At 58.7% G+C, this 57,671-nt stretch carries 52 protein-coding genes (2 of these 52 running past the window's edge); 12 read left to right on the forward strand and 40 right to left on the reverse strand.

Annotated elements, in window-relative coordinates; genetic code table 11:
• The 6 genes in view from I6L41_RS16270 to I6L41_RS16295 are tightly spaced (at most 2 nt apart) and all read right to left on the reverse strand, a layout consistent with a single transcriptional unit that may run on beyond the window.
• Positions 1-929: the 5' portion of a hypothetical protein gene (locus I6L41_RS16270; RefSeq protein WP_216960035.1), read on the reverse strand. Its footprint begins 250 nt before the window's first position; only the first 929 of its 1,179 coding nucleotides appear in the window; the start codon lies at positions 927-929; its stop codon lies beyond the left edge, outside the window.
• Between the two features lie 2 nt (positions 930-931).
• Positions 932-1,594, reverse strand: coding sequence for an energy transducer TonB (locus tag I6L41_RS16275; RefSeq protein WP_216960039.1), 663 nt, complete (start codon positions 1,592-1,594; stop codon positions 932-934).
• Entirely contained in the window at positions 1,591-1,992 is a 402-nt protein-coding gene (locus tag I6L41_RS16280; protein ID WP_005339369.1) for a biopolymer transporter ExbD, read from the reverse strand. Before I6L41_RS16280 ends, I6L41_RS16275 begins: the two co-directional genes overlap by 4 nt.
• The gene (locus tag I6L41_RS16285; protein ID WP_005339367.1) at positions 1,989-2,519 is read right to left on the reverse strand and encodes a MotA/TolQ/ExbB proton channel family protein; all 531 of its coding nucleotides are present in this window, start codon (positions 2,517-2,519) and stop codon (positions 1,989-1,991) included. Before I6L41_RS16285 ends, I6L41_RS16280 begins: the two co-directional genes overlap by 4 nt.
• Positions 2,516-3,820 carry a MotA/TolQ/ExbB proton channel family protein gene (locus I6L41_RS16290; RefSeq protein ID WP_042082287.1) on the reverse strand — a complete coding sequence of 435 codons (1,305 nt, stop codon included), beginning with the start codon at positions 3,818-3,820 and terminating at the stop codon, positions 2,516-2,518. The genes I6L41_RS16285 and I6L41_RS16290 overlap by 4 nt, the downstream gene beginning before the upstream one ends.
• A complete protein-coding gene (locus tag I6L41_RS16295; protein ID WP_005339362.1) occupies positions 3,817-4,578 on the reverse strand; it encodes a DUF3450 domain-containing protein in 762 nt (253 codons plus the stop codon). Before I6L41_RS16295 ends, I6L41_RS16290 begins: the two co-directional genes overlap by 4 nt.
• A gap of 210 nt (positions 4,579-4,788) precedes the next feature.
• Between I6L41_RS16295 and I6L41_RS16300 the strand changes: the two genes are divergently transcribed.
• The gene (locus I6L41_RS16300) at positions 4,789-5,565 is read left to right on the forward strand and encodes a LuxR family transcriptional regulator (protein WP_005339360.1); all 777 of its coding nucleotides are present in this window, start codon (positions 4,789-4,791) and stop codon (positions 5,563-5,565) included.
• A gap of 58 nt (positions 5,566-5,623) precedes the next feature.
• Here I6L41_RS16300 and glmS read toward each other — a convergent pair whose 3' ends face one another.
• Positions 5,624-7,456, reverse strand: a complete 1,833-nt coding sequence (glmS, locus tag I6L41_RS16305) for a glutamine--fructose-6-phosphate transaminase (isomerizing) (RefSeq protein ID WP_216960043.1) — start codon at positions 7,454-7,456, stop codon at positions 5,624-5,626.
• A gap of 56 nt (positions 7,457-7,512) precedes the next feature.
• Complete coding sequence (locus I6L41_RS16310) at positions 7,513-8,286, reverse strand: DeoR/GlpR family DNA-binding transcription regulator (RefSeq protein ID WP_005355851.1); 774 nt, start codon at positions 8,284-8,286, stop codon at positions 7,513-7,515.
• Positions 8,287-8,408: 122 nt separating this feature from the next.
• Between I6L41_RS16310 and blrA the strand changes: the two genes are divergently transcribed.
• The 5 genes from blrA to I6L41_RS16335 all read left to right on the forward strand — a co-directional run bounded on the left by blrA (position 8,409) and on the right by I6L41_RS16335 (position 14,384).
• Positions 8,409-9,083, forward strand: coding sequence for a two-component system response regulator CreB (gene blrA / locus I6L41_RS16315; RefSeq protein WP_216960046.1), 675 nt, complete (start codon positions 8,409-8,411; stop codon positions 9,081-9,083).
• Complete coding sequence (gene blrB / locus I6L41_RS16320; protein ID WP_216960049.1) at positions 9,080-10,501, forward strand: two-component system sensor histidine kinase CreC; 1,422 nt, start codon at positions 9,080-9,082, stop codon at positions 10,499-10,501. Before blrA ends, blrB begins: the two co-directional genes overlap by 4 nt.
• An 80-nt stretch (positions 10,502-10,581) precedes the next feature.
• Positions 10,582-11,376, forward strand: a complete 795-nt coding sequence (blaOXA, locus tag I6L41_RS16325) for an OXA-12 family class D beta-lactamase (protein ID WP_216960052.1) — start codon at positions 10,582-10,584, stop codon at positions 11,374-11,376.
• 120 nt (positions 11,377-11,496) lie between these two features.
• Positions 11,497-12,852 (forward strand): cell envelope integrity protein CreD, encoded by a 1,356-nt coding sequence (gene creD / locus I6L41_RS16330; RefSeq protein WP_216960054.1) that lies wholly within the window; start codon positions 11,497-11,499, stop codon positions 12,850-12,852.
• A gap of 134 nt (positions 12,853-12,986) precedes the next feature.
• The gene (locus I6L41_RS16335) at positions 12,987-14,384 is read left to right on the forward strand and encodes a DUF4832 domain-containing protein (RefSeq protein WP_216960056.1); all 1,398 of its coding nucleotides are present in this window, start codon (positions 12,987-12,989) and stop codon (positions 14,382-14,384) included.
• A gap of 32 nt (positions 14,385-14,416) precedes the next feature.
• Here the strand turns inward: I6L41_RS16335 and I6L41_RS16340 are convergent, their stop codons facing one another.
• The 26 genes from I6L41_RS16340 to mioC form a co-directional block, all read right to left on the reverse strand.
• On the reverse strand, positions 14,417-14,824 hold the full coding sequence (locus I6L41_RS16340; RefSeq protein WP_216960059.1) for a hypothetical protein: 408 nt from the start codon (positions 14,822-14,824) through the stop codon (positions 14,417-14,419).
• Positions 14,821-15,948, reverse strand: a complete 1,128-nt coding sequence (locus tag I6L41_RS16345; protein ID WP_216960061.1) for a glycosyltransferase family 4 protein — start codon at positions 15,946-15,948, stop codon at positions 14,821-14,823. The genes I6L41_RS16340 and I6L41_RS16345 overlap by 4 nt, the downstream gene beginning before the upstream one ends.
• The gene (locus I6L41_RS16350; RefSeq protein ID WP_216960064.1) at positions 15,935-16,426 is read right to left on the reverse strand and encodes a serine acetyltransferase; all 492 of its coding nucleotides are present in this window, start codon (positions 16,424-16,426) and stop codon (positions 15,935-15,937) included. Before I6L41_RS16350 ends, I6L41_RS16345 begins: the two co-directional genes overlap by 14 nt.
• A complete protein-coding gene (locus tag I6L41_RS16355) occupies positions 16,423-17,640 on the reverse strand; it encodes a glycosyltransferase family 4 protein (RefSeq protein WP_216960067.1) in 1,218 nt (405 codons plus the stop codon). The genes I6L41_RS16350 and I6L41_RS16355 overlap by 4 nt, the downstream gene beginning before the upstream one ends.
• Complete coding sequence (locus tag I6L41_RS16360) at positions 17,637-18,647, reverse strand: glycosyltransferase family A protein (protein ID WP_216960070.1); 1,011 nt, start codon at positions 18,645-18,647, stop codon at positions 17,637-17,639. Before I6L41_RS16360 ends, I6L41_RS16355 begins: the two co-directional genes overlap by 4 nt.
• The gene (locus I6L41_RS16365) at positions 18,644-20,023 is read right to left on the reverse strand and encodes a capsular biosynthesis protein (protein ID WP_254203317.1); all 1,380 of its coding nucleotides are present in this window, start codon (positions 20,021-20,023) and stop codon (positions 18,644-18,646) included. The genes I6L41_RS16360 and I6L41_RS16365 overlap by 4 nt, the downstream gene beginning before the upstream one ends.
• Entirely contained in the window at positions 20,020-21,234 is a 1,215-nt protein-coding gene (locus I6L41_RS16370) for a lipopolysaccharide biosynthesis protein (protein ID WP_216960073.1), read from the reverse strand. The genes I6L41_RS16365 and I6L41_RS16370 overlap by 4 nt, the downstream gene beginning before the upstream one ends.
• Positions 21,231-23,372, reverse strand: coding sequence for a polysaccharide biosynthesis tyrosine autokinase (locus I6L41_RS16375; RefSeq protein ID WP_208737441.1), 2,142 nt, complete (start codon positions 23,370-23,372; stop codon positions 21,231-21,233). Before I6L41_RS16375 ends, I6L41_RS16370 begins: the two co-directional genes overlap by 4 nt.
• A 15-nt stretch (positions 23,373-23,387) precedes the next feature.
• On the reverse strand, positions 23,388-23,927 hold the full coding sequence (locus tag I6L41_RS16380; protein ID WP_216960076.1) for a polysaccharide biosynthesis/export family protein: 540 nt from the start codon (positions 23,925-23,927) through the stop codon (positions 23,388-23,390).
• A gap of 1 nt (position 23,928) precedes the next feature.
• Complete coding sequence (locus I6L41_RS16385; RefSeq protein ID WP_216960079.1) at positions 23,929-25,287, reverse strand: outer membrane beta-barrel protein; 1,359 nt, start codon at positions 25,285-25,287, stop codon at positions 23,929-23,931.
• Positions 25,271-26,674, reverse strand: coding sequence for an undecaprenyl-phosphate glucose phosphotransferase (locus tag I6L41_RS16390; protein WP_216960082.1), 1,404 nt, complete (start codon positions 26,672-26,674; stop codon positions 25,271-25,273). Before I6L41_RS16390 ends, I6L41_RS16385 begins: the two co-directional genes overlap by 17 nt.
• A gap of 20 nt (positions 26,675-26,694) precedes the next feature.
• Positions 26,695-28,062, reverse strand: coding sequence for a bifunctional UDP-N-acetylglucosamine diphosphorylase/glucosamine-1-phosphate N-acetyltransferase GlmU (gene glmU / locus I6L41_RS16395; protein ID WP_139735972.1), 1,368 nt, complete (start codon positions 28,060-28,062; stop codon positions 26,695-26,697).
• A gap of 94 nt (positions 28,063-28,156) precedes the next feature.
• On the reverse strand, positions 28,157-28,585 hold the full coding sequence (locus I6L41_RS16400) for a F0F1 ATP synthase subunit epsilon (RefSeq protein ID WP_005339345.1): 429 nt from the start codon (positions 28,583-28,585) through the stop codon (positions 28,157-28,159).
• Between the two features lie 18 nt (positions 28,586-28,603).
• A complete protein-coding gene (gene atpD / locus I6L41_RS16405; protein ID WP_005339344.1) occupies positions 28,604-29,992 on the reverse strand; it encodes a F0F1 ATP synthase subunit beta in 1,389 nt (462 codons plus the stop codon).
• A gap of 33 nt (positions 29,993-30,025) precedes the next feature.
• Positions 30,026-30,892, reverse strand: a complete 867-nt coding sequence (atpG, locus tag I6L41_RS16410; protein ID WP_005339343.1) for a F0F1 ATP synthase subunit gamma — start codon at positions 30,890-30,892, stop codon at positions 30,026-30,028.
• A gap of 43 nt (positions 30,893-30,935) precedes the next feature.
• Positions 30,936-32,477, reverse strand: a complete 1,542-nt coding sequence (gene atpA / locus I6L41_RS16415; protein WP_005339342.1) for a F0F1 ATP synthase subunit alpha — start codon at positions 32,475-32,477, stop codon at positions 30,936-30,938.
• Positions 32,478-32,492: 15 nt separating this feature from the next.
• On the reverse strand, positions 32,493-33,026 hold the full coding sequence (gene atpH / locus I6L41_RS16420; protein WP_005339341.1) for a F0F1 ATP synthase subunit delta: 534 nt from the start codon (positions 33,024-33,026) through the stop codon (positions 32,493-32,495).
• Between the two features lie 13 nt (positions 33,027-33,039).
• On the reverse strand, positions 33,040-33,510 hold the full coding sequence (gene atpF, locus I6L41_RS16425; protein WP_005339336.1) for a F0F1 ATP synthase subunit B: 471 nt from the start codon (positions 33,508-33,510) through the stop codon (positions 33,040-33,042).
• Between the two features lie 54 nt (positions 33,511-33,564).
• Positions 33,565-33,807 carry a F0F1 ATP synthase subunit C gene (gene atpE / locus I6L41_RS16430; protein WP_005307205.1) on the reverse strand — a complete coding sequence of 81 codons (243 nt, stop codon included), beginning with the start codon at positions 33,805-33,807 and terminating at the stop codon, positions 33,565-33,567.
• 58 nt (positions 33,808-33,865) lie between these two features.
• Complete coding sequence (gene atpB, locus I6L41_RS16435; protein WP_005339335.1) at positions 33,866-34,648, reverse strand: F0F1 ATP synthase subunit A; 783 nt, start codon at positions 34,646-34,648, stop codon at positions 33,866-33,868.
• Between the two features lie 8 nt (positions 34,649-34,656).
• Positions 34,657-35,067: an ATP synthase subunit I gene (locus I6L41_RS16440; RefSeq protein WP_019445506.1), complete on the reverse strand. Its 411-nt coding sequence runs from the start codon at positions 35,065-35,067 to the stop codon at positions 34,657-34,659.
• A 190-nt stretch (positions 35,068-35,257) separates the two neighbouring features.
• Complete coding sequence (locus I6L41_RS16445) at positions 35,258-36,166, reverse strand: ParB/RepB/Spo0J family partition protein (RefSeq protein WP_019445507.1); 909 nt, start codon at positions 36,164-36,166, stop codon at positions 35,258-35,260.
• Positions 36,163-36,966 carry a ParA family protein gene (locus I6L41_RS16450; protein ID WP_216952494.1) on the reverse strand — a complete coding sequence of 268 codons (804 nt, stop codon included), beginning with the start codon at positions 36,964-36,966 and terminating at the stop codon, positions 36,163-36,165. The genes I6L41_RS16445 and I6L41_RS16450 overlap by 4 nt, the downstream gene beginning before the upstream one ends.
• Positions 36,967-36,992: 26 nt before the next feature.
• The gene (gene rsmG / locus I6L41_RS16455) at positions 36,993-37,619 is read right to left on the reverse strand and encodes a 16S rRNA (guanine(527)-N(7))-methyltransferase RsmG (protein WP_033115246.1); all 627 of its coding nucleotides are present in this window, start codon (positions 37,617-37,619) and stop codon (positions 36,993-36,995) included.
• Positions 37,620-37,640: 21 nt separating this feature from the next.
• A complete protein-coding gene (gene mnmG, locus I6L41_RS16460; protein ID WP_058056584.1) occupies positions 37,641-39,530 on the reverse strand; it encodes a tRNA uridine-5-carboxymethylaminomethyl(34) synthesis enzyme MnmG in 1,890 nt (629 codons plus the stop codon).
• 508 nt (positions 39,531-40,038) lie between these two features.
• Positions 40,039-40,488, reverse strand: coding sequence for an FMN-binding protein MioC (gene mioC / locus I6L41_RS16465; protein ID WP_033138545.1), 450 nt, complete (start codon positions 40,486-40,488; stop codon positions 40,039-40,041).
• Positions 40,489-40,884: 396 nt separating this feature from the next.
• On the opposite strand from mioC, the gene I6L41_RS16470 reads away from it, so the two are divergent.
• From I6L41_RS16470 to fhuB, 5 genes are all read left to right on the forward strand, one after another.
• Positions 40,885-42,981 carry a TonB-dependent siderophore receptor gene (locus tag I6L41_RS16470; protein WP_216960087.1) on the forward strand — a complete coding sequence of 699 codons (2,097 nt, stop codon included), beginning with the start codon at positions 40,885-40,887 and terminating at the stop codon, positions 42,979-42,981.
• A gap of 79 nt (positions 42,982-43,060) precedes the next feature.
• The gene (locus I6L41_RS16475; RefSeq protein ID WP_216960091.1) at positions 43,061-44,707 is read left to right on the forward strand and encodes a multidrug ABC transporter permease/ATP-binding protein; all 1,647 of its coding nucleotides are present in this window, start codon (positions 43,061-43,063) and stop codon (positions 44,705-44,707) included.
• A 46-nt stretch (positions 44,708-44,753) separates the two neighbouring features.
• On the forward strand, positions 44,754-45,518 hold the full coding sequence (locus tag I6L41_RS16480; protein ID WP_216960094.1) for an ATP-binding cassette domain-containing protein: 765 nt from the start codon (positions 44,754-44,756) through the stop codon (positions 45,516-45,518).
• 33 nt (positions 45,519-45,551) lie between these two features.
• Entirely contained in the window at positions 45,552-46,436 is an 885-nt protein-coding gene (locus tag I6L41_RS16485; RefSeq protein ID WP_216963988.1) for an ABC transporter substrate-binding protein, read from the forward strand.
• Positions 46,433-48,415: a Fe(3+)-hydroxamate ABC transporter permease FhuB gene (fhuB, locus tag I6L41_RS16490; RefSeq protein ID WP_216960097.1), complete on the forward strand. Its 1,983-nt coding sequence runs from the start codon at positions 46,433-46,435 to the stop codon at positions 48,413-48,415. Before I6L41_RS16485 ends, fhuB begins: the two co-directional genes overlap by 4 nt.
• Positions 48,416-48,835: 420 nt before the next feature.
• Here fhuB and I6L41_RS16495 read toward each other — a convergent pair whose 3' ends face one another.
• Complete coding sequence (locus I6L41_RS16495; protein WP_193861257.1) at positions 48,836-50,155, reverse strand: type II toxin-antitoxin system HipA family toxin; 1,320 nt, start codon at positions 50,153-50,155, stop codon at positions 48,836-48,838.
• The gene (locus tag I6L41_RS16500; RefSeq protein ID WP_042047685.1) at positions 50,155-50,409 is read right to left on the reverse strand and encodes a helix-turn-helix domain-containing protein; all 255 of its coding nucleotides are present in this window, start codon (positions 50,407-50,409) and stop codon (positions 50,155-50,157) included. The genes I6L41_RS16495 and I6L41_RS16500 overlap by 1 nt, the downstream gene beginning before the upstream one ends.
• A 538-nt stretch (positions 50,410-50,947) precedes the next feature.
• Here I6L41_RS16500 and I6L41_RS16505 point away from each other — a divergent pair.
• Positions 50,948-51,565: a recombinase family protein gene (locus tag I6L41_RS16505; RefSeq protein ID WP_104016778.1), complete on the forward strand. Its 618-nt coding sequence runs from the start codon at positions 50,948-50,950 to the stop codon at positions 51,563-51,565.
• Here I6L41_RS16505 and I6L41_RS16510 read toward each other — a convergent pair.
• The 4 genes from I6L41_RS16510 to I6L41_RS16525 form a co-directional block, all read right to left on the reverse strand.
• Positions 51,562-51,885: a hypothetical protein gene (locus tag I6L41_RS16510; protein ID WP_104016729.1), complete on the reverse strand. Its 324-nt coding sequence runs from the start codon at positions 51,883-51,885 to the stop codon at positions 51,562-51,564. The two genes, I6L41_RS16505 and I6L41_RS16510, sit on opposite strands and share 4 nt — an antisense overlap.
• 511 nt (positions 51,886-52,396) lie before the next feature.
• Positions 52,397-53,128, reverse strand: coding sequence for a M48 family metallopeptidase (locus I6L41_RS16515; RefSeq protein ID WP_104016779.1), 732 nt, complete (start codon positions 53,126-53,128; stop codon positions 52,397-52,399).
• A 24-nt stretch (positions 53,129-53,152) separates the two neighbouring features.
• Positions 53,153-56,443 (reverse strand): type I restriction endonuclease subunit R, encoded by a 3,291-nt coding sequence (locus I6L41_RS16520; RefSeq protein ID WP_216960100.1) that lies wholly within the window; start codon positions 56,441-56,443, stop codon positions 53,153-53,155.
• Positions 56,436-57,671, reverse strand: partial view of an RNA-binding domain-containing protein gene (locus I6L41_RS16525; protein WP_216960103.1) — the 3' portion only. Its footprint extends 711 nt past the window's final position; only the last 1,236 of its 1,947 coding nucleotides appear in the window; its start codon lies beyond the right edge, outside the window — the gene reads right to left on this strand; its stop codon occupies positions 56,436-56,438. Before I6L41_RS16525 ends, I6L41_RS16520 begins: the two co-directional genes overlap by 8 nt.

Below are 57,671 nucleotides of genomic sequence, written 5' to 3' on the forward strand. Positions count from 1 at the left end.
TCGGCGGCGCGCATGGCGGCTTTGGGCTGACCGTGCTGGTTGGCGAGCAGCTGCCAGCTATCGACCGCTTGTGACCACTCCCGGGCACCTTCCCATAATTGGGCCAGCAGTTGGCGGTTTTCAGCACTTTGCTTCATCTGTCCCTTGGCCATGGCCGCTTCCAGCAGACGGGCACCACGATAAGGCAGCCCTTGCCAGGCATAGAGACGGATCAGCTGGTTGCGGGCAGACGCATCATCCATCAGGTTTCTGTCGATAGCTGTTTGCAACAGAGCCAACGCCTGATCCCCACGTTTGGCGGAGAGGTTGAGCGACACCGCCTGCTGCCACCATTTGCTCTCTGTCGGCTCGTGACGGATCAGCTCGGCCGCCTGATCGGCAGCCACGCCATAACGTTGCTGAGCGGTGAGGGCGGAGAGACGAATGATGGCAGCCTGTTTCTGCCAACCCTTTTTCAACAACTGTTCGCTCTGACTGGCGGCGTCACCGTACTGCTTGTTGTGGTAATAGAGACCAGCCAGACGCAGGCGCAGCGCATCGTCTTGCTTGAGCGCCAGCGCCGCCTTGTAGCTGGCGATGGCACCAGACCAGTTGGATTGCTGGGCCTGAATATCGCCGCGCAGTCGCAGCAGCTGGAGCTGTTGTTGCTCGGGCCACTCTTTATAGGCAAGGGCCTGTTCGACATAACGGCTCGCCTGGGCGGTCTGTTGCAGATTGGCCGCCAGCGAGGCTTGCAACTGCGCCAGCCAGGCACGCTCGGCATCGCTATTTGGCTTGAGGCCGGACGCCTTGCTCTGGGCTTGTTGCCACTGACCGGACTGATAGAACTTCATCACGGGTTCAAGCTGACGGGAGAAGTGAGGGCTGACCTCCATCGCCAGACAGGCTTGACCGACCAGGGCCAGCAGACAGATCCAGATCCGCAACATAGTTATGACTCCAGTTTGAATTTTAGCGTGATGACTTGCACCAGCTTGTCGGTAGCGCCCAGTCTCGGCTGATAGCGCCACTTGTTGATCGCCTGAATGGCCGCCCGCTCGAACTGATGCTTGGGCTTGGCCTCGACCACTTCCACATCCTGCACGCCACCTTCAGCATTCACACTAAAGCGCAGGGTGACAAATCCTTCGATCCCTGACTGCTGGGCACGATAGGGGTAGACCGGCTCGATCCGTTGCAGCGGCATCAGCATGTCACCGGCACCGATACCCGCTCCCTGCTGCTGGCCGTGGTAGTTGCCACTCAATACCGGTGCGGTACTGGTCGCCACTCCGGGGGCATAAACCTGCACCGCGCTGAGGCTGGAGACCAGATCCAGACTCGGCTCAACGGCCGCCAAGGGGGCCGCGGCAGGCATCGGCAGCGGTGTCGAGGCCAATGCCGCGGGAGGCTCTGGCAGAGGCTCGGGTTCCTGTGGCACCGGACGCTCGCGCACCTGCACCTCGGTCACCTCGTTCTGCATATTGATGACGATGGGCTTCTGTTCGCTCGCCACCTTCTCGCCCCGGGGCGGTTCAACCAGCGTGGCCATAAACAGCAGGATGCCCAGACTGAGGGCAATCCCCAGCCCCAGGCTCATCAGCTTGTATTTCATTTTGGCGCCACCGCCACGGCGATATTGGCGATACCCGCCGCCTTGGCCTCATCCATCACCCGCACCACCTTGCCGTGGGGCACCCGCTCATCGGCCTGGATCACCAGACTAGCATCGGGCTGCTCCGCCAGCAGGCGGGCGATGGTGGCCTGTACCCGCTCCACATCGATCTGCTTGCGGTCGAGGAAGATCTGACCCTGAGCCCCAATCGCCAGCATGATGCTGGAGGATTTCTGCGCCTTGGCCTGACTGGCCTGGGGTCTGTGCACCTCGAGTCCGGCTTCACGCACGAAGGAGGTGGTGACAATAAAGAAGATCAGCATGATGAACACGATATCCAGCATGGGGGTCATGTCGATCTGCACTTCGTCACGCTGGCGTTTGGATTGCCGTCTCATTGCATTACCTTCTCTTCTCGCAGGCCGTCCCGGGTCTTGGCCAGCGCACGCTTGGCCTGACTCTCGAGCCGACTGAGTAACAACACGCCGGAGAGCGCCACCACCATGCCCGCCATGGTGGGGATAGTGGCGCGGGAGATCCCGCCCGCCATGCTCTCCGGGTTAAAGCGGTTGGCCGCAGCCAACGCATCGAATACGCCGATCATGCCGGTCACAGTGCCCAGCAACCCCAGCATGGGACAGAGCACCACCAGGGTGCGGATGAAGATCAGATGACGGTTCAGTTCCAACTCTGCCTGCGCCAGCCAGCGGCTGCGGATCGCCCGGGCGTGCCAACTGTGGCGCTCGCTGCGGGCCTGCCAGCGGCCGAGCAGCTGTTGCTGCAAGGGGCCAAAACCCAGATTGAGGTAGAGCAGCCGCTCGATCATCAAAATCCACATCAGCACCAGCAGGGCCAGAATGACCCAGAGCACAGGGCCGCCACGGCCCATGAAACTCTGCAGCTGTTGCCAGATGTCGAGCATCATGCTGCTCGCTCCATCCCGCCGTTATTGCTCTCGGCGCGCTCGGCCAAAATACCGGCTACCTGCTGCTCCAGTACATTGGAGAGCTCGGTGAAGCGCGATTGCAGCAGGCTGTGGGCCAGGATCAGCGGAATGGCCGCCACCAGACCCTGTACCGTGGTGACCAGCGCCATGGAGATACCGCCCGCCATGATCTTGGGATCGCCGGTACCAAACTGGGTGATGGCCTGGAAGGTGCCGATCATCCCGGTCACGGTACCGAGCAGACCCAGCATGGGGGCGATGGCCGCGATTACCTTGACCATGCCGATGCCGCGCTCCATGCGAGGAGTCTCCTGCAGGATCGCCTCATCAAGACGCAGCTCGAGGGTCTCCATGCTCAGCTCGGGGTGTTTGTCTGCCACCGTCAGCACCCGGCCGAGGGCGTTGTCGGCGTGATACTCGCCGCTCTTGAGCTGGCGGCGCACCCGACCCAGTTCGCGGGAGAGGCTCCACAGCCGTACCGCAGCGATACCCAAACCGATGGCGGCCAACAGCACGATAATGGCGCCGACCTGACCACCTTGTTGTACCTGCTGCCAGAAGGTGGGCGCCTGTGCCAGCATCGCCAGCAGAGTGCCATGCGAAGGATCCAGCGGCAGCGCTTCCCCTTCCTGACCCTGATAAGCCGCAACGGCAGAGAGCACGCTACCGGGCAGACCCAGTACCGGGCTCAAGCCTTCGGCGGTCGGTTGCAGGAAGCCTTCGCTCCCCAGCAGGGCAAAACTGCCAACCCGGGTCAGCGACTGCTCGCTGGCAGCCCCCTGGGCATCGAGCACCTTGCCGTTGAACTGGGCAATCCGGCCAGATTCGCGGATCTCCTGCAGCAGCGTGGCGGGTAGCAGGGCGAGGGCGGCGCGATCCGGCACCTGTTTATCCTGTGCCATGGCTTTCAGCGGGGCGAGACGCTCCGGGTACTGGCCCTCGACGGCGGATTCGCTCAGCAGCTTGACCGCATCGCTGGCGCCCTGACGGGTGACCGCGAAGATCTCGTTCATATCGCCGGAGGCTTGCTCCCACTGGGCGTTAAGCTCGACCAGCTGCTTCTCGTTGCTGGCGAACTTGCCGGCCAGCTCCTTGCTCAGGCGCTGGGCCTCGGCCAGTCTGGCGCGGGCAGTGCCGAGCTCCTTGGCAACGGTCGCCAGATCTTGCTGAGCCTGCTGTTCACGAGCCTGTTCCTGCTGCTGCCACTCATCGGCGACAGCGGCGTTGGTTCCGCAGGAGAGGGCAATAAGGAGGGGGAACCACTTCATGGTGACTCTCATGATTGGGCCTCCTGACTGCGGCTGACAGAGAGGGGGACATTGAGCAACTGGGGAACTTTCTTGTCGGCGGCCACATCCATCGCCTCGGCGATAGGGGAGAGCCACTGGCTGTCGAGGGCTTGCCACTGCTTAGACTCGGCAGACCAGCGCCATGCCTGACTGCGATCGGCCGTCATTGCCAGCAGGGAGACCCGGCCCAGCGCCAGCACATCGACCCGACGCGGGGCACCATCCAGCTCCAGCTCGGCGGAATAGCTGTCCATCCGGCTACCGTACTCGGCTTCAATCTGATAGGCCTGCAGCAGCTGACGGAATTTCTCTGCCTCGCTAACGTCTGCGCGGGCCAGGGTCGCTTTCAACTGTTCAACCCGCGCCAGCCGATCTTCCTTGCGCAGCGGGATGTCGTTTTGCACCAGCTGTTCCAGATCTGCCTGCATCTGCAACATCAGCGGGATCAAGCCCTGACGGGTCTCTTGCACCGCTTCAAGCTGCTGGCTCAATTTACCCAGCTCATTTTGCTGATCGGCCACCAGAGATTGCATGTAGCGGTTGTAGGCTTCGAGGTCACGCAGTTGCAGCTGGGCGTTTTGCAGCTCCAGTCGTGCGGCAACGGCGGCATCGGCGGCTTTTTCCACTCGCTGCTGGGAGGCTTTCCCGGCAGCTATGCTGTTCTTGAGGGCGGGAGCAACCAGCTCATCCCCGATGGCAGCAAAGTGGACTGACAGTGGCAGCAGGGCCACACCCCATAATTTGTTCATTGAAATACATCTTACTAATGATAACTATTATCATTATCTCAAATGCAGGGCGGACTGGCAACGAGAGGATTTTCTTGGCCTTTATGCACAAAAACAGGATAATTTTTAAGCACGCACGGAATAAGTGGCGCCAATAGCCACCGCACAAATATAAATAACGATAAAAAATCTTTTCGATCAGTGTGATAGAGATCGAAAAAGGAGAAAGTAATGCTCAACGATGCGATCTGGGAACATATCGACAAGTTCACCAAGGCAACAAAAACCAGCGATATCCAGCAACTGCTGGAGCGCTTCAGTCATCAAATGGGCTTTGATTACTTTCGGCTGCTGATTATTTTCCCCATCAGCATGCAAAAATCCCACGTGGCACTGTTCAACAACTGTCCGACCACCTGGTTTGACGCCTATAGCGAAAACCAGTATCTGACCCAGGATCCGGTGGTCTATCTGGGGCTGAAACAGACCCAGCCGATCTTCTGGAACAAGCTCGACTGCGACTCGCCCTGGCTGCCCAGCGCCAGCCGCGACGTGATGAACCTGGCGGCTGATTTCGGGGTACGCAATGGCGTCTCCTTTCCGCTGCACACCCCGCAGGGGGAGCACGGCATCCTCTCTTTCATCACCAAGGACAAATCCAACTCCGACCTGATGTTTGAAAATGTCCCGCTGCTGTCGTTCTGCGCCAGCTACATCTTCAACTCCGCACTGCAACTGATAAAAAGCAGACCGGATATGATGAAATACCTGACCGAACTGTCGGATCGGGAGAAGGAGTGCCTGTTCTGGGCCAGCGAGGGCAAGACCTCCTGGGAGATCGCCACCATCCTCGGTATCAGTGAGCGGACGGTCAACTTTCACCTGACCCAGGTGACCAACAAGACCGACTCGAAGAACCGCAGTCAGGCCATCGCCAAGGGGATCACCAGCGGCATCATAGTGCCCTCCCTCGATGAGGTCACCATCACCAACCTGCGGCTGTCGTAACCCTCAGCCGAAACAAAAAGAGCCGCAATTGCGGCTCTTTTTCATTTCAGAAAGTGACTTACTCAACGGTCACCGATTTTGCCAGGTTGCGCGGCTGGTCCACGTCGGTGCCCTTGATCAGGGCAACGTGGTAGGAGAGCAGCTGTAGCGGCACGGTATAGACGATGGGGGCGATCACCTCTTCCACATGGTTGAGGTTCATGACCCGCATGGTCTCGTCGCTCTTGAAGCCGGTGTCGGCATCGGCGAACACGTAGAGGATACCGCCACGGGCGCGCACCTCTTCCACGTTGGACTTGAGCTTCTCCAGCAGATCGTTGTTCGGCGCCACCACAATGATGGGCATCTCGGCATCGATCAGCGCCAGCGGGCCATGCTTCAGCTCGCCAGCGGCATAGGCTTCGGCGTGGATGTAGGAGATCTCTTTGAGCTTGAGCGCCCCCTCCATGGCGATGGGGTACTGGCTGCCGCGGCCGAGGAACAGGCTGTGCTGCTTGTCGGCAAACTCTTCGGCCAGGGTTTCGATATCCTTGGCCAGCGCCAGACTCTCTTTAATACGCAGCGGCAGGGCTTGCAGCGCCTTGACCAGTTCAGCCTCGGCGGACGCGCTAAGGTGGCCACGGCAGTGACCGACCGAGGCCACCAGCATCAGCAGGCCAGCCAACTGGGTGGTGAACGCCTTGGTGGAGGCCACACCAATCTCTGCCCCCGCGCGGGTCATAAAGGCCAGATCCGATTCACGCACCAGCGAGGAGCCCGGCACGTTGCAGATAGCCAGCGAGCTCATGTAGCCGGATTCCTTGGCCAGACGCAGCGCCGCCAGGGTATCGGCGGTCTCGCCACTCTGGGAGAGGGTCACCAGCAGGCTGTTGGGACGCACTACCGATTTGCGATAGCGGAACTCGGAGGCAATCTCCACATCGCAGGAGACGCCGGCGATCTCTTCGAACCAGTAGCGAGCCACCATGCCGGAGTGATAGGAGGTGCCGCAGGCAACGATCTGCACGTGCTCCACCTTGTCAAAGATGGCGCGCGCGCCGTTGCCGAACGATTCGACCACCACGTGATCGCTGCCCAGACGCCCTTCCAGGGTGTTGGTGATCGCTTTGGGTTGCTCGTGGATCTCCTTGAGCATGTAGTGACGGTATTCACCCTTGTCACCGGCATCGTGGGAGAGTTCGGACTCCTGCTCTTCACGCACCACAGCGTTGCCGTTGGTATCGAAGATATGCACGTCACGGCGGGTCACTTCGGCCACATCACCCTCTTCCAGGAAGATGAAACGACGGGTCACCGGCAGCAGCGCCATCTGGTCGGAGGCGATAAAGTTCTCGCCGATACCGCGGCCGATCACCAGCGGTGAACCGGAGCGGGCAACCACCACGCGGCTGTCGTCGCGGCTGTCCATCACCACGGTACCGTAGGCACCGCGCAGCTGCTTCACCGCAGTCTGCATGGCGGCCAGCAGGCTGCCGGCGCTCTTCAGCTCGTGATGGACCAGATGGGCAATCACTTCGGTGTCAGTGTCGGAGCTGAACACATAGCCCAGCGCCTTCAACTCTTCCCGCAGCTCTTCGTGGTTCTCGATGATGCCGTTGTGCACCACCACGATATGCTCGGAGACGTGGGGGTGGGCGTTGCGTTCGGAGGGCTCGCCGTGAGTGGCCCAGCGGGTATGGGCGATGCCGGTACCGCCGTGGACGGACTGCTCGTCAAGCGCCTTGGCCAGCTCGGCCACCTTGCCCAGACGGCGAACCCGCTGCAGCGGCTGGTTGGCGCTGAACACGGCCACACCGGCTGAGTCATAACCGCGGTACTCCAGACGGCGCAGGCCCTCTACCAGAATTTCAGCCACATCACGTTGGGCAACAGCCCCGACGATGCCACACATACACTTCTCCTTGAGATACAAATCGTAAAGTCAGTTGGATGGTTCAGAGCTCGATGTCAGCAAGTGACCGGGGCGCAGATAAGCGTCACCCCCTGGGCTTGAATCTGTTCTCTGGCCTCGCTGGCCAGCCCCTCGTCGGTCACCAGGGTATGGATGCTCGACCAGGGAAGTTCGAGATTGGGGATCTTGCGGCCGATCTTTTCCGATTCGACCATCACAATGACCTCCCGCGACACCTCGGCCATGACCCGCGACAGGCCCACCAGCTCGTTGAAGGTGGTGGTGCCACGCTCCGGGTCGATGCCGTCGGCACCGATAAAGAGCTGGTCGAAGTCGTAGGAGCGCAGCACCTGTTCCGCCACCTGCCCCTGGAAGGATTCGGAGTGAGGGTCCCAAGTGCCACCGGTCATTAACAGGGTAGGCTCATTTTCCAGCTCGCGCAGGGCACCGGCCACATTGAGGGAGTTGGTCATCACGATGAGGCCGCGCTTGTTGCCCAGCATGGGGATCATGGCGCTGGTGGTGCTGCCGCTGTCGATGATGACGCGGTTGTGATCACGCAGCCGCTCGGCCGCCGCACGGGCAATGGCTAACTTTCGGTTCGAAACTTGTTCAGGGTTGACCTCGACCACCATCTCGCTCGGCAAGGGGACGGCGCCACCGTAACGGCGCAGCAGCAGACCACCGGTCTCCAGTACCGCCAGATCTTTACGGATAGTCACTTCGGAGGTAGAAAAGTGTTTGGCAAGGGCGTCGACGCTCACTTCACCCTGCTCTTGTACCAGGGTCACTATGGTGTGTCGGCGTTGTTGAGTATTACGTTTGGTCATTTTTAAGTTTCGATTCGAAAGAACATCGAAATATTAGCCCCTTTTTCGGAAAAATAAAACAGCAAATAGGATCCGATTTGGTTCGATGCCAGAATGGGGTGCCAATTTGCGACGAGGATGCCATGCAAAAGAGAGTCATCTGGCTGGTGGAGGATGAGGCCAGCATCGCCGACACCCTGATTTACGCCCTGCAGACCGACGGGTTCGAGGTGGAGTGGTTCATGCTGGGCCAACAGTTGCTGACACGACTGGAACAGACGCGACCCGACTTCCTGATCCTCGATGTGGGGCTACCCGACATCAGCGGCTTCGAACTCTGCAAGCAGGTGAGGGCGCTGACCGATATTCCCCTGATGTTCCTCACCGCCCGCAGCGAGGAGATAGACCGACTGATCGGGCTGGAGATAGGTGCCGACGACTATGTGGCTAAACCCTTCTCGCCACGGGAAGTGTGTGCCCGGGTGCGGGTCATCCTGCGCCGCAGCCAACCCGTCGCTCCCCAACCCAGCGCCCTGCTGGTACTGGATGAGGAGCGTGCCCGCATTCACTTTCGCGGTCAGCCGCTGGCCCTCACCCGTTACGAATATCTGCTGCTCAAGACCCTGATGCAGGCGCCGGGGCGGGTCTACTCCCGCCAGCAGCTGATGGATCTGGTGTGGCAGGATGCGGAGGAGAGTCTGGATCGCACCGTCGATACCCACGTCAAGACCATCCGCGCCAAGCTGCGCGAACATGATCCAGAAGCCAACCTGATCCTCACCCATCGCGGGCTGGGCTACAGCCTGGAGCTGGCATGAGACTCGGACTACAACTGCTGTGCGGCCTGCTGCTGATCTTCGCGCTGGCCGCCTGGTTCGTGCTGGAGATCTTCGTCGAGGAGATCAAACCCGGGGTGCGCAGCGCCACCGAGGATACTTTGGTGGATATGACCCAGCTGCTGGCGCCGCTCGCGCTCGATGACCTGAAAGAGGACAATATGATGAACGGGCGGTTGGCCAGCGCCTTCGCCCGCCTCAACCAGAATCCCATCAATGCGATGATCGATGGCCACCTCAAGCAGCAGGCGGAGTACCGCATCTATGTCACTGACCAGAAGGGTATGGTGATTTACGACTCCGACGGCACGGATCTGGGCAAGGATTATTCCCGCTGGAACGATGTCTACCGCACCCTGCGCGGCCAATATGGCGCCCGCAGCACCCGCACCGATCCCGACGATGCCACCAGCTCGACCATGTATGTGGCAGCGCCGCTGCGGGAGGGTGCCGAGATCATCGGCTCCCTCACCGTCGCCAAACCCAATCGCACCCTGATGCCCGCCATCGAGCGGGGGGAACAGGAGCTGCTGCGGGCCGGCGGCCAGATGCTGCTCATCTCGCTGCTGATCGGCAGCCTGCTGGTGTGGTGGCTCAACCGCGCCATCGGCAAGCTGGTGCACTACGCCGACTCAGTCAGCAAGGGGGAGGCGGCACCGCTGCCGCAGTTGCACACAGTCGAGCTGGATCGGCTCGGCCGCTCGCTGGAGACCATGCGCCACCAGCTCGATGGCAAAAGCTACATCGAAGCCTATGTGCACAGCCTGACCCACGAGCTGAAGAGCCCGCTGGCCGCCATTCGCGGGGCAGGGGAGATCCTGGCCGAAACGCCGCCCCCCGAGGTGGCCAGGCGCTTTATCGGCAATATCAATCAGGAGAGTGCCCGCATGCAGCAGCTGATCGAGCGAATGCTGCAACTGGCACGGCTTGAGTCGGGGCAGGGGCTGGATCGGCAAGCGGTAGAGCCGGCCGGGCTCGGCAAGCGGGCGCTCGATGCCCGCCAGATTATCGCCCAGCGCCGGCAGGTAGCGCTGGTCGCCGAGCTGGCCAGCGCGCCGAAACAGAAGTGGGATCCGCTGCTGCTGGAGCAGGCCATCGGCAACCTGCTGGATAACGCCATCGACTTCTCTCCCGCCTACGGGCTGGTCACCCTGAGCGGCAGCCAGCAGGAGGAGGGCTACTGTTTTCGGGTTACCGACTGCGGCCCCGGCATTCCCGACTACGCATTGCCGCGCATTTTCGAGCGCTTCTACTCCCTGCCACGACCGGACAAGGGCAAGAGCAGTGGTCTGGGGCTCAGCTTCACCCATGAGGTAGCCCACCAGCATGGCGGCCGTCTGACCCTGAGCAACCGGCCGGAAGGAGGCGCGCTGGCGGAACTCTGGCTGCCATTCGCCTAGTCCCCCCGCAACTTCACATTCCCCACACAAAGCGGCATTAGACTGCCGCTTTCTCTCATCCATTTGCTCAAGGAAATGCTATGTCCCGCCTGCTTCTCTCCAGCCTGCTGGCTGCCGGTCTGCTCGCAGCCCTGCCTGCCTCCGCCGCCAGCGGCTGCTTTCTCTATGCTGACGGCAACGGCCAGACCCTCTCCAGCGAAGGGGACTGCTCCAGCCAGCTGCCGCCCGCGTCCACCTTCAAGATCCCGCTGGCGCTGATGGGTTACGACAGTGGCTATCTGGTGGATGAAGAGCATCCGGCGCTGCCCTACAAACCGAGCTATGACGGCTGGCTGCCCGCCTGGCGTGAAACCACCACCCCGCGCCGCTGGGAAACCTACTCGGTGGTCTGGTTTTCCCAGCAGCTCACCGAATGGCTGGGGATGGAGCGCTTCCAGCAATATGTCGACCGCTTCGACTACGGCAATCGGGATCTCTCCGGTAATCCGGGCAAACATGACGGCCTGACCCAGGCCTGGCTCAGCTCCAGCCTCGCCATCAGTCCGGAGGAGCAGGCCCGCTTCCTAGGCAAGATGCTGAGCGGCAAGCTTCCGGTCTCGGCGCAAACCCTGCAGTACACCGCCAATATCCTCAAGGTGAGCGAGATCGACGGCTGGCAGATCCACGGCAAGACCGGCATGGGCTACCCGAAGAAGCTGGATGGCAGCCTCAACCGCGATCAGCAGATCGGCTGGTTCGTCGGCTGGGCCAGCAAACCGGGCAAACAGCTGATCTTTGTCCATACCGTGGTGCAAAAGCCCGGCAAGCAGTTCGCCTCCCTCAAGGCGAAAGAAGAGGTGCTGGCCGCATTGCCCGGGAAGCTGAAGACCCTGTAATTCCTCCAGAAACCGGCGCAATGCCGGTTTTTTTATCCCCCTTCACCACCACTTCACACAGACCCATCACCACTTCACACCGGACTGACAGACTCACTCCATCCAACAAGGAGACGTGTCATGGTCAAACAGATATTCACCCACAAGATCTTTCTGCTGCTGTTGCTCAGCCTGCTGCTGATGGTACCGGTGCAATCCATCATGGAGCTGAACCGGGAGCGGCAGATTTACCGCAATCAGGCGATCCAGAGCATCATGGCCAGCAGCAGTGGCCCGCAACGGCTGATGGGGCCGGTTATCGTGCAGCCCTATACCCGTTCGGTGACGGTCGAGCAGGATGGCAAGCGCTTCGTCCGTCAGGAGCAGACCTATCGCTACCTGCTGCCGGAACAGCTGGACGTGCAGGCCATCATGGAGGTGACCCCGCGCAAGCTCGGCATCTATCAGGCGCAGGTCTACCAGACCCGCCTCACCCTATCCGGCCGCCTGCCCACCCGGCAGAGTTTGCTGAATGACGCGACCTCACCGCTCGGTGAAACGGCCGAGCTGGTGGCGGGCAAACCCTACCTGAGCCTGGTGCTCTCCGATGCCCGCGGTATCAACAGCGTCCCCGAACTGCAACTCGGCACACAGCGGATCCCGTTTGCCCCCGGTGCCCGCCTCGGTGATGCGCTCGCGGGTATCCATGCCCCGATCGACAGCCTGCCGCAGCAGGATGGCACCTTCCATCTGGAGCTCAATCTACAGGGGATGAACGCCCTCGACATAGTCCCGCTGGGCAAGGAGAGCACCCTGCAGCTGGCGGGCAGCTGGCCCCACCCCAACTTTATCGGTGACTTTCTGCCGAGCAGTCGCACCCTGAGCCCACAAGGGTTTGAGGCCAACTGGCAAACCAGCTGGTTCGCCAGCGACATGGAGACCCGCTTCAACCGGATGATGAACGGGGGTGATAGCCATCTCTCCACCTTCAGCGTCAGTCTGGTGCAGCCGGTGGATCATTATCAACTCAATGAGAGGGCGGCTAAATATGCCCTGCTCTTCATCGGCCTCACCTTTATCAGCTTCTTTATGTTCGAGCTGCTCAAGGGGCTGCGGGTTCACCCGATCCAGTACGCGCTGGTGGGCATGGGGCTGGCCATCTTCTATCTGGTGCTGCTGGCGCTGACCGAACACCTCGGCTTTGGCTGGGCCTATCTGGTGGCCGCGCTGGCCAGCGTGCTGCTCAACGGCTTCTACCTCAGTCATGTGCTGAGTGGCCCGAAGCAGGGGATCGGCTTCGCAGCGCTGCTCGGGCTGGTCTATGCCATCCTCTACAGCCTGCTGCAAGCCGAAGAGATCGCCCTGCTGCTCGGCGCCCTGCTGCTGTTCGCCACCCTGGCGCTGATCATGATGCTGACCCGCAAGCTCGACTGGTATCAGGTGATGGGGCAACAGAGTGTCGAGTCCCGCCCAGCCGGACATGACAATGACGACTGAGGGCACAACCTCCGTCAATCCCTGACCTAGACAACAAAGGCTTCAGTCGGTTCTTCTCGAAAACAGCGGAACCGGCTGGGCCTTTGTCCGCCAATTTCCTAGCATGCAACCATGTTCCACAGGCGGACGATCACATGAAAATGCATCCGGGCAGGATCCTGCTCTATTCCGGCTTGCTATGGGCTCAGGGAGCTCTGGCCGGTACCCTCACCATTCATCCCGAACCGGTCGAAGACCTCTTGCACAATCCCGGCGTCGGTATCGAAGAGTTTCACAACAGCTGGGGTCATCCCCTCTCTCTGGCTGAACATCCGGTCAGCACGGTCGACTACTTCCGCTTCTACTGGAGCGAGCTGGAGCCACGGGAGGGCGAATACAACTTTGCTCTGATCGACAGGGCCATCGATCAGGCACAGCACGCCACCCCGAAACAGTCGATTGCCCTCAGGGTCATGACCCTTGACGAGCCCTTCTCTGGCAGCAAGATCCCGGAGTGGCTCATCAACAAGGGGATTCGGGGAGAGTGGGTGAACAACCACCAGACCTTTGTGCCCGACTACAGCGACCCGCAGTTCCTCGCCCGTGCCACCCGGCTGTTTCAGGCGCTGGGCGCCCATTACGATGGCAACCCGGCGCTGAGTCATGTCGACATCGGCATGATAGGTTCATGGGGGGAGTGGCACATGAGCAACTTCCCTGGCCCGACGCTGGAACAGCGCTACAGCAGCGAGCAGCTCAAACCCTATGTTGACCTGCAGATGGCCGCTTTTCCGCGAACCCCCAAGCTGATGCTCATCAACAACCTGCCCATGTTTGAGTATGCCGTGGGCAAGGGAGCCGGCTGGCGGGCAGACTGCCTCGGCGACTGGCACCACTTCTCCCAAAGCTGGAGCCACATGCGCAATGCCTACCCGGAACGACTGGCGAGCGCCCGCGCCGATGTGGCGAACTTCGATTCCAGCTGGCAGCGGGCGCCGGTCAGTTTCGAGGTGTGCGGCAAGCTGAGCGAGTGGCCAGGCCAGCAGCAGTACACCATGGAGGAGGTCAAGGCCACCTTTGACTGGGCGCTGGCCCAACACGCCTCCACCATCAATCTCAAGTCGGATCCGGTTCCGCCCCAATATCGACCCATCGTCGACAATGCCCTGCGCAAGATGGGCTATCGCATCGTGCTGGACCAGCTGACCCTCAAGGGAACCATGAAGCCGGGGGCTACCCTTGCCCTCAACGGCGACTGGCACAACGACGGGGTAGCGCCGGCCTATCGCAACTGGCCGCTCACCTACCGGCTGGTCAACGACGAAGGGCAGGTCGGCGCCATGCTGGTGACCCGCAACGACATGACCCGCTGGATCCCGGGCAGCAAGGCTACCACTCGCGACAGCCTGACCCTGCCGGGCCGGATGGCACGCGGTCACTACTATCTCGAGCTGGCCTTCATCGGTCAGGACAAGCAGCCCGCTCTGCAGCTCGGCATTGCCGGTCTGGAAGAGAGTGGCTGGTATCGTCTGGCCGAGATAGACATCCAGTAACGCAAAAGGGCTCCCGCAGGAGCCCTCTTTCATTACATCAGCACGCTCTTTTTAAACAGATCCCACACCCCGAACGAGAAGTGCTTGAAGATGTCGATGCCAAGGGCTGACTTCACCAGATAGAGCAGCAGCACCATGCCGCAGATCCCCAGCAGCAACAGCAGGGTGGTCAGCAGCACCTTGAGGTGAAAGCGAAAGCCGCTCTCCCGCCCGCGGTGACGGCGATCCCGTCCCATCAGCACCACCAGATAGCAGCGCCAGCGACCGATGCCGAAGGCGCTGTTGACGTTGATGGTGTGCGACTTGCCATCACTCATCAGCCGCAGCGCCTGCTCGATACCGTCGCGCTGGGTTTCACTCAGGCTCCCGGCCACCTCGGGGGAGAGAGCACGGTAGAAGCGGTCTATCGCCCCCTGCGACTTCTGCTGTAGCGAGTTCATTGCTTCTCTCCTTGCGGCTGGCCCACGGCCTTGCGGTAGACCGCCATGGTCTGGCCGGCGATCCGCTGCCAATCATACCGCTGCAGATAATCGCTGTAATCGACCTTGCCGCGAGTCAGCTGGGCGTTGAGTCGCTCTGCCAGCGCACTAACATCGCCGACCGGGAAATAGCACTCCTGTTGCAGCGCCACCGCCAGATTGGCGGGAATGTCGCTCACCACCACCGGCAGGGAGAAGGAGAGCGCCTCCAGCAGGGCGATCGGCAACCCCTCGTGATAGGAGGGCATGGCAAACAAGGCGGCTTGTGAAAAGACGCTGATCAGCGCCTCGCCATTGAGGAAACCGGTGCGGATCACCCCCGGTGTTTCATCCGCTATCCGCTGCAAGCGCTCGCTGTAGGGGGTAGGGTGATCCGTATCCCCCACCAGTACCAGCGGCAGCTCGGTATCGAGCTGGCGGTAGGCGGCGATGAGATCGTGCAGCCCCTTCTCTTCGACGAAGCGGCCCACCGCCACCAGATAGCTGCCAGCGGTCAGTCCGAAACGGGCCAGCGTCAGTTCCCTCTTGTCCGCTGCCGGCAACCCGACCCGTTTCACCCCGTTGTAGATGAGGTGGGCGTCCTGGCGATCGTACTGGCGGCGGATCGCCTCGTTGATCACTTCGGAGATAACGATCACCTCGCTGGCATAACGTACCGCCCAGCGCTCGCCAAGACGCAACACCCACTTGGCCAGCGCCCCCCACTTCTGGCGGTCATAATCGGGGCCGTGATGAGTAAAGACCACCCTCTTGCCAAGCAACCTCAGCAGCGGCACCACCAGCCCCGGGCCGATGGCATGGACATGCACCAGATCGCAGGCATGACGGCGGCAGTAAAAAGCCGCGAGCAGAGAGTGGAGGATTGCCTCCAGCGACTTCTTTTTGGGGGCGGGCAACGCCTTGAGAGCCACCCCTTCAAACTCGCCGCTTCGGTAATTCACATAGGGGGCGCGAGCCAGCACGGTCGCCGCCACGTCGAACTGGCGATGCAGCTCCGGGTAGAGGGACTGACAATGGGTTTCGACACCGCCCAGTACATGGGGGATCCCCCGGGTACCGAGCACGGTCACACTAATCTGCTTCATGATCTTCTCGAATGATTCTGGCGGGATTGCCCGCAACAACGGCGCGAGCCGGGACGGAACGAGTAACGACGGCGCCGGCACCGACACAGGCATGATCACCAATGGCGATGGCCCCGATGACGATGGCGCCGGTGCCGAACTCGACCCCGTCCCCCACGATGGGCGAGAGGAGCTGGCCGCTTTGGCGATCAGGCTTGTTGCCCAGGGTGCAGTTGTGGCGCAGAGTGCAGTCACGCCCCATCTGCACACCGTCACCGATGACGATATTCTGCGGGTGATAGAGGCGCAGACCCCAACCCAGCCGGGCTCTTGGCGAGATATCGAGGCCGCACAGCAGCTTGAATCCCTTGAGCAGCAACAAGCCGGGCAGCCTCATAAAGCGGCCTCCCTGTGCCAACCGGTAGCAGAGCAGGAACAGGCGCGCCGTCTTGCTCGGATTGAGCGCCAGTTCGGCTTTCAACTCGTGCCAGAAGCTCATCTCTGTTTCTCCTCCAGCAACGACTGGTAGAGCGCCAGCAGAGCTTGCTGGTGGCTGGCGAGGGAGTAGTTGTCGATCAGCCGCTGACGGGCCGAACGCCCCATGGCCGCCGTCTGCTCCGGCTCGGCCACCAGCCTGTCCATGCAGCGGGCCAGCTCGTCGGCATTGCCCGCCTCGAACAGCAGGCCATCGAGACCGTCGCGGATCTGCTCCGGAATCCCGCCAATTCGAGCCCCGATCACCGGTTTGCCATAGGCCATCGCCTCCAGTACCGACATGGAGCAGTTCTCGTACCACTCGGACGGCACCACCACGGCCTTGGCGTGGCGCAGCAGATCGAGCAACTCTTCCCCCTGCTTGAACCCCAGCAGTTCGGCATTGGGATAATGCTGCCCGAGGCGCGCCAGCAGCGGGCCACCGCCCACAATTTTGAGGCCCGCCGGCCGCGTCATGCGCTGATGGGCACGGGCAAGCGTCTCGACCCCTTTCTCGGCCATCAGGCGGCCGAGGAACAGAAAGTACCCCCGATCCTCTCCGCTTTCGCGGCTCGACTCGACATCTATGCCATTGAGGATCACCTCGATGCGGGAAGCGGGTAGCCGGGTGCGAAGCATCCCGGCCATGAAGGCGCTCGGCGCCACCAATGCATCGACCTGCTCATAGTTGCGGCGCCACTGTTGCCAGGCCGCCTCGGCAGAGAGCAGCAGGCTCTTGCCCCACGACCCCTCCTGCCACTGATGGCGAAACAGCTTGAGCCAGGAACCCTCGATCCGGGTCAGATCGAACGGCTCGCCATCGACCAGCATGCTGTAGTTGGGACAGGCCACCTTGTAGTCGTGGGCTGTCAGCACCGTCTTGCAGCCCAGGGATTTGGCCACCCGGATGATTGCCGGGGTGAGCTGGTGGTAGATGTTGTGAAAGTGAACGATATCGGGCCGCTCGGCACGGATAAGCTCCGCCAGCCGATCACAGGCCTCCTGATTGTGGATGAAGCGAGCGGCGATCTTCAGCCGATCGAAAAGCCCGTGCCGCTGGTGATAATCGACGTTGGCCGGAAAGTAGCCGCTCTGGGGCGAGGGGAGGTTCTCCGGATGCTGCATGGCAAAGTCGATCACCTGATGACCCGCCTGACGCACCATCTCCCGTTCCTGAAAAAGGACGGTCTCGGCACCTCCCTTCATGAAAAAGAACTTGTTGGCAAAGAGCACCTTCACGGCAATGACTCCTGGATCAGACGATGGGCGGGCGCCTCGCGCGGGGAGCGCAGGGGCAACAGCAGGCCGCGTACCAGGCCAGCTGCATAGATGGAGAGGTTCATGACACTGCGCAGGGCATCTTGCAGGGAGCGGTTTTTCAACCACTTGAGAGCGATGAAGCCACCCAGCGGTGTCAGCGCCAGCAACGGCAACCAGAACGGCAGCCCGGCTGCGAAAAGCAGTACGCAGAACAGGAGTGCCAGCAGGTAGAGCCCGAACAGCAGCTCGGAGCGGATCACCGACAACACCTCGCGAAAATAGGGCTGCCCCCACGCCGAGCGCACCAGCTCGCCGCTGGCAAACAGATACCCCATGCGCCAGCGGTAACGGATCAGGGCAAGGGAGTCCATGGTGTGGGAGGTGTGAAAGAAGAAGGGGACATCGAGCCGCTCCAGCCGATAGCCCGCCTGACGCAGCCGGATACCCAGCTCCGCCTCTTCGTAACCATGCAGGTTGCGATTGGTGAGATAGCCGATCTGCTCGATGGCGCTGCGTCGAAACAGACCGCCACCACACAGCCAGCGCGACTCGCCCAGCGGATAGATCTGGTTGATGCGCTGCTTGCGCGACTTGAACTCGTAGCTGTGGGCATCATCCATCTCGGCCCGCCCGGCCACGCCACCGCACTCGGGATGGGAGTGCATATGCGCAATGGCGGCTGGCACAAACTCCGGCTCCAGCTTCATGTCGCCATCGAGCAGCAGCAGGAATTCCCCTTCGCTGAAGAGGTAGCCAAGCTGTGGCCCCACACCACAACAGCGATCGGCCGGGTTGGTCAGGCTGACGACAGTCACTCCCAGCTGGCAGGCGATCGCCTGGGTGCGGTCGGTCGAGAGACTGTCCGCCACGATAATCTGGTGGGAGTAGTCGGCCAGAGCGATCCTGATGCTGGCTATGGTGTCGGCAATCCCTGCCTCCTCGTTGTAGGTCTTGATGATGACGGAGATAAGGGGGGATGGAGTCATGACACCTCACAAGAGCTGGTGGCCTGCCGAACCGAAGAACGGATCACCAGGGCGGCACCCAGCACGAAATAGAAGAGAAACTGCTGCACAGGGATCAGCATCAGCAGCTGGCTGTAAGGCAAGCTCAGCAGGCAGGCGATCCCGAACGCGATGAAAGCGGGTTGGTAGCTGAGCAGACGCACATCTGCCGTGCTCAGCAGCTGGCGATCCAGCAACGGATGGGGACGGCAGCACCAGAGCAGCAGAACGATCAGCGCGATGAAGATCAGGGTGCCCATCAGTCCCACCTCCCACAGCAACACGCTGAGGGACGTGGAGTCGAGCAGCACGTTGAACAGGGGGTTGAGAAAACCGGGCAGGGTGCTGCCATGGTTGGTGGTGTTGAGGCCATAACCAAACAGCAGATTGCTGAGACCGTGGTGATCACCGTTGCTGGCCCAGAAAAAGAGCGTCGTCACCCGCCCCAGCTCGCCGGTTTCCGGGTTGATGTGGTTAGGATCGAAGATATAGCCGAGGGAGTCGATAAACAGCGCAATGGCCCCCTGTTGCCCGGCCCCCTCGAACGCCGATGAGTAGGAGGCAGCCAGCACCAGAACGGCCACTGCCACCAGCGCCGTCATCGCCAGCGCAATCAGCAGCAGACGCTTGAGGTCATAGCTCTTCATCCCCCTGACATAGCTTGGCGAGAGCCAGACCCAGGCCAGCAGCAAGGGGGACAGCAGGATAACGAACTTCACCTCGGCCAGCACGCAGATGGCAAAGGCGGCAAGAATGTGAAAAGCGACCGAACGACGCGAAATGAGGCCGTGACGAAACTCGGAGAGCTTGATCAGCATCACCAGCAGGCAGAAGAAGCCGAGTGCACCGGTATTACCGCCCCCCATGGGATCCCCCCCGAAGGTGCCGACCACTGAGTCCCACTTCTCAAACTCGCCGCGCATTGCCACCCGTTTCGGCACCACCACCAGCACCTGAAACAGCACCACCGGGATCTGCAGGTAGAAGACCCACTCCACCAGCTTCATGATGCGGTAAATCTGTGACTCGCGGCAGAAGCCGAGCAACAGGCAGGGGAGCAGCAGAGAGAGCGCCAGCTCGTTCTTGAAACCGATGATAGTCACCATGCCCCCCTGCTGAAGCAGGGTGCCCAGCAGCGCCAGCACCAGCAAGCCACAGTAGAGCAGCAGCAGCACCTTCTCCTGATAGTCGAGCCGCAACGGGCTGTAACGCGTCTGCAGCGGCAGCAACATCAAGGTGGCAATGGCCAGCAGGAAGGGAAGCCAGAGGAAGGCCGTAATACCGGTAACGTACTGGGCCAGGCCACAGATCACCAGCGACAGCAGCAGATTGGCCTGCATGATGAGGGCGCTGTTCACGAGGCCAGCTCCATCCGCCCCTGCAACTCGGCAGCCCGGCGGTTGACCCGCAAAAAGACGAAGCCGTAGCGCACCGCAGTCAGCAGAGAGAAGGCCAGCACGCAGAGAGCGTACTCCTGTTGCAGCCAGGGCAACAGCACGAAGGCGATCACCACGACCAGCAGCTGCTCAAGCTGGATCCGCAAAAAGTAGCCGGGCGAGCCAAACACCAGCTCGATTACGGTCAGCGGGCAGATGGCTACCGCAGTAAACACATAGGGCAACATGTAGCGGGAGGTATCGATGGAGGCGTTCCACTCCGCATTGAAGAACCACTTCATCACCAGCGGATAGCAGATGAGGATCCCGAGGGTGGCCGCACTGCCCATCGCCAGCAGCAGCCGCTTCACCTTGCGAAACTCCTCCCCGTTGAAACGGCGCAGGCGGAAATCCTCCGACCATCGCGAGAAGATGGAGTGGCGGATGGCGTTGCCGACAATCACCACGGGCGCCAGACAGAAGCGGTTGACCACGGCAAAGTAGCCCGCCACCAGAGGGGAAAACCAGAAGTTGATCAGCACGGTTGGCAGATTAGCCGTCACCATCGCCAGCACTTCGGCACTGCCGACACCTGCCAGATGCGCTTTATGGCGGGAGAAGAAGTGCAGCAGGTGGCGCGGGGCAGCCTCCCTCAGCATGGCACTGTGCCAGGTAAAGGCAGACCACAACCAGCCCCCGATCACCACCAGCAGCAGACAGGCCCATAACTGATAGAAGTGCGCCATGTCAGGGGCCAACAGCAGACAGAGCAGCACCACGGCGGAGGCCGAGATACGCTGCAGACCGAGCAGCTGGTAGTGGCCGGCCCGCAGGGCCAGATTCTCGGCGATGAGGATCAGCCCGTGGGTCACGGTCAGCAGGTAGAGCGGCCAGAGCGGCAGCGAGAAAAAGCAGACCACCACCAGCACATAGGGGATGGGGAACAGCCAGACCTGCAACAGGGAAAAGATCAGGTTGCCGGGCAGCTCGGCCTCCTCCAGCTTGGGCAACAGCAGTTGCGAGGCAAAGGTGGCAAGCTGGGCACCGATCAGCACCAGACTGTAGCTGAGGGCATAGAGCCCGACCGCAGCCATGTCGAACTTGTGCGACAGTGACCAGACCGAAAACGCCCCGATCAGCTGGGATAGCACGGAAGCACCCCCTATGGTGGTGATGCTGCGCAGCAGTTTCATAGCGCGCCCCGGGTGGGTGCACCACAGAATCTCAGGTTCTCCGCCCCTTCCAGATCGCGCTCGGCGACCTGGGTCAGCACTGTCCCCAGTACCGCCACTCTGGCATCCCGCAGTTGTGCCAGCACGCTCAGCACCCGACTGGCCGGCAGCTGGCCGGACTGGATCACATGAATGGCACCATCCAGCGGCTGCCCCAGCAGCAGGGCATCCTTGCCGACCTCCAGCGCAGGGGTGTCCACTATGATGCGGTCAAACTGCCCGGCCAGAGTTGCCAGCAGTTCGCTCCAGCGTGGCGAGCCAAGCAGTGCCAGCGGGGAGGAGACCGGCTGGCCAGCCGGCAGCAGGGTCAATCCCTCTTTTGGCACCAGACAGGCAGCCAAATCGGCTTCGCCTGCGAGCAGCTCGGCCAACCCCGGTCTGGCTGCCTGCCCGAGCAACTGGCGACCGAGAGAGCCCCGGCGCAGATCCCCATCCACCAGCAGCACCCGCTCATGGCGGGCAAAGCTGGCGGCACAGAGAGCCGCCAGCGTCGACTTGCCCTCACCAGCACGGGTCGAGGTGATCATGATGCGCTGCAGCTGACCCGGCTCCAGCCGCATGATGGCGTAGAGGTCATCGGCACTGGCCCCCACTCTGGGATTGACCGCCCCCACCCGCAGCAGGGCACTCTGATCCTGCAGGGCCGCCAGCCGCGGTATTTCGCCAAGCACCCGCCCACCGAGCTGGGAGACCAGCTGGCTCAGACGATCCAGGGTATTGCGCAGCGCTCCGGCAGTGATGACTACCAGCACGGCAACCATGCCAGCCATGATCACCACCATCAGCAGAAACAGCATCTTGTTTGGTTTGGCAGGCAACAAGGGCACCGATGCCGCATCGTAGAGGATGGCATTCGACTCGTGCAGCTGAGCGTTCAGGCGGGTCTCTTCCTGACGGCGGAACAGCTCGTTATAGAGCTGACGGGTCTTGTCGATATTGTTCTTCAGGTTGTTGTACTCATCCTTCTTGACTGCCAGCGAGGAGAACTCCCGCTTCTTCTCGTCAAGCTGGGCGAGGTACTCCTGCTCCTTGCGCTGGCTGCTCTGGTAGCGATCCTCGATACCGTCGGCAATCTCCCGCATCAGCTGGTTTGACTGGGTATTGAGCGCCTTGATGCGTGCTTCGGCCTGCAGAATACGGTCATGCTTGGGGCCATAACGCTTGGCCAGCTCGGAGAGCTCCTGCTGGGCCTTGATGAGGGCGATGCGCAGATCCTGCATCTGGGGATGGTTGGAGACCTCGGGCAGGGAAGCCAGCGCCGCCGGATTGCGGCCGTACTCCTGAATGGACTGGAATTCGGCCTGCGCCGCCAGCCGCCGCTCGCGGGCATCCGCGTACTTGTTGGTGATGATGCCGAGCTCTTCGGTTTGCAGACCATCTACGCCGCGAAACGTCAGCAGATCATTGCGGGCAAGAAAATCGCCGAGCTGCTTCTCCTGCTTCTCCAGACTGGCCTTTATCTCCACCAGCCGGCTCTGGTTCCAGTGCGATGCCGTGGTGTTGGCATCGACCCGCTCCTCCACATTGAGATCGATGTAAGTCTGGGCCACCTCATTGGCGACGCTGGCGGCCAGCTCGGGAGAGCGGGATTCAAATCCGATGCTGACCAGCTGGGTATCGCGCACCGGCGAGACGGTCAGGTGTCTGGCCAGATACTCCAGCGCATGCTGGTGGCGTGAGGAGGCATCCTCCTGATGTGCGGCACTCCAGAGCCCCTTGATGCGGCTCAGCCAGCTGTCGGGATTGGGCTGTCCGTTGAATTCCGGCAACTCGGCCAAACCCAGATGAGTAACCACCTTCTCGGCTACCCGGCGTGACTTGAGCAGCTCGAACTGGGTGTTGTAGTACTCGCGGCGGCTGGTATCGACCCGATAGACGGGCTCGATAGGGGAAGCGCTGTTGGCATCTGCCTTCAGCAGCAGGGTCGCACTGGATTGATAATAGGGCGGCATGCTGAGGATAAAGGGGGCTGCCGCCAGGGTCACCACGGCGGCAAACAATACCACCTTCCACCAGTTTGCCTTGAGCACCCGCCAGGGGCCGCTGAAATCGAGGCGACTCTCTAGCGCACGGCCATTTTCAACCAACAATGAAGTCATGAAGAGCGTCCTGGATCAGAAGAAACTTTGTTCGATGGTGATGATGTCGCCGGGATTGAGCTGCCGTTGCAGGCTCACCTCTTCCAGCAACTGATCGCTGCCATTGAGGCGCAGGCTGATATCCCGTCTGGCGGCGCGATCGGTGAAACCACCCGCCAACGCAACAGCCTTCTCCACCGTCAGGCCGGGCTGGTATTCATAGCCACCCGGGTGAGCCACCTCGCCAGCAACAAACACCTGGCGGAAAGTGGTCACGTTGACCGTAACCATGGGGTCGAGCAACACGCCGTGCTTGAGCCCTATGGTCAGCAGCTCGGCCACCTCAGTAGTGGTATGGCCCATCAGCAGCACCTGACCCAGATAGGGGTAATTGACGTGGCCACTGGTATCGACCTTGAACTTCATCGACAGATCCGGCTCGCCATACACCCGGATTTCGACCTCGTCCCCCGGTGCCAACCGGTAGGCGGAACCGTTGCCTTGCGGGCTCTGGCCAGCCCAGACCGACAGGCTGAACAACCAGCCAAGCAGAAGCACCATCACGCTTTTGTTCATGTTAAATGGCTACCTTGAGTGAAAGAGAAAGCTGTTGTTTGTCGTAACCGAGGGCACGGCCATAGCAATTGCCACCGATGTCGATGGGCTGCCCGACAAAGCTGGAACCTGAGTCGGCCTGCTGGTAGTGGAGCCCCAGATTGACGGAGGGACGAATGTCGTAGCTGATGCCCATGCCCCAGCGATGGATGTCATCCTGACGGTGGCGGTTGTCGTTACCACAGACCACCGACTGGTGATAATCATCCCGGATATCGTGATAAGAGAGCATGGTCGCCACTCCGGGTGACCAGTGGTGCTGCCACTCGGCGCCATATAGCTGGCTGCTGACATAGCCGCCGTCACCACCCGGATCACGAATGGTCCGGCTGGAGAGCAGCGCGAGCTTGCTGTAATCCATCGGTTGCCACTCCAGACGCAGATCCCAGTTCAGCCCTTTGAAACTCTCCGCCTGTGGATCATTGACGAAACGCTTGTAGATCCCGCCGATATTGGCATCGATCCGGGTCTTGCCGGTCAGCTGGCTCATCACCCCGGTGATGAGAAAAAACTCGTCGGAATCCTTGCGCGGATTGGCCGGATAGCGTCGCAGATTGGTCTGCAGGGTGTAACGAAAACGGCTGACATGACTCACCTGATCGAACAGCTCGACAATAGAGGTGTTCTCCTGCCACTCCTGCTCGGCCATATAGCGTTCAAAGTCATGCTGGTAGAGGTGCTTGTCGAGATAGCCCAGATCCTTGTGGGAGAGCGCCAGCTCCAGCTTGCCTCTGGCATCGGGAGCGCCATAACTGTAACGGCCACCCACTTCGCTGCGTTTGAACCGCAGCGGCTCACTTATCTGAAATCTGCCAAATGTGCCATCACCACAGAGCGCACGACCTTCCTTCTCATCTGCGTCGCTGGGACAGGGAGAAGTATCTCCCCGCAACATAAAGCCTTCAGTCAGCCCCTCGCCACGCGCCTCATGGCCCAGCCGATACTGGTACATCAGCTTGAAGGCGTTGCGCAGGGAGAAGCGCCAGCTGCCGTCAAACTGGAACTGGTGATCGGCATAGTCATCCGCATGGCTGCTGCCATAGCGACGATAATCACCCTGATAGCTGAACTGATAGCGATCCAGGCCGCGTTCGCCCACCATGCGAAATTCCGGGGTGATCCCGACAAAATCGGAGCCAATCGCCTGACCACTGTCACGCTGCCACAACAGGTTGCTGTCGTGGCCGTAACGGCTCTCCACCTCGGTCTGGATCTCCAGACCAAGCGGCCCCTGATGGGATACGGGGGTGACCTCGGCGCGGACTGAAAGAGAGGGAGAGAGCAGCACTCCAGCGCAAATGAGGCTAGTAAGCGGATGCACCGACAAACCCCTTGAATACTGTCAGGAAAATGATTTTTAAATCCAGCCAGAGTGACCAGTACTGGATGTACTTGAGATCGAACTTGACCCGCATCTCCATCTTGTCGAGGGTGTCGGTTTCACCACGAAATCCATTTATCTGGGCCAGCCCGGTAATCCCCGGTTTCACCTTGTGGCGCAGCATGTAACGCTCCACCAGTGAGCGGTACTGCTCGTTGTGCACCACGGCATGGGGACGCGGCCCAACGATCGACATGGAACCCTGAATCACATTGAAAAATTGCGGTAGCTCATCCAGCGAGGTACGACGCAAAAACGCACCGAATGGCGTCACTCTGGGATCGCCTCTGGTTGCCTGAGTCACCACGGCATCATTCTCCATGACGCGCATGGAGCGGAATTTCCAGACCTGGATCCGTTTCCCCCCCAGGCCGTAGCGATCCTGCTTGAAGAGCACAGGTCCGGGTGAAGAGAGACGCACCCCGAGCGCCACCAGCGCCATAACCGGAGAGATGAGCAGTAGGATGAGTGAACCCAGCACCAGATCTTCAATCCGTTTGAGCAGGGCGGCGCCCCCTTCAAACGGGGAATCGAAAAAGCTGAAGGTATAGATATCGCCCACCCGATCGATGTGGGATACGGTCAGGCCGTACTCGTAAAAATCGGGAACCAGATAGGTATCGACCGTGGTATCGGAGAGTTCGTAGAGGTAGTGATTGATGCGCTCCCGGGCCGTCAGGGGTAGCGCCAGATAGACTTCGTCGACCAGCCCTTTTCGGGCCAGCTCAAGCAGCTCGTCGACATCACCCAACAGAGGACTGCGAGTCGGGTAACCGAAGCGCTCTTCGCTACGGGCATCGAAAAATCCGAGCATCTGGATATCGTGACGCGGACTCTCCCACAGGGATTTCTCCAATGCCAACCCGGCAGGCGTGACCCCGATAATGGCTACGCGGCGGCAACAGGAAGCTCCGCTGAACCAGAGGGTCACCAGTTGGTACAGCACCCGATAGCCGGTAGAAATAAGACAGGCCATGGCAAGCCAGAGCACAGCCAGCTCAAGCGGGAAAGGGTGGTAGGGTTTAAAGATGGGAACCAGATAGACCAGCAGGTAGAGCAGGGTAGCTGTTACCAACCAGGAGAAGATGAGGCGCAGCAGAGACTGCGCCAGATGTTTACGAACCCGGCTGCAATAGAGCCCGGTATTCTGGGAAACCAGAAAGAAGACCACCATGCCCAGCGTGGCCAGTGACATCTCGTCCAACCCATGAAACAAACCAAAGTGCCGCGAAAGCAGCACCATTGAGACTGAAATTCCCACCAGATCGACAAAGCGGGAAAACAGACTGTGGCTCGCGTCTGCGAGCTTGATGATTCGTTTGTTCATGGGTCGCCTTCATACTGATATCACTTATCAGTTTTCTTGACCGGACGAGCCCAGTTCTTGATGTGACGCTGGGGTACCCGGGTAATCACGAGTTCATGTTCACCCACGTCCTTGGTAATAGTAGAGCCGGCACCCAGGGTGGCCCCTTTGCCGATGCGAACAGGCGCTACCAGTTGGGTGTCAGAACCAACGAACACATCGTCCTCGATGATGGTCTGGAATTTGTTGACCCCGTCGTAGTTGCAGGTGATGGTACCAGCACCGATATTCACCCCGGCTCCGATCTCGGCATCACCCAGATAGGTCAGATGACCGCACTTGGAACCAACCCCAAGACGGGCCTTCTTCATCTCGACGAAGTTGCCAACGTGCGCATCCTGCTCCAGAACCGCCCCCGGACGCAAGCGGGTAAACGGACCCACTGAGCACTGATCTGCCACCTTTGCACCCTCGATAACCGAGTAGGGTTTCACCTCGGTGTGATCGCCAATGACACAATCTTTCAGTACGCAACCGGCTCCGATACGAACGTGATTGCCGAGAGTCACCTTGCCCTCAATGATGACGTTTGCATCAATAACAACCTCTTCACCAATTTCCAAAACCCCACGCAAATCAAAGCGTGCGGGGTCGATCATGGTTGCACCTGCAATCATAAGTTTCTCGGCCTGCATCTGCTGATAGCTGCGCTCAAGTTGGGCCAATTGCACCCGATTGTTGGCCCCTTCAACTTCAGCGGCACGCTCTGGATGCACGGCGGCAATCGGGCAATTATCGCTGTGAGCCATGGCGATCACATCCGTCAGATAGAACTCACCCTGGGCGTTCTTGTTGTCGAGACGAGACAACCATTGACGCAACTGGCCCCCATTGGCCACCAGCACGCCGGTATTCACCTCACGGATCGCCAGCTGTTCGGCATTGGCATCCTTCTGCTCGACGATGCCGACTACCTGACCATTTTCACGGACGATACGGCCATAGCCGGTCGGGTTGTCGAGCACTACGGTCAGCAGTGCCATCCCGTTTTCAGCCTTGGCAGCCAGCAGTCGCTGCAGGGTCTCGGGCTGGATCAGCGGGGTATCGCCGTAGAGCACCAGCACGTCGTCCTCATCCTTCCAGAACGGGATGGCCTGGGCGACGGCGTGACCGGTTCCCAGCTGCTGAGCTTGCAGCACCCAGTTGACATCGGCCGCCACGATCCGCTCTTTCAGCAGTTCGGCACCGTGGCCATAAACCAGATGCAGCTGCTCGGCACCAACCTGACGGGCAGTATCGATCACATGGGAAACCATGGGTTTGTTGGCTACCGGGTGGAGTACCTTGGGCAGGGAAGAGCGCATGCGGGTACCTTTACCCGCCGCCAGGATCACGACGTTGAGTGACATAAATTGACCTTTGGAACATGAAGAAATACTCGGCGGAGTCTATCCAACGGGTAAAAAAAAAGCGACCCGAAGGTCGCTTTTTACATCACCGTTATTAGCGGTAATTCTTTTTGACGATATCGATGACTCGCAGTTGAGCCATCGCCTTGGCCAGCTCGGTGGCGGCCTGGGCGTAGTCGATATCACCATGGGAGCTGTGGATCCGCTCTTCGGCTGCGCGCTTGGCTTCCTGGGCTTTCGCCTCATCCAAGTCGTCAGCACGAATCGCGGTGTCCGCCAGCACGGTCACGGATTCAGGTTGTACTTCCAGCATACCACCGGAGATGTACAGCACCTCTTCAGTTCCGTTCTGCTTCACCAAGCGGACCAGGCCCGGCTTGATGGCAGTCAGCAACGGAGCATGACCGTGGCGGAGACCCAACTCACCTTCGGAGCCTGATACCTGAGCGGATTGCACGCGACCGGAAAACAGTTTTCCTTCGGCGCTCACCACATCCAGGTGAAAGGAGATCATCTCTGCCATGGGCCCTCCTGTCGAGGCTTACAGTTTCTTGGATTTCTCGACGACTTCGTCGATACCGCCAACCATGTAGAACGCCTGCTCGGGCAGATCGTCATACTCGCCTTTCAGGATGCCCTGGAAACCACGGATGGTCTCTTTCAGCGGCACGTATTTGCCCGGAGAACCGGTAAACACTTCTGCTACGAAGAACGGCTGGGACAGGAAACGCTCGATCTTACGGGCACGGGCTACGGTCAGTTTGTCTTCTTCTGACAGTTCATCCATACCCAGGATGGCGATGATGTCCTTCAGCTCTTTGTAGCGCTGCAGTACGGTTTGAACGCCACGAGCGGTCTCGTAGTGCTCTTTGCCAACCACCAGCGGATCCAGCTGACGAGAGGTAGAGTCCAGCGGGTCAACGGCCGGGTAGATACCCAGTGCCGCGATTTGACGGGACAGTACGACGGTCGCATCCAGGTGGGCGAAGGTGGTCGCCGGAGACGGGTCAGTCAAGTCATCCGCAGGCACGTAAACGGCCTGTACGGAGGTAATGGAACCGGTCTTGGTGGAGGTGATACGTTCTTGCAGAACACCCATCTCCTCGGCCAGGGTCGGCTGGTAACCTACTGCGGAAGGCATACGGCCCAGCAGTGCGGATACTTCAGTACCGGCCAGGGTGTAACGGTAGATGTTATCTACGAAAAACAGTACGTCACGACCTTCGTCACGGAACTTTTCGGCCATGGTCAGGCCGGTCAGCGCAACGCGCAGACGGTTTCCGGGCGGCTCGTTCATCTGACCGTAAACCAGAGATACTTTGTCCAGTACGTTGGACTCCATCATCTCGTGGTAGAAGTCGTTACCCTCACGGGTACGCTCACCTACACCGGCGAACACAGAGTAACCACTGTGCTCGATCGCGATGTTACGGATCAGCTCCATCATGTTTACGGTTTTGCCTACACCGGCACCACCGAACAGACCAACCTTACCACCCTTGGCGAACGGGCATACCAGGTCGATAACCTTGATGCCTGTTTCCAGCAGATCGTTGCTGTTGGACTGATCTTCGTAGCTGGGGGCAGCGCGGTGGATAGACCAGCACTCTTCTTCACCGATCGGACCTTTTTCGTCGATTGGCTCGCCCAGTACGTTCATGATCCGACCCAGAGTCGCAGTACCGACCGGAACCTGGATGGATTTACCGCTATTCACTACTTCCAACCCACGACGCAGACCGTCGGAGGAGCCCATGGTGATGCAACGAACGACGCCGCCACCGATCTGTTGCTGAACTTCCAGCACCAGACCCTGGCCTTGACCTTCGCTAACGACCTTCAGTGCATCGTACACCTGGGGCACGGCATTCTGCGGGAACTCGATGTCCACCACAGCGCCGATGATTTGGACGATGAAACCGTTACTCATGTCAAATCCTCTAAACCTTTGATAACCCTTGCCTTACACCGCAGCAGCACCGGATACGATCTCTGTCAGCTCCTGGGTAATACTGGCCTGACGGGCCTTGTTGTATACCAGTTGCAGATCGTTAATCAGGTTACCGGCGTTGTCAGTCGCGGCTTGCATGGCAACCATTCGGGCTGCCTGTTCACTTGCCAAGTTTTCCACTACACCCTGGTAAACCTGAGATTCGACGTAGCGAACCAGCAGGGTATCCAGCAGCTTCTTGGGATCCGGCTCATAGAGGTAATCCCAGTGGTGTTTCTTGGCGAGCTTGCTGTCTTCAGTTACGGGCAAAGGCAGCAGTTGATCGACCCGTGGTTGCTGCACCATGGTGTTGACGAACTTGTTGTACACCAGATACAGCTTGTCAATCTCACCGTTGTCGTAAGCCTTCAGCATGACCTTGACTGAACCAATCAGGTCATTGACGCTCGGACTATCGCCCAGTCCTGCGACATGAGCTTTCACCTTGGCGCCGTGCCGTTCAAAGAAGTTGGAGGCCTTGTTACCGATCAGTGCCAGGTCAACCTTGGCACCTTTCGCGCTCCATTGCTTCATATCATTGAGGGCAGCCTTGAACAGGTTGATGTTCAGACCACCACACAGGCCACGGTCGGTGGAGACGACGATGTAACCCACTCGCTTGACCTCACGTTCGATGAGGTAGGGGTGCTTGTATTCCAAGTTCCCCTGAGCGATATGGCCGATCACCTTGCGCATGGTTTCAGCGTACGGACGGCTGGCAGACATGCGTTCCTGCGCACGGCGCATTTTGCTTGCTGCCACCATTTCCATAGCGCCGGTGATCTTCTGAGTGTTTTTCACACTCCCGATCTTGTTACGTATCTCTTTTGCGCCGGCCATCTCTTACTCTCCATCAAGTGGCAGCTCACGCTGCCACACACGCTTACCAGGTCTGGGTTGCTTTGAAGCTATCCAGCAACGCAGTCAGCTTGCCAACGATCGCGTCGTTGTAGTCGGCTTTGGCATTGATTTCAGCCATCAGCTCGGCATGCTGGGTATTGGCGTAAGAGAGCAGAGCGGCTTCGAAGTCGACGATTTTGTTCAGCTCGACATCGGAGAGATAGCCTTTCTCGGCGGCGAACAGCACCAGAGACTGGTGAGCCACGCTCAGCGGAGAGTACTGCTTCTGCTTCATCAGCTCGGTCACTTTCACACCGTGATCCAGCTGCTTGCGAGTCGCCTCGTCCAGATCGGAAGAGAACTGGGCGAATGCCGCCAGTTCGCGATACTGGGCCAGCGCGGTACGGATACCACCGGACAGCTTCTTGACGATCTTGGTCTGAGCAGCACCACCTACACGGGATACGGAGATACCCGGGTCAACCGCCGGACGAATACCGGAGTTGAACAGCTGTGAAGTCAGGAAGATCTGACCATCGGTGATGGAGATCACGTTGGTCGGAACGAACGCAGATACGTCACCCGCCTGGGTTTCGATGATTGGCAGCGCAGTCAAAGAACCGGTTTTGCCTTTCACTTCACCCTTGGTGAACTTCTCTACGTACTCGGCGTTAACGCGAGCAGCACGCTCCAGCAGACGGGAGTGCAGATAGAAAACGTCACCCGGGTAAGCTTCACGTCCTGGCGGACGGCGCAGCAGCAGGGAGATCTGGCGATAAGCTACGGCCTGCTTGGACAGGTCATCATAGATGATCAGCGCGTCTTCACCGCGGTCACGGAAGTACTCACCCATGGAGCAACCGGCATACGGAGCCAGGTACTGCAGGGCAGCAGCTTCGGAGGCAGAGGCAACAACCACGATGGTGTTGGCCAGGGCGCCGTGCTCTTCCAGCTTGCGCACCACGTTGGCGATGGTGGAGGCCTTCTGGCCAATCGCAACGTAGACACACTTAATGCCGGAATCTTTCTGGTTGATGATGGTGTCGATCGCGATGGCGGTCTTACCAACCTGACGGTCACCGATGATCAGCTCACGCTGGCCACGACCGATTGGGATCATGGCATCGATGGCTTTCAGACCGGTCTGGACCGGCTGGTCAACAGACTTACGCTCGATAACGCCCGGTGCGATCACTTCGATCGGCGAGAAGCCGTCGTTGTCGATCGGACCTTTACCGTCGATCGGCTGACCCAGGGTGTTCAACACCCGGCCCAACAGACCACGACCTACCGGCACTTCCAGAATACGGCCAGTACCTTTTACTTTCATTCCTTCTGACAGACCGTCATAGGAACCCATAATCACCGCACCAACGGAGTCACGCTCCAGGTTCAATGCCAGAGCGTAGCGGTTGCCCGGCAGCTCGATCATCTCACCCTGCATGGCATCAGCCAGGCCGTGAATACGAATGATACCGTCGCTCACAGAGACGATAGTACCTTCGTTACGCGCTTCGCTCTTTACATCAAACTGCGCAATGCGCTGCTTGATCAGCTCGGCGATTTCAGTGGAATTCAGTTGCATGCTCTAATACCCCAATCAAGATTGCAGCGCGTCAGCCATGCGATCCAGCTTACCGCGGACAGTTCCGTCGATTACCAGATCACCGGCCTTGATGAGCACCCCGGCCATCAAGGACGCATCGATGCTGCAATTCAGCTTCACTTTGCGCGCGAGACGTTGTTCCAGAGAAGCCTGAATATTGGCTTTCTGCTGGTCGGTCAGTTCGATCGCCGAAATCACGTCAGCCTGAACCTCTTTATCCAGTTCAGCTTTAAACGCTACAAATTCAGCAACGACCGCCGGCAGCACACCCAAGCGACCATTCTCGGCCATCACCCGGATCAGGTTCTGGCCATGCACGTCGAGTTGCTCACCGCAGACACCGACAAACAACGTTGCCAGCTCTTCGGCGGCCACAGAGCCGTTTACCAAGTTGTGCATGGTCTCGTTTTCCACTACTTGCGCAGCAAAACCGAGCATACCCAGCCACTGGTCAACCGCCTTGTGCTCAACGGCAAACTCGAAAGCAGCCTTGGCGTAGGGGCGAGCGATTGTAGTCAGTTCAGACATAGCCCCGTTCCCGTTACAGTTCTGCTACCAGTTTGTCGACGATGTCGCTGTTGGCAGCCTGGTCGATTTGACGCGCCAGGATCTTCTCTGCACCAGCAATGGCAAGAGCAGCAACCTGCTTACGCAGTTCTTCTTTGGCACGATGACGTTCAGCTTCGATCTCGGCACGGCCCTGAGCCAGGATTTTTTCCCGCTCAGACTGGGCACCAGCGGCAGCTTCATCAATGATCTGGGCTTTACGTTTGTTAGCCTGCTCAATGATTTCAGCAGCCTGCAGCTTGGCTTCTTTCAGCTGATCGGTGGCGTTGGCCTTGGCCAAATCCAGATCTTTCTTGGCACGTTCGGCAGAAGAGAGACCGTCAGCAATAGCTTTCTGACGGGCTTCGATGGCTGCAATCAGCGGCGGCCATACGTACTTCATGCAAAACACTACGAAGAAGAAAAAAGCAATTGCTTGGCCGAGGAGGGTGGCATTGATATTCACAGCCGATGTCCTCTTAAGTTAGTTAATGGGTTATGCCTGGAGAGTCGTAACGACTTAGCCAGCAACCGCAAACATCACGTACAGACCCAGACCAACGGCGATCATCGGGATCGCATCCACCAGACCCATTACGATGAAGAACTGGGTACGCAGAACAGGGATCAGATCCGGTTGACGAGCAGCACCTTCCAGGAACTTGCCACCCAGGATACCGATACCGATGGAAGCGCCGATAGCAGCCAGACCCATCATCATTGCAGCAGCGATGTACAGCAGGTCCATGTTCAAGTTTTCCATGAGGATCTCCAGTTATTTAGATGTAATTGATTGTATAAAAAGGATTATTTGAGTTGCATCAACCATGGTCTTCCTGCGCCATCGACAGATAGACGATGGTCAGAACCATGAAAATGAATGCCTGCAAAGTGATGATCAGGATGTGGAAAATTGCCCAAGGCACGGACAGGATCCACTGTGACCACCAGGGTAACAAACCAGCAATCAGGATAAAGATCAGTTCGCCAGCATACATGTTGCCGAACAGTCGAAGACCCAGAGAAACAGGTTTGGAAATCAGCGTAACAGTTTCCAGGATGAGGTTAACCGGGATGGCCGCCGGGTGGTTGAAAGGCTGAAGCGTCAGCTCCTTCACAAACCCGCCGATACCCTTGACCTTGATGCTGTAATACAGGATCAAGAAGAACACGCCCAAAGCCATGGACATGGTGATGTTAACGTCAGCAGAGGGAACCACACGCAGATAGGGAATACCCATCAATTGTGCAGCGTGAGGGATAAAGTCAACGGGGATCAGATCCATGAAGTTCATCAGGAAGATCCACACAAACACCGTCAGCCCCAAAGGTGCGATGACCTTGTTGCGACCGTGAAAGATGTCTTTGACGTTACCATTCACAAACTCGACCAGCATCTCCACAAAGCACTGCAGCTTACCCGGCACCCCGCTGGTAGCGTTAACGGCTACTTTGCGGAACAGCAGGATAAACAGGGCGCCTAGCACGACGGAAAATACCATTGAGTCGATATTGACCGTCCAGAACCCGGACCCGACTTGAAGGTGGGTCAGGTGGTGGGAGATATATCCCTGAGGAGTCAGGACTTCTCCGGTTGCAGACATGAGTTTTCCTAATAGTGGTTGTTAAGCGTGAATGAAACCATCCACTGTACAACGAGGGCGAGGATATAAGTGGCGAAAAACGAGACGGTAACGACCTCGACTCCCGCACCAAACATCAGGGCGAATAGACCTGTTGTAGAAATGAGCTTAATCCCTGCCCCACCATAAAAGTCCCGCAAAACCAGGCCCACACTCTCGGTTGTCACCTTGCGGCGCAGCACCCAGACAGTAAACAAGGCTTGAGGAACCCAGTACATCCCCCCTCCGTAGAGGGCGGAATAACCGGCGCTGGCACCAGTCAGGTAAAACCAGACGGCACTCATCGCCAGGATCAGGATGAGCTGACAAACGAGCATAACCAAGGCCAGTGTCAAACCTTCCAAGGCTATTTTCTGCTTCACCAACCTACCCCTGAACATTACAGAACTGTAAAAAATCGGGATCCGAAGACCCCATGTTAACAGCTCTTAAAGCCGGTCAAATTATACCCTTGAGGGCAGCTATTGCAATATGACAAAAATCCTTAATTTTTGCGGCTTTCCGCGGCAAATCAGGGTTATGGTCATATCAAAAGGAATGGATGTTTTATTACTACAAAAAGCGTAAAAATCACGATTCCGACACGCCAAAATAGCCCAATATACGGTCCAAATCGGACAAATTCTCGTAACTTATTACTAACTTCCCGCTATCCCGCTTGCCAGGCTGAAGTTGCACCTGATTGCCAATTTTTTCTGCCAGTTGGCGCTCCAGGTAGCCGATCTGCGGATCACGGGCCGGTTCGACCATGGCTTTTGCCGGTTCGAGCGCTTTTTGCACCAGCTTCTCGGTATCGCGCACGGTCAGCCCTTTCTGGGCAACCAGCTTGGCCAGTTCGGACTGGGCCTGGCCACTCAGGGCCAGCAGGGCACGGGCATGGCCCATGTCGAGGTCGCCATGCTCGACGAAACGCTTCACGTCGTCGTTGAGCTGGTTGAGACGCAACAGGTTGGTCACCGTGGTGCGGGACTTGCCCACCGCCTCGGCCACCTGCTGGTGGGTGAGTTCAAATTCGGTCAGCAGTCTTTGTAAAGCGACCGCCTCTTCGATGGCATTAAGGTCTTCCCGCTGAATATTCTCAATCAGCGCGATGGCGACGGCAGCCTCGTCGGGCACATCCTTGACGATACAGGGCACCACCTCAAGCCGCGCCAGCTGGGACGCGCGCCAGCGCCGCTCACCGGCGATGATTTCGAAGGATTGTTCGCCGAGAGGGCGTACCACGATGGGCTGGATCACCCCCTGGGCGCGGATGGAGTTGGCAAGCTCTTCCAGTGCATCCTGGGACATGTCCTTGCGGGGCTGGTACTTGCCGGACTGCAACCACTCCACCGGCAGCTTGCGCAGCTCGCCCTGATTGGTGGGGGCCATGGCCTCTTCAGTACGTTGATCGCTCATCACCTGTTTCTGGCGGGCAGCCGTGCTGGTACTGAGCAGGGCATCCAGCCCCTTGCCCAGTCCACGTTTTTTCGGAGTCATATGCTCTCTCGGTCTGCGATGGTCGCCTGACGTTCCTGCTCCTGGCGGCGCAGGATCTCGCCAGCCAGTGCCAGGTAGGCCTTGGCGCCCACCGATGATTTGTCATAGTGCATGGCCGGGGCACCGAAACTCGGGGCCTCAGCCAGTCTAACATTGCGGGGAATGATGGTGCGGTAGACCTTGTCGCCAAAGTGCTGTTTTAGCTGATCGGACACATCATTGGCCAGCCGGTTGCGGTGATCGTACATGGTACGCAGCACACCTTCGATCTTGAGATCGGGATTGACCACGGCGGCCAGCTTGCTGATGGTGTCGACCAGGGCGGTGAGCCCTTCCAGCGCATAGTATTCGCACTGCATGGGCACCAGCACGGAGTCGGCGGCGGCCATGGCGTTCACGGTCAGCATGTTGAGGGAAGGTGGGCAGTCGATGAAGACGTAGTCGTACTTGTCCCGCACCGAGGCCAGCGCATTGCGCAGACGGATCTCGCGGGCGAAAAACTCCATCAGGCGGATTTCGGCTGCGGTCACGTCGGCGTTGGCGGCGATCAGGTGATAACCACCGGAAGTTTCGGGTATGATCACCTCGCTGATGGGAGCATCTTCGATCAGCAGCTCATAGGCGGTGCGCTCGACTTCGTACTTGTCGACGCCGCTGCCCATGGTGGCATTGCCCTGCGGATCCAGATCGATCACCAGCACCTTGCGCCGGGTGGCGGCCATGGAGGCGGCCAGGTTCACACAGGTGGTGGTTTTACCCACTCCACCCTTCTGGTTGGCTATGGCAATGACTTTTCCCACACTATCCCCTAAATGAAACTGCGACCCTATTCGGGCTGGATATGTTTGAATTCCAGCAGATGACGTTCGCCTTCCAGCTCCGGCACCCGCAGCTCATGACAGGCTACCAGACGGATATTGGCAGGCAACTGGGCCAGCTCCTCTGCGGGATATTGTCCCTTGAGCGCGAGGAAGCTGCCCTGTTCTGACGGCAGGTGGTGACACCAGCTCAGCATGTCCTCTAGCGAAGCGAACGCTCTGCTGAGTACACCATCAAACCCGACTTCGGGTTGATACTCTTCCACCCGGGATTTGATCGGCGTCACATTGGTCAACCCCAGCTCCAGAATGACCTGGCGGATGAAGTTGATCCGTTTGCCCAGACTGTCCAGCAGAACGAACTGCTTGTCCGGGTTGATGATGGCCAGCGGCAGTCCAGGCAAGCCGGGACCGGTCCCCACATCGATGAAGCGCTCCCCGTGCAAGTGGGGGCTTACCACCAGACTGTCGAGGATATGCTTGACCAGCATGGCGTCCGGATCTCGCACCGAGGTGAGATTGTAAGCCTTGTTCCACTTGTGCAGCAACTCGACCAACTGCACCAGTTGGCTCTTTTGGGTATCGGTGATAACAATTCCGGCCTGCATGAGCAGGCCGTTCAATCTTTCCAGCATATTTTCCAACGGTAAGAATCCTCAGGCGGTTTTACGCAGCAGGCCGTGTTTTTTCAGGTGAACCAGCAGGATGGAGATGGCCGCCGGGGTGATACCGGAGATGCGGGAAGCCTGACCAATGGTCTGCGGCTTGGCATCGTTCAGCTTGGCTTTCACCTCGTTGGAGAGGCCGTTCACCTCGCGATAGTCCAGATCCAGCGGCAGCAAGGTGTTCTCGTTGCGCAGCTGTTTTTCCACTTCATCGTGCTGACGCTCGATGTAACCGGCGTACTTGATCTGGATCTCAACCTGTTCGGCCGCGGCAGGATCGGTCACGGAAGGGCCGACCCCTTCGATGGCCATCAGCGCATCATAGGTTACCTCGGGGCGACGCAGCAGCTCTTCCAGACTCTGTTCGCGGGTCAGCGGGGTGTTGACCAGGGCGTTGACCGCTTCCAGTGACGGATGTTGCGGGTGGATCCAGGTTGAACGCATGCGCTGACGCTCCAGCTCGACCTGTTCCATCTTGGCGTTGAATTTGCTCCAGCGCTCGTCATCCACCAGACCCAGTTCGCGACCGATGGCAGTCAGGCGGATATCGGCGTTGTCTTCCCGCAGCAGCAGGCGATATTCGGCACGGCTGGTGAACATGCGGTAAGGCTCGCGGGTCCCCAGGGTGGAGAGATCGTCCATCATCACGCCCATGTAGGCCTGATCCCGACGCGGGTTCCAGGGATCCTTGTCCTGGGCACGCAGGGCCGCGTTCAGACCGGCCATCAGGCCTTGTGCAGCCGCCTCTTCGTAACCGGTCGTCCCGTTGATCTGGCCAGCGAAGAACAGGTTTGGAATGCACTTGCTCTCCATGTTGGCCTTGAGATCCCGCGGATCGAAGAAATCATATTCGATGGCATAGCCCGGGCGGGTGATGTGGGCGTTCTCGAAGCCGCGCACGGAACGGACGATCTGCACCTGCACGTCAAACGGCAGGCTGGTGGAGATCCCGTTCGGATAGAGTTCGTGGGTGGTCAGGCCTTCCGGTTCGACGAAGATCTGGTGCGCCGTCTTGTCGGCGAAACGGGTGATCTTGTCTTCGATCGACGGGCAGTAGCGCGGGCCGATCCCCTCGATCACCCCGGCGTACATGGGGCTGCGATCCAGGTTATTGCGGATCACCTCGTGGGTACGCTCGTTGGTGTGGGTGACGTAGCAAGGCACCTGACGGGGATGCTGGCTGGCATCGCCGATAAACGAGAAGACGGGGCGCGGATCGTCGCCATGCTGTTCCTGCATTACGGAGAAATCTACGCTGCGGGCATCGATGCGCGGCGGGGTGCCCGTCTTGAGACGATCGATGCGCAGCGGCAGTTCACGCAGGCGCTGGGCCAATGCGATCGAGGGAGGATCCCCGGCACGGCCGCCCTTGTAGTTTTCCATCCCGATGTGGATCAAACCATTCAGGAAGGTACCGACCGTCAGCACCACAGTCTTGCCACTGATGCGGATCCCGCTCTGGGTGACCACACCGGCAACACGATCCCCGTCCATGATCAGATCGTCACAGGCCTGCTGGAAGATCTTCAGGTTCGGGTAATTCTCCAGCATCTGGCGAACGACAGCCTTGTAGAGCAGGCGATCCGCCTGGGCACGAGTGGCTCGCACTGCCGGGCCCTTGGAGGAGTTGAGGGTGCGGAACTGGATCCCGCCAAGATCGATGGCACGCGCCATGATCCCGCCGAGTGCGTCAACTTCCCTGACCAGGTGTCCCTTGCCGATCCCGCCGATCGCCGGATTACAGGACATGTGCCCCAGCGTATCGATATTGTGGGTCAGCAACAGGGTGTTCATGCCCATACGGGCTGCCGCTGTTGCTGCTTCGGTTCCGGCATGACCGCCACCGACGACGATCACATCAAATTGTTCATGGTATTGCATTGGGATCACCTTGATCTGCACGCCTGAAGATCTTTATTTGCCTGGGCTAAAGGGCGGAACATTCTATCTGTTTCGCGTCCTGAGGGGAACGTCTACTTAACGTTCAGTATGAAGGGAGGATCCACTAATTAGATCTTAAGGATCTTTAGATCGATCTTTTACTGGATCTCTTATTAGGATCCGCCCTTTCTGTTGATAAGCACTTTTTGATCATAAAGATCATTAATTTAATGACGATCCTAGCTTGTGGAAAAGCTTGGATCCTGGCCCGGTGAACGAGGGGATAACCAGGACTTTTATACACAGAGGTCTGTCGGTCTGGATCTAATACATGGATAACTATAGGTTTTGCAGAGCTTTACACCGTAGTTATGCACATTACCCCTGGGCGTTGTGGGTAACCTTGTAGAACAACTCCCCCGGATCAATCTGTTAATAACATGGTGGATAGTCGATCTGGGGATAAGTGGGGAGATCAAGCTTTTTTTCAGGATCTCCCGCACGCTGATCAGGCGATCATCGTCATCCAGTCGCGGATCCACACTTCTGCGGCATCTTCGGGGATCTCGTGTTGGGTCACATCGATGTCGAGTCGCTCGCCAATCCGGCTGGCTCCGCACTCGGCCAGCAGCCGATCCAGCGTCTTGCCGCCCTGGCAAAAGGTGTCATAACTGCTGTCGCCAAGGGCGATCACGCCATATTTCAATGAATTAAGATCCGGATGCTGCTCGGCAAGATCCTTGGCGAAGGGTTGCAGGTTGTCGGGCACATCCCCGGCACCATGGGTGGAAGTGACCACCAGCAGGATGGATCCCGCATCATCCAGCACCTCTGCCAGCTTGGCCGGGTTGTGGATCCGGGTCTGGTGGCCAGCCTGTTCCAGCAGGTTGGCGACGTGGTCTGCGACATATTCGGCGGCGCCCAGCATGGAGCCGACGACGAGATTGAGTTTGGCCATGGAATGGATCCTGATTTCAGACAAAGAAACGGAAAGCCGGATTCTACCGCCAAAGGGTGTGGATAAATATGGATAAAGCTTGGGGATAATGGATCCAGTCAGATAATGCCGCCGGATCCATCCTGCCGATCTTTTTTCTGCTTCTTTATATTCCTCTCCATTTTCTTCTCCGCTCATAGCTCTCCTGATGGCTCCCATCTCCCGCGAAATCCCGCCAACGATGCAGCTAGATAACAATGTAGATGCAAATGATTAGCAATTATTGAATCGATTCGATCACGGCTCCTGTAGTAGGATTGCGCTGCTTTACTCGCCCATGGAACAGGGTGATGTCGTGAAAAACGACCACAAATAACAATTAAAACAACATAACTCATTGATAAACGAGACTTTAATATGATTGCGCAAAAATACACTACAGGACCCGGCAAGAAGGGCGCCTTCGGCGTGCTTTCGCTCTCCGGTTTGCTCGTCTCCCTGCCACTGATGGCCGAACAAACCACCGCTGAGCTGCCCAAAGCCAGCGAAACCATGGTGGTGACAGGTACGGCTATGAAGGTGGAAGTGCCGATGGCCGAGACCCCTCGCGCCGTCTCCGTGGTTAATCGCGAGGAGCTGGATCAGCACGCCGTGTTGCAGCTGGATGAAGCGATTCGCTACCGTTCCGGCGTATTGACCGGTCTCTATGGTTCCGACAACAACACCGACTGGTTCAAGGTGCGTGGCTTCGATGCCGCCTATTATCTGGATGGCAACCGGTTGTTTGGCTCCGGCTATTACGTCTGGACGCCGGAACCGTTCGGTCTGGATAGTGTGGAAGTGCTGAAGGGGCCAGCCTCGATCCTTTACGGTGAGGCGCCTCCGGGCGGGGTGATCAATGCCATCAGCAAGCGACCGACCGCCACGCCGCAAGGGCAGGTGGATCTGCAGCTTGGCAGCCGGGATCATCGTCAGGTCGGGGTGGACGTCTCTGACGCGCTCTCCGACAACAGCCGCTACCGCATGGTTGCTCTTTATAAAGAGCGTGATGGGGTGCTTACCGGTACTTACAACGATCGGGTTTATCTGGCGCCCAGCGTCACCTTCGATCTTTCGGATCGTACCAGCCTGACACTGCTGGCCAGTTTCCTGCACGACGAAGGGGTTCCGACCAACGGCTTCTTCCCGGTCTATGGCACCCTGAATACGTCAGGTGGCGAGATTGATCCCTCTACCAATCTGAGCCAGCCGGATTACGATCGCAACCGCAATACCCAGATCTCCACCGGTTACGAGCTGGCCCACCAGCTCAACCAGACCTGGGAGTTCAAGCAGAACGTCCGTTTCAACTATAACGATCTGCTGCTGCGCCAGACCTATATCTTCCCGACCTATGAAGGCACAACTGCCAGTCGTGGCCTGGTTTACCGTGATGGCAATACCAAGAGTGCCACCATGGATAACCAGATGGTGGGCTACTGGAGCACCGACAGCACCGAGCAGACCTTGCTGCTGGGGGTGGATCTGCAGCGTCACGTCAATGAAGGGGTCGAGGCCGACAACTACGGTATGGGCTCCATCAATACCATGAACCCGGATTACAGCGGCTTCCCCGGTTTTGACGAGTCGACCGCCACTCACCAGAAGAGCAGCAAGGGCCAGAGCGGCCTCTATGCCCAGCACCAGATCCGCTGGGACGATCGCTGGTTGCTGACTGCCGGTGGCCGTTTTGACTATGTGGAGACCCACAACACCAATACCAGCAAGGACGAGCGCCAGTACGATCACGAGCTATCCCTCTCGGGCAGCCTGATGTATCTGGCTGACAACGGCCTCTCTCCCTACTTTGCCTATGCCGAGTCGTTCGAGGTGCTGCCGGGGATCGATCCTAACACCCGAAACTCCTACAAGCCGCTCAAGGGCAAGCTCTACGAGACCGGCGTGAAGTATGCGCCTGCCTTCCTCGACGGTTACATCAATCTGGCGCTGTTCGATCTGGCCCAGACCAACTCGCTGGTCTCTACCGGTTCCGGCCAGCAGACCCAGGCGGGTGAAGTGACCTCTCAGGGGGTTGAGCTGGAAGGGAGCGTGCAGGTGACAGATGCGCTGCGTCTGACCGCTGCTTATACCTACACCGATGCCAAAACCAACGACACCGGCAGTGGCGATCGCCGTGCCAGCCTGATCCCGCGCCACCAGGCCTCCTTCTGGGGTAACTACAAGGTGCAGCAAGGGGTGGCTTCGGGTCTGGAGCTGGGTACCGGTGTGCGTTATATCGGTTCCAGCGTGGGTATTGGCGCCGTGAATGCGGACTATACCCCCATCTACGGCTCTGCCGAGGTGCCGGCCCATACCGTCTGGGATGCGATGATCGGGTATGACTTTGCCAAGAACTGGCGTGCCCAGCTCAACGTCAACAACCTGCTGGGTGAAACCTACGTGGCCAGTTGTGACTACTACTGCTACTACGGCGAGCCGCGCAGCGTAGTGGGCAGCATCAACTACCGCTGGTAATCGAAGTCGGGCGGGAACAGGATTCCCGCCCTTCTTTTCACCCGCAGTTGTTCTGATCTCTCTGGAATACCGGTCCGTTATGGAACTCTTGTCTCTGGTTTATCGTCAATATCGTTGGCCCTTTATCGCCATTACCCTGCTCAGTCTGCTCAGTGCCGTCAGCGGGATTGGCGTCATTGTCTTTATCAATCAGTCTCTTATCGAATCTATAGGTGATCCGCTGCCGATCCTCGGTCAGCTGGTCGGCCTGATTGTGTTGCTGCTGGTGATCACACTCGGATCTCAGCTGGCCCTGACCACTCTCGGTCACCATTTTGTCTACCGGTTGCGCGGACGCCTGCTCAAGCAACTGCTGGATACCGATGTCGCCCGCATCCGCCAGATTGGTCAGGGGCCGCTGCTGGCCTCCCTCTCCAGCGATATCGGCCAGATCACCATTGCCTTCGTACGCCTGCCAGAGTTGGTGCAGGGGCTGGTGCTCACGCTGGGTTCAGCCCTCTATCTTGGCTGGCTCTCTCCGGCCCTGCTCGGGGTGACCGCGCTCTGGGTCACCGTCACCATGGTGGTGGGCTGGTTGCTGGTGAACCGTGTTTATCGCCATCTCTCCCACATGCGTCAGGCCGAAGATCGGCTCTATCAGAACTATCAGGCCATCATCGCCGGCAGCAAGGAGCTGGCGCTCAACCGCGAGCGGGCTCACTTCGTCTATCACCAGCTCTATGAGCAAAATGCCCGTGACTATCGCCAGCAGATCATTCGCGCCGACACCTATCACCTGAGCGCGGTGAACTGGTCGAATATCATGATGCTGGGGGCCATCGGTCTGGTCTTCTTTCTGGCCAACGGCCTTGGCTGGGCCAACACCAATGTGGCCGCCACCTTCGCCCTGACCCTGCTGTTCCTGCGCACCCCTCTGTTGCAGGGGATTGGCGCCCTGCCGACCCTGCTTGCCGCTCAGGTGGCGTTCGACAAGATCGCCGCCCTCAATCTGGCCGAGCCGGATGCGGACTTCCCACTGCCGCCCGCCATCCGCCCCTGGCAGCATATCGAGTTGGAGCAGGTGAGCTTTCACTATCAGGGGGAGGGCGGCTTTGCCGTTGGCCCCATCGATCTGGTCATCGAAAAGGGGGAGCAGATCTTCATCATCGGCGGCAATGGCTCCGGCAAGTCGACGCTGGCCATGCTGCTGACCGGCCTTTACCAGCCGGTATCGGGCCGGATCCTGCTGGATGGTGAGCCGATCACCGATCGCAACGGCTATCTGGCGCTCTTCTCCGCCATCTTCACCGACTATCACCTGTTCCAGCACCTGCTGGGGCCGGAACCCAAGGATGAGCTGGTGGCCGAGTGGCTGGAGCGGTTACAGATGGGCAGCAAGCTCACCATCGAGGATGGCTTTATCGCCGATATCGATCTCTCCCAAGGGCAGCGCAAGCGGGTCGCCCTGCTGCTGGCGCTGGCCGAGCAGCGCGAGGTGATGCTGTTTGACGAGTGGGCCGCGGATCAGGATCCCCAGTTCCGCCGCATCTTCTATCAGGTGCTGCTGCCGCGCCTCAAGGAGATGGGCAAGACGGTGATTGCTATCAGTCACGATGATCACTACTTCCCGCTGGCCGATCGCCTGCTGGAGATGCGCCAGGGCCAGCTCACTGAGCTGACCGGGGCGCGCCGCGCCGAAGTGAGCCGCGATGCGATCGCCCATCTGGATTGCGAGGTGCCGGCTTGATACCGGCACCGATGAGACTGGCGGCAAGCCAGCACAGGAATTGCTTATGTTCGAGATGAAATCAGCCAGCTTCACGGTCAATGACCGCACGCTGCTGCACCCCACCGACCTGCGTTTCGAGCAGGGACAGGTCTATGGCCTCATCGGCCACAATGGGTCGGGCAAATCGACCCTGCTCAAGCTGCTGGCACGCCAGCAACCCCTCAGCGACGGCGAGATCCTGTTCGATGGCAAGCCGCTACCCGACTGGGGCAACCGGGAGTTTGCCCGTCAGGTGGCCTATCTGCCCCAGCATCTGCCGAGCGCCGAGAATCTGCTCGGGCGGGAGCTGGTGGAGATGGGCCGCTACCCCTGGCGCGGCCTGCTGGGCCGGATGGGGGCGGAGGATCACCGTCAGGTCGAGCGGGCCATCGCTCTGACTCATACCGAACGCTTTGCCGATCGGCTGGTGGATACCCTCTCCGGCGGCGAGCGGGGCAGGGTCTGGCTGGCGATGCTGCTGGCGCAGGAGAGCCGCTTCATCCTGCTGGACGAGCCGCTGGCCGCGCTGGATGTGGCCCATCAGGTGGAGGTGCTGACGCTGGTCAAGCAGTTGAGCCGTCAGCTAAACCTTGGGGTCATCATCGTCATTCACGACATCAATATGGCCTCCCGCTTCTGTGATCGGTTGGTGGCGCTCCACTCCGGCCGCCTGCTCACCCACGGCGAACCGGAGGGGATCATGACCAGCGAGACCCTGAACGCCATCTATGGCATCCCGATGGAGGTCATTCGCCATCCGGCTCATGCTCATCCCATCGCCATCGTCTGACCGGGGGCTCTCTTGAACCGTTTATTGAAGAAGATGGCACCCTGCCTTATCAGCCTGCTGCTGCCACTAGCGGCGCAGGCCGACACATCCCCGATCGCCTCTGCGCCGCTACCCCGTATCGCCACCGTCGACTGGACCATCGCCGAGACCCTGCTGGCGCTCGGGGTGACGCCGCTGGCCGTTGGGGATGCAGGCCCCTATCAGGCATGGGTCGGCGAGCCACGGCTACCTGCCGGAGTGGTGGATATCGGCCTGCGCACCCAGCCCAACCGTGAGCTGCTGGCGGAGCTCAAACCCGATCGCATCCTCATCTCGCCGCTGGCGGCCCCGCTGGCGCCAACTCTTTCCCGCATCGCGCCGGTGAGCACCATCGCCCTCTATGATGGGCAAACCGATCTGTGGCAGCGGCTGCACGAGGTGACCCTGACCCTCGCCCGCATGGTGGGCAAAACCGCCGAGGGCGAACGGCTGCTGGCCGGGCTGGATCGTGATCTCGCCAGCATGCAGGCCAGATTGCCTGCGGATCTGCCGCCCCTGCTGGTGGTGCAGTTTATCGATGAGCGCCATGTGCGGGTGTTTGGTCGCCACAGCCTGTTCGATGCGGTGATGACGCGGCTCGGGCTGCGTAATGGCTGGCAGGAGCAGACCAATGACTGGGGTTTCTCGGTGGTCAGCATCGAGCAGTTTATGACCTTGCCAACCGCGCGGCTGGTGGTGGTCGATCCCATCCCGGTCGGAGTGAGCGAACGGCTGCAGGAGCCTGGGCTGTGGCAGCATCTGCCGCTGGTACGGCAGGCGCCCGTGCTGCATCTGCCTGCGGTCTGGAGTTTTGGCGGCGTATTGGCCGCCCGCCGTTTCGCCGGTCTGCTCAGCGATGCATTGCTGCAAGATGTCGAGCGTATGGAGGCGAGCCGATGAAGCGACTGCTCACATCGCCGCTGCTGCGGCCGGTCTCGATCCTGCTGGGGTTGACCCTCTCGCTCGCGTATTGGGAGCTGGCTCGCCAGCTGCCCGGTGCGCTCTGGTGGCAGAGCCTGTTCGCCCCCAATCTGGATGATGTCAGCCAAGCGGTGGTGCATTTCAGCTGGCTGCCCCGCTTGGCGGTCACCCTGCTGGCCGGGGCGGCGCTCGGGCTGGCGGGCACCCTGATGCAGCAGGTGCTGCGCAACCCGCTCGCGTCACCGACCACCTTGGGGGTGGCCTCCGGTGCCCAACTGGCGTTGATGATGGTGACCCTGTTTGCCCCCTCCTGGTTGCTGTTGGGGCGGGAGTGGATCGCCATGGCCGGTGGCAGCCTCGCGATGGCACTGGTGTTTGCCCTGGCCTGGCGTCGCCAGCTCAATCCGGTGGTCATCGTCTTTGCCGGGTTGGTGATCAACCTCTATCTGGCGGCCATCAGCATGGGGCTCTTGCTGTTCTTTCAGGAGGAGCTGAAAGGCTTGCTGGTGTGGGGCAGTGGCTCGCTGGTGCAGAACAGCTGGAGCGGGGTTAGTTACCTGTTGCCCCGCCTGCTGGCAGCCGCTTTGCTGGCCGCAGTACTGGTGCGCCCGCTGGCGGTGCTGGAGCTGGATGATGCCAGCGCCCGCAGTCTGGGGGTCTCCCTTCAGCATCTGCGTTTTGCCGGACTGGGGCTGGCGGTTTTTGTCACCGCTTGCGTGGTGAGCGTGGTGGGGCTGATCGGCTTTATCGGGTTGGCGGCGCCCGCCATGGTGCGGCTGCTCGGGATCCGCCAGCTTGGCCAGCGGCTGCTGTGGGCTCCAATCCTAGGCGCCCTGCTGCTGGCGGCGACCGATCTGCTGCTGCAGAGCCTGAGTCGCTTCTGGCCGGTATTGATCCCCACCGGCACCATGACCGCCCTGCTGGGGGCGCCGCTGCTGCTCTGGCTGATCCCGCGCCTTGGCATCAAGTCGGGTACGCCAAAGGCAAACGCCGGCCTGCTGGTGGCTCGCCATCTGGCTCCGGCTCGCCTTATCGGCCTGTTGCTGGTCGGGTTGCTGCTGGCCGTGGTCGCCTCCCTGCTGTTTGGTCAGGGGATGACTGGCTGGAGCTGGCCAAGCTGGCTCCGCTGGCAGGCCCAGCTGGAGTGGCGGCTGCCGCGCACTCTGGCGGCGGGGGCGGCTGGCGTGCTGCTGGCGCTGGCGGGCACTCTGTTGCAGCGGGTCAGCAACAATCCTATGGCGAGCCCTGAGCTGCTGGGGGTGAGCGGCGGCACTTTTATGGGGGTGATAGCGACGGCGCTGTTGCTGCCTGCATTGCCCCTGCCGCTGATGCTGTCCGGTGGCCTGCTCGGTGCCTTCGGCTGCCTGTTGCTGCTGGTGCTGGTCAATCGCAAGCACGGCTTCCAGCCGGAACGGATCCTGCTCTCAGGTATCGCCATCACGGCGTTGTTTGAGCCGCTGCAGGCCATCGCGCTGGCCAACGGCGACATGCGGGTGCAGCAACTGCTCTCCTGGATGTCCGGCTCCACCTACTACGTCACCCTGCTGGTGGCCTATGGGCTGGTGGGGCTGGCGCTGTTGATGCTGGCCGCCTGCCTGCTGGTGAGCCGCTGGCTCGATCTGCTGCCTATGGGGGCTGCGGTAGCCACTGCACTCGGTATTCGCCTCAACCGTGCCCAGCTTGCCATCCTGCTGCTGGTGGCCATGCTCACCGCCAGTGCCACCCTGGTGGTCGGGCCGCTCTCATTCGTCGGTCTGCTGGCGCCACACATGGCCAAGCTGATGGGGTTGGTGCGGGCACGCTGGCACCTGCTTGGGGCCGCCGCTTCCGGCGCCCTGTTGATGGTGTCGGCTGACTGGGTCGGCCAGCAGATCCTCTTCCCACAGGAGGTGCCGGTCGGGCTGGTCTCCACCCTGTTAGGGGGCGCTTACTTCATGTGGTGCCTGCGTCGCCTCTAGGCTTGTGGACAAAAAACGCACAATAAAAAGCCCGGGATGAACCCGGGCTTTTTATTGTTTGCCGAACCGGCTTACTTGCCGATGCAGAATGTAAATAATTTATTATCTTCAATATGTTAGTGACTTTTCGGGGGCCACTTGGGGTAAAAGTAACTAAAACAGCATATTGAGAGGCCTCTCACGGGTTTCTGTCATCGTGCAGCGTTCCCACATAGTTCATTCTCGATCGTGCAGCCTTCCCATATGAATCAACGCGATGCCACCACACGCAGTCAAAGCCGCCTTTTAGGTGAGTTTTGAACATATTTTGAACCGACTATAGCATCGTCCGGTGCCTGGAAAGCAGCTTTACTCTTCAAACCGTGCAAGTTTCCCATAGGTAGTTTGGCTAACCGTGCAGTCATCCCACATACCGCCAATTTAATCCCAACCCTTTATCAGCCTGGCTGAGCGGGCTTTTAGGCCCTCTAGAATGGTGCTGCTGATGGTATCGGGGAAGTCTGCTGGCAATTGCTGGGTAACGCGCTCAATAACATCATCAACGGAGTTGGCCAGTTCTGTCAGGATCTCTTCCATAGCAGAACGCTCAAATCCCACAGCTTTCGCCGTTTGGAAGAAATGACGCGGGAATATCTGCTCAATGGCATACTTCTTTCCCTTGCTGCTTGCTAGGCCCATAGCGAGCTTGGCGTCCCTTCGGTTGAGGCCTCGGCCGCCAAATACTGGATAGACAGATAGGATGTCGTAAAAAGGGGTCAGGCGAAAACGCCCTTCCGGCTCAATAAAGACCGAGAAGTTTTTTGCATGGCCATCGGTGGCCGCCAGCAGCCAGAACAGGACCTGAGATTTCATGAATAGGTAGCGATCCTGTTCTGGTGTCGCAGAGCCCAGCAAGGTTTTCATGATGTCAGTGATCCCCGGTCCTCCATGGTTCTCGTATTTCCGTGCTGACGGAACATTCAATACCTGACAGAAATCTTCTTGGGGAAGGCGCATGATCCAACTGCGATCGGCAGCGTAACGTCTGTCGAAGCGTTCCACAGCCAGTGCTTTGACCTGGCCAACCTGCATCATGAAGCAGTGAGGTACGGGTAGACCAAACTCCTTGGCAATCAGAGTGCAGAGATATTCGTTTTCTACGCTCTGGGAGAGGTCTATCGAGTAGGAGTGGCTTTCAATCTTGCCGATAGGGAGTTTGATAATGTGGGTTGTCGGCGTTGCGTTGAGTGGCAAGTACCAACGGTCATCGAGATAGAGCAGCGCAGTCTTTTCTTGCGCCCCGGCGATAGAGATCCGGAACTCCTCTTGCTCCCTGACCATCCCCAAAGGGATTCCTGATTTGTAGCTGGTCAGGATCTGCTCGAGCTCGTCATCGGAAAGTGCCTTGTAGTCGATTCGCCTGACATCTGGAACATCGTGCCCTTCGGTAACCAGCTGTAATGCCCCTACGCTATCCTGGCCAATGCAACTGAGCAGATCGAAGGGCTGAGTTGATGCCGCTTGATAGCGTGCTACAACCCTGTTCCTCACCTCCATATTATCTGGCAGCAGGTTATCGAAGAAGTTATAGGCTTCATCGCCCCGGTAGGGCTGATGGCGCAATGGCATGGAGAGTGAGATCGGACGGCTGCCCGGTTGTGCTAGCCATGATTCACGGTACTGAAATTGATGGGCGCCGCTGGTAGTTTTGGTGAATGTGCCTACCCGATAGCCGTTCATGTAGACAGCCAGATTGGCCATTACCACTCCTCCTTCCAGCCCGATGCCGGACTATCGGATGACTCATTGCGGGGCTTGATGTCTAGTGACAATTCGAGTGCCGCGAGGATCTTGAACAGGGTCTCCAGCTTGGTGGATTCAGGATTGAGCTCGAAGCTGGAGACTGTGTCTTGCCTAATCCCCACTTTCTCGGCCACTTTGCCTTGAGAGAGCTTTTGAGAAAGCCTGGCATCCTTGATACAGGCGCTCAGCTGCTTGGCGCTGGTTACTTTCATGATTCGACAACCTGGTAGCGTGCCTTCTTCCAATTTACACGCTATGACAGGTATATCAATATTTACCTGTTATAGGAGGTAAATGTAACTTACGCGCTGTAGGCGGTATCTAACATTTATCCCCTATAGCGGGTAAGAGAACAGCAGACGGGGAGATTACCAAGCCATGGGGTAAAGAACTGCCGCGCTACGCTTGGCTGCTGGCTTGTTCGGTGAGTCGAAAAGATGACTCACCTCAAAGCCCAGCTTCTGTAGATTTCCTCCTTTGGCATCCCATTCAGCAGATCAGGAATGGTGAGCAACGTCGCTTAAATACTCAAATACAACTCAAAAGCGACTTTGTGATGACGGATCACACTTAAAGTTTGTGCTGTCAGATCAAAAGGCTATCGAAAGGTTGTGTTTCGATCGTGATGTGGTGGTTCTAAAAAGGTATACCCCATAAAAACCACTTAATACCCTCTCGAAAATCATATTGAAACCACTTATATTGAACCAATAATTAAGAACCACTTTAAACAGACTGATGGGGGTTTCAATGTTCATACGGGCGTATTTACGTGCATCGACTGTGGAACAGGATGCTGAGCGGGCACGAAAGCTGCTGATTGGTTTTGCTGCTGAGCATGGCCATCAGATTGCCAGTTTCTATGTGGAGAATGAGTCGGGAGCGACGCTGGACAGGCCTGAGCTTATGAGGCTGATCCGCGACGCTGCAGATCGTGACATTGTGCTGGTAGAGCAGATTGATCGTCTGGCCCGTCTCAATCAGACGGATTGGCAAACACTGAAGCAGCTTTTGGCACAGAAACAGCTCTCCATCGTTTCTCCTGAGCTTCCGACTTCCTGGGTGGCATTACAGGGGGACAGCCGCTCCGAGTTCACCAGCGCCATCTTGCAGGCTGTAAATGGCATGCTGTTGGATATGCTCGCAGCCGTCGCTCGTAAAGACTATGAAGATCGCCGTCGCAGGCAGCAGCAGGGTATTGCCAAGGCCAGGGATGAAGGGAAATACCGTGGTAGGCAGAAGGATGAGAAGAAGCGTCAGCACATCGCCAGGCTGTTGGTGACAGGCCACAGTTATTCCGCGATTCAGGAGATGCTTGGTTGCTCAAGGTACCTTATCGCCAGTGTGGCCAAGGAGGCGCGCAGTTAGCTCCAGAAGTAGTAATTTTTGATGACCGGCCCACCCTTGCGTTTTGAGCGTGGGGTTGTCTTGAGGGTTTTCGCTGTCCAGATAAGAGCGATGCTCAGCGCAGTGAACAGCCCGGCGGGCCAGTGCCAGCAGGTGAGTGCGGCAAGAGCCATTAACTGCAACCTGGCCGTGATGGGGCGTCTGGTGGCCCAGGCCAGTATTGGCCAGCACCAGTAAACCGGTGGCAGGCAGATCAGCAGCCATGCAAACAACGTGTCGCCAAGTGCCATCAAGCCCAGCGCAACCACCGCCATGAGGGCGATATCAGCGATCGGTTTCATGGTGCCGCTCTTTTGCATGCGCTTTGTAGCTATACAGACTCCACACGAAAACAAGCGTGAAGAAGGCCAATAAGCCCGCCATCCCCCAACTGAACGCATCCATCGTTTTGCTCCACCACTGAAGATAATTTCAGCATGGCACTGAAGGTGTTGGCGTTCAATCAACTTATTGAAAATGTTGAGTTTGTTCGTTAGTGATAAAGTTGGAACTATGGAATCCAGTGGTTTATTGACCAGCGGAATCAGCGCCCTCATTCCCGGCCAACCCCTGTCCAGTTCCCCTCCACATAACTATCTATCTGGAATCTTGGTGAGGATATTCCAGATAGTGGAATTTCGCTTCAGAACGAGCACCTGGAATATTGATAGGGGCCTTCCCATCTATCTGGAATGTTCGTGTTGTTTTTCGCTCTGGAATGTTGGTCGTCTTATTTGAAGGGATGATGGACCTTGGTGTGCTGGAATTGATGGGGGCGGATTCCTATCTATCTGGAATTTTGCCCCTCATATTTCAGGATGTCAGCAGTCGGTGGGCCATCCCGTCGAGCAGCTGTTTGGTCTTCTCCCAGGTCGGCATCACCTGGCTGAGCAACCGCCAGAATCGCTCGCTGTGGTTGTGTTCGGCTAGGTGGCAAAGCTCGTGGAGGATGACGTAATCAATGCACTCTCTGGGGGCTTTTACCAGATGAGGATTGAGTGTGATCCGGCCATTGGGCGAGCAGCTTCCCCATTGGGTTTGCATATTCAGCAGGCGTAGCGGAGGGCGATCCACAACCCACAAGGATTGTTCCAACATGGCATCGAGACGTTTGGCGAAAAGCTCTCTGGCGCGGGTTCTATACCACTGGGTCAGTTGAGCCTTCACTGTCTCCGGTCCTGGCTGCCTGACTGATACTTCCAGCTTGCCTCGCAGCAGTTTGACCCCTTGCACACTGCTTGGTGCAACGATGACCTTGAGCAGGTATTGCTTGCCGAGGTAAAGGTGACTCTCGCCACTGACATAACGGCGTGGCGTAACATGTTCCAACTGCTGACGAAAGTCACGCAACTGCTCGTAGATCCAGCGGGCACGTTTTTTTACCGCCGCAAGCACCTCTTCATCTGGCGTTTGCGGTGGGGCCATCACCTCAACCCGACAGTCAGGATGCACCTTGATCAGCAGTTTGCCGGCCTTGGGTCTGGTAAGCCGCTCGAACCGGATGAGCTCGCCGCCATAGGAAAAGTGCTGGAGCCTATTGGTCATGTTGCCGGAGGTACTCATCTGCAGTTACATCCCACTGTGACCAACTCGGGTAATCTGCACGACCATTTCCACCATGCGCTTGGCTTGATCCATGCCACAGCCGATGGCCTTGCACTCGGTGAACAGCAATGGCAGCAGCTTCTTGCGAATATCGGCTTCAATATTTTGCGGGTTGATAGAGTGTTCAGAGACCGAGGCATCAACCAACCGGTCGATCTCGAAAGCGAGTTTGACCCACTTTTCTTCAACCTGAGCATCCTGGCTGTCAAACAGTTGTGGCAGGTTCTTTTTGAAGACCCCGAAGTAGGCCTGAGCATGGCGGTTAGTGCCAAACGCATCAGGCATATCGTTCAGGCGGCGTTCCTGTACCTGCTCTTCAAACTCGCGGAACAGCATGTACTGCTTGAGAGGGTGATCAAACAGTTTTTCCGCCTCTGCAATGGCGAGGCGCAACAAGGTTGAGAAAGACTCCTGAGCATAAGGGTCATCCCTGAGATCCTGCTCAATCATGCGCGTGACGCGAGTCTTGATGATGTCAGTCTCGTTGCGGGTCTTCTCTTTGCTCCACTCTTCCGGCGGTTTTTGCAGTCCCATCTTGCCGACTTCATACACACCACCGGGCTCTTTGACCTCGACGCCAACCACATGCTTGTCGAGCAGCTTTTTCACCTGCTGGGCGTACTCGTCGTAGTCGACTCTTTCACCTGCATCCTGTTGCACGGTTTGCCGCAGGCTGGAGAACTGCTGCAGCGTCTCTTTGTAATGGCGGCGATCCGCTTCGGTAAAGGCGGTGTCCTCGAAGAACGAGGCCGACTGTAGAGCTACTTTCAGGCAACTGGCAAAGCGGGAGAGTGCCTCATAGAAGTCTTCACGCACCTTGAGATGCACATCTACCAGCTCTCCCTCAACCTCTTCCATTCGGGGTACCAGCACCTGGCGCAGTTGCTCTATGTCCTGCTTGTTCTTTACCCCGGCAAAGATGTTCCACAGGTCCTTGTAGAGCTGTGGCAGGCGCTTGTATTCAGAGCTCATCTGGTTGTAGAGGCCGGCGATGTCGTCAAGGTCGTAGCCACCCTGAGTGCGTGAGGCGAGATCCTGATACTTGGCGATAGTGGTATCTAGCTCCGAGAGAATGCCGCGGTAGTCGATGAGCAAGCCAAACTCTTTGTCCGGGTGCAGCCGGTTGACCCGGGCGATGGCCTGGATCAGGTTGTGCTCCTTCAAGGGTTTGTCGATGTAAAGCACCGTATTCTTGGGCTCATCGAAACCGGTCAGTAACTTGTCTACCACGATCAAGAGCTTGAGCGGATCATCCTTGTCGGCGAAGCGTTCGATAATCTGCTTGGTGTAGAGCTGCTCATCCTGGCTACCCACGTTATCTTTCCACCACTGCACGACCAGAGGGAGGTTAGATTCATCGACATCGGTATTGCCCTCCCGGCTATCGGGGGAGCTGATAACAATGGCGGATTCGAACAATCCAACCTCATCGAGATATTGCTTGTACTTGATGGCGGAAGACTTACTGTCGCAGGCGAGCTGACCTTTCAGCCCTTCCGGAATGTTCTTGTCGAAGTGTTCGGCTATGTCGCGAGCGATAAGCTGGAGCCGGTCATCGGCTTTGTAGAGCTCGCCTTTGCGTGTGTATTTGCGCTTCAGGTCAGCCTTTTGCTCCTCGGTCAGGTTGGTGGCGATGCGGTTAAAACCGGCATCAATCGCCCTGTCGTTCACATCGAGATCCGGGATGCGTTCTTCATAGAGCAGGGGGGTGACCGCTTTGTCCTCAACGGCTCGCTGCATGGTGTAAGCGTGCAGGATGGGGCCAAACTTGTTGGTCGTCTTGTCGTTTTTCAGTAGAGGGGTGCCGGTAAAGGCCACAAAGGCGGCATTGGGCAGGGCCAGTTGCATGCGAATATTGTTTTCGCCCCCTTGGCTACGGTGCCCCTCATCAATCAGCACGATGAGGTCCGAGCTCTTGTTGACGCACTCAGGCAATTTGGTAGCAGTGTTGAACTTCTGGATCAGCGAGAAAATGATGCGCTCGGTACCCTTGCCTATTTGCTCAGCCAGTCGCTTGCCCGAGGTGGCCATCGCCGCGTCCTTGTCCTTCTTGCCAGCCAGTTCACCACTGGATGAGAAGGTCTTGCTGAGCTGGCTTTCCAGATCCACCCGGTCGGTCACGACAATGATGCGGCAGGCTTTCAGCGCATCATGCAGGATCATCGCCTTGCTCAGGAAGACCATGGTGAACGACTTGCCTGAGCCTGTGGTGTGCCAGATCACCCCGCCTTGGCGGCCGCCATCAGGGCGCTTGTGGCTGATCCGCTCGATCAGTCGCTTGATGCCGAACACCTGCTGATAGCGGGCCACTATCTTGCCGGCTTTCTTGTCAAACAGGGTAAACAGACGGGTCATATCCAGCAGCCGATCAGGTGACAGCAGGCTGATTAGCAGCCGATCCTGGTCCGTCACAGCCAACTCGCCGGCGGCCAATAGGGTCTGGTACCAATCCAGTGTGGCCGTTGGGCGATGATCAAACAGTGTCGAGAGGGTTTCTTGGGGAATCGGCCGATTCTTGATCTCGGCCATCTGCGCGTCGCTGATGTCCTCTTCACGCCAAGCTGCCCAGAATTTTTCCGGTGTGCCGCAGGTGCCATAGCGTCCTTCGATACCGCTGATGGATAGCAGCAACTGGCTATAGGCGAACAACAGCGGGATCTCACCGTGTAGCTGGTTGCGAATAGTCTGGGAGATCCCCTCCTTGACGGTAGGCCCCTTCTTGGCGTTGCTATCCGGGCGTTTCGCCTCGATCACCGCCAATGGCAGGCCATTGACGAAGCAGACGATATCGGGGCGACGAGACTCTATACCACTGGCTCGGGTGACGTGAAACTCTTCGGTAAAGGTGAAGCTGTTATTGTGCGGGTGATGCCAGTCGATCAGGGCAATGGTCGGGCTTACCTTCTTGCCATCGATGAATTCGGTGACCGACATGCCGTAGAGCAAATGGTTATAGATCCGTTCATTGGCGGTCATCAGCCCTTCGTTAAGAGCTGGAGTACACAGCTCACTTACCAGATTGTCGACCGACTTGGCGGACAGTGGATACCTCTTGCCAGCATACACAAAGGCGCGTTTGCTCAGCTCCTCGCGCAGAATTTGGCTCAGCACGACCTGGTCATATTTATTGTTACGGGCTGCCAGCGCCTGCTTGGGGGGCAGAAAAGTCCAGCCCAACTGGGTCAGCAGGGTCAGGGCCGGGATCTTGGCGCTGAACTCTTCTTGAAACTTGGGTGCGTGGTGATGATCAGTCATTGAGTTCAATTCCCCGTGCAGCGAGCCATTGGCGTCCTTTCTCTGTGGTTTGGTAAGCCTGTTCCGGATGATTGGGCACTTCTGGGTAGGCATAGCCAATCAAGCCCTCTTGTTCCCGCATAATGTTCAAATGGGACGCTTTTAGTGCGTTTTCCCGCCGGTTCAGCGTTTTGGCCAGTTGCTCAGTCTTGTAAGGACGCATGGCACAGAGCCACAGAATCACTGGCCACAGGTTATTTCTGCGTGCTTTGGGGGTGAGCTGGTCTATACGAGCGAGCAGATCTGACGGGAAGTCACCCGCATTTGAGCCAAGGTCACCTCTATTTGCCGCGAGGTCACCCGTATTTGCGTCGAGGTCACCCGTATTTGCCACGGGGTCACCCGCATTTGAGCGGGGGCCCTCATCATTGGCAGCAGCAAACAGCGGAAGTTCGTGAGGCGCTGACAGCTCGTAGTAAGTGGAGGGACCAGCCCCCCCTTTGACCAGCAACTGGTACTGACGATGCAATCTTCCCAGTACCTGGCTGGTGGCGAGCGTATCAAGGCCGGTAATGGCGCGAAGGCCTGCGTTATCGACCGCTCCCGTCTCCTTGGCCAGGATCAGTGCTTTCGCCTCATCGTTGTTCAAGGTGAAATGAGCGAACTGTTTGAGCCAGGCCAACTGCTCTTCGCCCATCAGTTGATGCAATAGATAGGTTGCCAAGAATTGGTTCTGGATGACCTGACTCATGAAAACAGGTGCGGTCAGACCCACCTGGTCCAGCAGACGTCGCATGGTGCGGATACCGGAGCCTTTGGTTTCGGCAAAGCTGACGTCGTAGAGCACAGAAGCTAGCACCGGATTGCGCAGGATAGAGCCCATCTCCCCCAGCATCGCCTCGGGCTTGAGAGAGTAGCCGGCGTTGCGTATCTCGAGACGGTTGCTAAAGCGCACCACTATGATGGGTTGATTGACCTGATAATCACGGTGCATGACGGCGTTGACCACCGCTTCGCGAATCACCTTTTGTGGCAACAAGGGTTGGTCGTCTCGCTGGGTTTTGCCCTCTTCCAGACGAAAATGCTTTGGCAAGTCATCCAGAATGGTGGCCTCCAGTTTGGGGATCAGCGTCAGCAGGGGTTCACGCAGATCCAGCGTGGTGTCGAAGCGCTGTTGAGGGTCTTCCACCCACTGAGTGCCGGTGACGCGGACATAGTCCACGCGCATGGCGGGTAACAGTCTTCGCAA

The sequence above is a fragment of the Aeromonas sp. FDAARGOS 1411 genome (assembly GCF_019047125.1).
In the GTDB taxonomy this organism is placed as follows: domain Bacteria; phylum Pseudomonadota; class Gammaproteobacteria; order Enterobacterales; family Aeromonadaceae; genus Aeromonas; species Aeromonas veronii.

Excerpts from the sequence above, each read along its gene's own strand:
- atpB (WP_005339335.1), bottom strand. The coding sequence starts at position 34,648 with ATGTCTGCAACCGGAGAAGTCCTGACTCCTCAGGGATATATCTCCCAC.
- I6L41_RS16295 (WP_005339362.1), bottom strand. The coding sequence starts at position 4,578 with ATGAACAAATTATGGGGTGTGGCCCTGCTGCCACTGTCAGTCCACTTT.
- I6L41_RS16310 (WP_005355851.1), bottom strand. The coding sequence starts at position 8,286 with ATGACCAAACGTAATACTCAACAACGCCGACACACCATAGTGACCCTG.
- blrB (WP_216960049.1), top strand. The coding sequence starts at position 9,080 with ATGAGACTCGGACTACAACTGCTGTGCGGCCTGCTGCTGATCTTCGCG.
- I6L41_RS16335 (WP_216960056.1), top strand. The coding sequence starts at position 12,987 with ATGAAAATGCATCCGGGCAGGATCCTGCTCTATTCCGGCTTGCTATGG.
- I6L41_RS16285 (WP_005339367.1), bottom strand. The coding sequence starts at position 2,519 with ATGATGCTCGACATCTGGCAACAGCTGCAGAGTTTCATGGGCCGTGGC.
- rsmG (WP_033115246.1), bottom strand. The coding sequence starts at position 37,619 with ATGCTGGAAAGATTGAACGGCCTGCTCATGCAGGCCGGAATTGTTATC.
- I6L41_RS16440 (WP_019445506.1), bottom strand. The coding sequence starts at position 35,067 with ATGTTCAGGGGTAGGTTGGTGAAGCAGAAAATAGCCTTGGAAGGTTTG.
- atpH (WP_005339341.1), bottom strand. The coding sequence starts at position 33,026 with ATGTCTGAACTGACTACAATCGCTCGCCCCTACGCCAAGGCTGCTTTC.
- blaOXA (WP_216960052.1), top strand. The coding sequence starts at position 10,582 with ATGTCCCGCCTGCTTCTCTCCAGCCTGCTGGCTGCCGGTCTGCTCGCA.
- I6L41_RS16345 (WP_216960061.1), bottom strand. The coding sequence starts at position 15,948 with ATGAAGCAGATTAGTGTGACCGTGCTCGGTACCCGGGGGATCCCCCAT.
- I6L41_RS16480 (WP_216960094.1), top strand. The coding sequence starts at position 44,754 with ATGTTCGAGATGAAATCAGCCAGCTTCACGGTCAATGACCGCACGCTG.
- I6L41_RS16400 (WP_005339345.1), bottom strand. The coding sequence starts at position 28,585 with ATGGCAGAGATGATCTCCTTTCACCTGGATGTGGTGAGCGCCGAAGGA.
- I6L41_RS16375 (WP_208737441.1), bottom strand. The coding sequence starts at position 23,372 with ATGACTTCATTGTTGGTTGAAAATGGCCGTGCGCTAGAGAGTCGCCTC.
- I6L41_RS16280 (WP_005339369.1), bottom strand. The coding sequence starts at position 1,992 with ATGAGACGGCAATCCAAACGCCAGCGTGACGAAGTGCAGATCGACATG.
- I6L41_RS16380 (WP_216960076.1), bottom strand. The coding sequence starts at position 23,927 with ATGAACAAAAGCGTGATGGTGCTTCTGCTTGGCTGGTTGTTCAGCCTG.
- I6L41_RS16475 (WP_216960091.1), top strand. The coding sequence starts at position 43,061 with ATGGAACTCTTGTCTCTGGTTTATCGTCAATATCGTTGGCCCTTTATC.
- fhuB (WP_216960097.1), top strand. The coding sequence starts at position 46,433 with ATGAAGCGACTGCTCACATCGCCGCTGCTGCGGCCGGTCTCGATCCTG.
- glmU (WP_139735972.1), bottom strand. The coding sequence starts at position 28,062 with ATGTCACTCAACGTCGTGATCCTGGCGGCGGGTAAAGGTACCCGCATG.
- creD (WP_216960054.1), top strand. The coding sequence starts at position 11,497 with ATGGTCAAACAGATATTCACCCACAAGATCTTTCTGCTGCTGTTGCTC.
- I6L41_RS16520 (WP_216960100.1), bottom strand. The coding sequence starts at position 56,443 with ATGACTGATCATCACCACGCACCCAAGTTTCAAGAAGAGTTCAGCGCC.
- I6L41_RS16300 (WP_005339360.1), top strand. The coding sequence starts at position 4,789 with ATGCTCAACGATGCGATCTGGGAACATATCGACAAGTTCACCAAGGCA.
- atpD (WP_005339344.1), bottom strand. The coding sequence starts at position 29,992 with ATGAGTAACGGTTTCATCGTCCAAATCATCGGCGCTGTGGTGGACATC.
- glmS (WP_216960043.1), bottom strand. The coding sequence starts at position 7,456 with ATGTGTGGCATCGTCGGGGCTGTTGCCCAACGTGATGTGGCTGAAATT.
- I6L41_RS16445 (WP_019445507.1), bottom strand. The coding sequence starts at position 36,166 with ATGACTCCGAAAAAACGTGGACTGGGCAAGGGGCTGGATGCCCTGCTC.
- I6L41_RS16390 (WP_216960082.1), bottom strand. The coding sequence starts at position 26,674 with ATGAACAAACGAATCATCAAGCTCGCAGACGCGAGCCACAGTCTGTTT.
- I6L41_RS16290 (WP_042082287.1), bottom strand. The coding sequence starts at position 3,820 with ATGAGAGTCACCATGAAGTGGTTCCCCCTCCTTATTGCCCTCTCCTGC.
- I6L41_RS16370 (WP_216960073.1), bottom strand. The coding sequence starts at position 21,234 with ATGAAACTGCTGCGCAGCATCACCACCATAGGGGGTGCTTCCGTGCTA.
- I6L41_RS16510 (WP_104016729.1), bottom strand. The coding sequence starts at position 51,885 with ATGAAACCGATCGCTGATATCGCCCTCATGGCGGTGGTTGCGCTGGGC.
- mnmG (WP_058056584.1), bottom strand. The coding sequence starts at position 39,530 with ATGCAATACCATGAACAATTTGATGTGATCGTCGTCGGTGGCGGTCAT.
- I6L41_RS16350 (WP_216960064.1), bottom strand. The coding sequence starts at position 16,426 with ATGAGCTTCTGGCACGAGTTGAAAGCCGAACTGGCGCTCAATCCGAGC.
- I6L41_RS16340 (WP_216960059.1), bottom strand. The coding sequence starts at position 14,824 with ATGAACTCGCTACAGCAGAAGTCGCAGGGGGCGATAGACCGCTTCTAC.
- I6L41_RS16515 (WP_104016779.1), bottom strand. The coding sequence starts at position 53,128 with ATGACCAATAGGCTCCAGCACTTTTCCTATGGCGGCGAGCTCATCCGG.
- I6L41_RS16495 (WP_193861257.1), bottom strand. The coding sequence starts at position 50,155 with ATGGCCAATCTGGCTGTCTACATGAACGGCTATCGGGTAGGCACATTC.
- blrA (WP_216960046.1), top strand. The coding sequence starts at position 8,409 with ATGCAAAAGAGAGTCATCTGGCTGGTGGAGGATGAGGCCAGCATCGCC.
- I6L41_RS16275 (WP_216960039.1), bottom strand. The coding sequence starts at position 1,594 with ATGAAATACAAGCTGATGAGCCTGGGGCTGGGGATTGCCCTCAGTCTG.
- atpG (WP_005339343.1), bottom strand. The coding sequence starts at position 30,892 with ATGGCCGGCGCAAAAGAGATACGTAACAAGATCGGGAGTGTGAAAAAC.
- atpA (WP_005339342.1), bottom strand. The coding sequence starts at position 32,477 with ATGCAACTGAATTCCACTGAAATCGCCGAGCTGATCAAGCAGCGCATT.
- I6L41_RS16360 (WP_216960070.1), bottom strand. The coding sequence starts at position 18,647 with ATGACTCCATCCCCCCTTATCTCCGTCATCATCAAGACCTACAACGAG.
- I6L41_RS16470 (WP_216960087.1), top strand. The coding sequence starts at position 40,885 with ATGATTGCGCAAAAATACACTACAGGACCCGGCAAGAAGGGCGCCTTC.
- I6L41_RS16485 (WP_216963988.1), top strand. The coding sequence starts at position 45,552 with ATGGCACCCTGCCTTATCAGCCTGCTGCTGCCACTAGCGGCGCAGGCC.
- atpE (WP_005307205.1), bottom strand. The coding sequence starts at position 33,807 with ATGGAAAACTTGAACATGGACCTGCTGTACATCGCTGCTGCAATGATG.
- I6L41_RS16505 (WP_104016778.1), top strand. The coding sequence starts at position 50,948 with ATGTTCATACGGGCGTATTTACGTGCATCGACTGTGGAACAGGATGCT.
- mioC (WP_033138545.1), bottom strand. The coding sequence starts at position 40,488 with ATGGCCAAACTCAATCTCGTCGTCGGCTCCATGCTGGGCGCCGCCGAA.
- I6L41_RS16500 (WP_042047685.1), bottom strand. The coding sequence starts at position 50,409 with ATGAAAGTAACCAGCGCCAAGCAGCTGAGCGCCTGTATCAAGGATGCC.